Origin of the sequence: Adlercreutzia sp. ZJ473, from assembly GCF_013185065.1 — a bacterium.
In the GTDB taxonomy this organism is placed as follows: domain Bacteria; phylum Actinomycetota; class Coriobacteriia; order Coriobacteriales; family Eggerthellaceae; genus CAAEEV01.
In genome coordinates, this window is the sequence record NZ_JAAVTO010000016.1 from 1 (window position 1) to 44,877 (window position 44,877).

The 44,877-nt window shown below is 66.8% G+C and carries 37 protein-coding genes and 1 tRNA gene; 35 read left to right on the forward strand and 3 right to left on the reverse strand.

All coding sequences use genetic code 11. The features are described 5' to 3' along the window. The 10 genes from HRL41_RS04495 to HRL41_RS04535 all read left to right on the forward strand — a co-directional run. On the forward strand, positions 1-780 hold a 780-nt coding region (locus HRL41_RS04495; protein WP_216662507.1), incomplete at its 5' end, for a cobalamin-dependent protein. Positions 781-985: 205 nt separating this feature from the next. Beyond that, positions 986-1,285, forward strand: a complete 300-nt coding sequence (locus HRL41_RS04500) for a CDP-alcohol phosphatidyltransferase (protein ID WP_172135743.1) — start codon at positions 986-988, stop codon at positions 1,283-1,285. A 139-nt stretch (positions 1,286-1,424) separates the two neighbouring features. Then, positions 1,425-2,285 (forward strand): Mrp/NBP35 family ATP-binding protein, encoded by an 861-nt coding sequence (locus HRL41_RS04505; RefSeq protein WP_172135744.1) that lies wholly within the window; start codon positions 1,425-1,427, stop codon positions 2,283-2,285. 134 nt (positions 2,286-2,419) lie between these two features. Continuing rightward, a tRNA-Ala gene (locus HRL41_RS04510) sits at positions 2,420-2,495 on the forward strand. Between the two features lie 94 nt (positions 2,496-2,589). Next, entirely contained in the window at positions 2,590-4,164 is a 1,575-nt protein-coding gene (locus HRL41_RS04515; RefSeq protein WP_172135745.1) for a type I restriction-modification system subunit M, read from the forward strand. Then, complete coding sequence (locus HRL41_RS12315) at positions 4,161-4,295, forward strand: hypothetical protein (RefSeq protein WP_256368279.1); 135 nt, start codon at positions 4,161-4,163, stop codon at positions 4,293-4,295. The genes HRL41_RS04515 and HRL41_RS12315 overlap by 4 nt, the downstream gene beginning before the upstream one ends. A gap of 134 nt (positions 4,296-4,429) precedes the next feature. After that, the gene (locus HRL41_RS04520; protein WP_172135746.1) at positions 4,430-5,659 is read left to right on the forward strand and encodes a restriction endonuclease subunit S; all 1,230 of its coding nucleotides are present in this window, start codon (positions 4,430-4,432) and stop codon (positions 5,657-5,659) included. Between the two features lie 26 nt (positions 5,660-5,685). Then, entirely contained in the window at positions 5,686-6,315 is a 630-nt protein-coding gene (gene fic / locus HRL41_RS04525; RefSeq protein ID WP_172135747.1) for a protein adenylyltransferase Fic, read from the forward strand. After that, positions 6,302-9,427, forward strand: coding sequence for a type I restriction endonuclease subunit R (locus HRL41_RS04530; RefSeq protein WP_216662509.1), 3,126 nt, complete (start codon positions 6,302-6,304; stop codon positions 9,425-9,427). Before fic ends, HRL41_RS04530 begins: the two co-directional genes overlap by 14 nt. Positions 9,428-9,559: 132 nt before the next feature. Next, positions 9,560-10,855 (forward strand): amidohydrolase, encoded by a 1,296-nt coding sequence (locus tag HRL41_RS04535; RefSeq protein ID WP_172135748.1) that lies wholly within the window; start codon positions 9,560-9,562, stop codon positions 10,853-10,855. Here HRL41_RS04535 and HRL41_RS04540 read toward each other — a convergent pair. Next, positions 10,839-11,696 (reverse strand): helix-turn-helix transcriptional regulator, encoded by an 858-nt coding sequence (locus HRL41_RS04540; protein ID WP_172135749.1) that lies wholly within the window; start codon positions 11,694-11,696, stop codon positions 10,839-10,841. The genes HRL41_RS04535 and HRL41_RS04540 overlap by 17 nt on opposite strands. A gap of 300 nt (positions 11,697-11,996) precedes the next feature. Between HRL41_RS04540 and HRL41_RS04545 the strand changes: the two genes are divergently transcribed. The 15 genes from HRL41_RS04545 (at position 11,997) to HRL41_RS04615 (ending at position 27,165) form a co-directional block, all read left to right on the forward strand. Next, complete coding sequence (locus tag HRL41_RS04545) at positions 11,997-14,072, forward strand: translation factor GTPase family protein (RefSeq protein ID WP_172135750.1); 2,076 nt, start codon at positions 11,997-11,999, stop codon at positions 14,070-14,072. Positions 14,073-14,381: 309 nt separating this feature from the next. Then, on the forward strand, positions 14,382-15,329 hold the full coding sequence (locus HRL41_RS04550; protein ID WP_172135751.1) for a SpoVA/SpoVAEb family sporulation membrane protein: 948 nt from the start codon (positions 14,382-14,384) through the stop codon (positions 15,327-15,329). A gap of 221 nt (positions 15,330-15,550) precedes the next feature. Further along, complete coding sequence (locus HRL41_RS04555; RefSeq protein ID WP_165172270.1) at positions 15,551-15,844, forward strand: hypothetical protein; 294 nt, start codon at positions 15,551-15,553, stop codon at positions 15,842-15,844. A gap of 33 nt (positions 15,845-15,877) precedes the next feature. Then, complete coding sequence (locus tag HRL41_RS04560; protein ID WP_172135752.1) at positions 15,878-16,303, forward strand: 6-carboxytetrahydropterin synthase; 426 nt, start codon at positions 15,878-15,880, stop codon at positions 16,301-16,303. Beyond that, positions 16,293-17,084 carry a putative 7-carboxy-7-deazaguanine synthase QueE gene (gene queE / locus HRL41_RS04565; protein ID WP_216662511.1) on the forward strand — a complete coding sequence of 264 codons (792 nt, stop codon included), beginning with the start codon at positions 16,293-16,295 and terminating at the stop codon, positions 17,082-17,084. The genes HRL41_RS04560 and queE overlap by 11 nt, the downstream gene beginning before the upstream one ends. After that, positions 17,085-17,873: a 7-cyano-7-deazaguanine synthase QueC gene (gene queC, locus HRL41_RS04570; RefSeq protein ID WP_172135753.1), complete on the forward strand. Its 789-nt coding sequence runs from the start codon at positions 17,085-17,087 to the stop codon at positions 17,871-17,873. A gap of 25 nt (positions 17,874-17,898) precedes the next feature. Continuing rightward, positions 17,899-18,381 carry a preQ(1) synthase gene (gene queF / locus HRL41_RS04575; protein WP_172135754.1) on the forward strand — a complete coding sequence of 161 codons (483 nt, stop codon included), beginning with the start codon at positions 17,899-17,901 and terminating at the stop codon, positions 18,379-18,381. Positions 18,382-18,550: 169 nt separating this feature from the next. Next, positions 18,551-19,129, forward strand: coding sequence for a xanthine phosphoribosyltransferase (locus tag HRL41_RS04580; RefSeq protein ID WP_165172278.1), 579 nt, complete (start codon positions 18,551-18,553; stop codon positions 19,127-19,129). Beyond that, on the forward strand, positions 19,126-20,490 hold the full coding sequence (locus tag HRL41_RS04585) for a uracil-xanthine permease family protein (RefSeq protein ID WP_172135755.1): 1,365 nt from the start codon (positions 19,126-19,128) through the stop codon (positions 20,488-20,490). Before HRL41_RS04580 ends, HRL41_RS04585 begins: the two co-directional genes overlap by 4 nt. 229 nt (positions 20,491-20,719) lie before the next feature. Beyond that, complete coding sequence (locus HRL41_RS04590; RefSeq protein WP_172135756.1) at positions 20,720-21,589, forward strand: hypothetical protein; 870 nt, start codon at positions 20,720-20,722, stop codon at positions 21,587-21,589. Positions 21,590-21,886: 297 nt separating this feature from the next. Continuing rightward, positions 21,887-23,083, forward strand: a complete 1,197-nt coding sequence (locus HRL41_RS04595; protein ID WP_172135757.1) for a glutamine amidotransferase family protein — start codon at positions 21,887-21,889, stop codon at positions 23,081-23,083. 4 nt (positions 23,084-23,087) lie between these two features. Further along, entirely contained in the window at positions 23,088-24,593 is a 1,506-nt protein-coding gene (locus HRL41_RS04600) for a glutamate synthase-related protein (protein WP_172135758.1), read from the forward strand. Between the two features lie 4 nt (positions 24,594-24,597). Then, positions 24,598-25,062, forward strand: coding sequence for a 4Fe-4S dicluster domain-containing protein (locus HRL41_RS04605; RefSeq protein ID WP_172135759.1), 465 nt, complete (start codon positions 24,598-24,600; stop codon positions 25,060-25,062). 1 nt (position 25,063) lies between these two features. After that, on the forward strand, positions 25,064-26,422 hold the full coding sequence (locus tag HRL41_RS04610) for an NAD(P)/FAD-dependent oxidoreductase (protein ID WP_172135760.1): 1,359 nt from the start codon (positions 25,064-25,066) through the stop codon (positions 26,420-26,422). Between the two features lie 2 nt (positions 26,423-26,424). Continuing rightward, entirely contained in the window at positions 26,425-27,165 is a 741-nt protein-coding gene (locus tag HRL41_RS04615; protein WP_371808798.1) for a glutamate synthase, read from the forward strand. A 155-nt stretch (positions 27,166-27,320) separates the two neighbouring features. On the opposite strand, the gene HRL41_RS04620 is transcribed toward HRL41_RS04615, so the two are convergent. Further along, positions 27,321-27,746 (reverse strand): peptidylprolyl isomerase, encoded by a 426-nt coding sequence (locus HRL41_RS04620; RefSeq protein ID WP_165172292.1) that lies wholly within the window; start codon positions 27,744-27,746, stop codon positions 27,321-27,323. A gap of 74 nt (positions 27,747-27,820) precedes the next feature. Further along, entirely contained in the window at positions 27,821-29,092 is a 1,272-nt protein-coding gene (locus HRL41_RS04625) for a glutamate-cysteine ligase family protein (RefSeq protein ID WP_172135761.1), read from the reverse strand. Positions 29,093-29,458: 366 nt separating this feature from the next. Here HRL41_RS04625 and argC point away from each other — a divergent pair, with 366 nt between their 5' ends. From argC to tyrS, 10 genes are all read left to right on the forward strand, one after another. Then, positions 29,459-30,529 carry an N-acetyl-gamma-glutamyl-phosphate reductase gene (gene argC / locus HRL41_RS04630; RefSeq protein ID WP_172135762.1) on the forward strand — a complete coding sequence of 357 codons (1,071 nt, stop codon included), beginning with the start codon at positions 29,459-29,461 and terminating at the stop codon, positions 30,527-30,529. Positions 30,530-30,540: 11 nt separating this feature from the next. After that, positions 30,541-31,833, forward strand: a complete 1,293-nt coding sequence (gene argJ / locus HRL41_RS04635; protein WP_172135763.1) for a bifunctional glutamate N-acetyltransferase/amino-acid acetyltransferase ArgJ — start codon at positions 30,541-30,543, stop codon at positions 31,831-31,833. Beyond that, positions 31,830-32,783: an acetylglutamate kinase gene (gene argB, locus HRL41_RS04640; RefSeq protein WP_165172300.1), complete on the forward strand. Its 954-nt coding sequence runs from the start codon at positions 31,830-31,832 to the stop codon at positions 32,781-32,783. Before argJ ends, argB begins: the two co-directional genes overlap by 4 nt. A 213-nt stretch (positions 32,784-32,996) precedes the next feature. Continuing rightward, positions 32,997-34,232 (forward strand): aspartate aminotransferase family protein, encoded by a 1,236-nt coding sequence (locus tag HRL41_RS04645; protein ID WP_172135764.1) that lies wholly within the window; start codon positions 32,997-32,999, stop codon positions 34,230-34,232. A gap of 682 nt (positions 34,233-34,914) precedes the next feature. Then, positions 34,915-36,267, forward strand: a complete 1,353-nt coding sequence (locus HRL41_RS04650) for an argininosuccinate synthase (RefSeq protein ID WP_172135765.1) — start codon at positions 34,915-34,917, stop codon at positions 36,265-36,267. Positions 36,268-36,387: 120 nt separating this feature from the next. After that, positions 36,388-37,785 (forward strand): argininosuccinate lyase, encoded by a 1,398-nt coding sequence (gene argH, locus HRL41_RS04655; protein WP_172135766.1) that lies wholly within the window; start codon positions 36,388-36,390, stop codon positions 37,783-37,785. Between the two features lie 229 nt (positions 37,786-38,014). Further along, complete coding sequence (locus HRL41_RS04660) at positions 38,015-40,342, forward strand: transglycosylase domain-containing protein (protein ID WP_371808799.1); 2,328 nt, start codon at positions 38,015-38,017, stop codon at positions 40,340-40,342. Positions 40,343-40,419: 77 nt separating this feature from the next. Next, positions 40,420-40,920 carry a hypothetical protein gene (locus HRL41_RS04665; protein ID WP_172135767.1) on the forward strand — a complete coding sequence of 167 codons (501 nt, stop codon included), beginning with the start codon at positions 40,420-40,422 and terminating at the stop codon, positions 40,918-40,920. Further along, positions 40,921-43,428 carry a DUF3656 domain-containing protein gene (locus HRL41_RS04670; RefSeq protein ID WP_172135768.1) on the forward strand — a complete coding sequence of 836 codons (2,508 nt, stop codon included), beginning with the start codon at positions 40,921-40,923 and terminating at the stop codon, positions 43,426-43,428. It begins immediately after the preceding gene. Between the two features lie 57 nt (positions 43,429-43,485). Next, complete coding sequence (tyrS, locus tag HRL41_RS04675) at positions 43,486-44,697, forward strand: tyrosine--tRNA ligase (protein WP_172135769.1); 1,212 nt, start codon at positions 43,486-43,488, stop codon at positions 44,695-44,697. Positions 44,698-44,877 lie beyond the last annotated feature (180 nt).

The window sequence follows — 44,877 nt, forward strand, 5'->3', positions numbered from 1 at the left end:
AGCGCGGCGGGCGCAGGCGGCCCCGGGGGCGCCGCGGCGGCGGGCGCCTGCCCCATCGCCGTCACGCCCACGTTCGCCGACGCGGCCGACCAGGTGGCGCGCATCGCGCAGCTCGTGCTCGCAGGCCGCTCCCAGCCCATGGCGCAGGCCACGCGTGACCTGCTCGAGGCGCACGAGCCGCTCGACGTCATCAACGACGTGTTCGTGCCCGTGCTCGACGTGGTGGGGGAGCGCTACGACGCGGGCGCGTTCTTCCTGCCGCAGCTCATGGCCGCTGCCGAGGCCGTGAAGGCGGGCTTCGACGTGGTGCGCGACCGCGTGCAGGGCACGGGGGCGCCCGCGGGGCCAGGGTCGGAAGGCGCCGCGAGCGCGGAAGGCGCCCCAGGCGCCGCCGCGCCGGCGCCCGAGCGCGCGATCATCGTGGCCACCGTCGAGGGAGACATCCACGACATCGGCAAGAACATCGTCAAGATGCTGCTCGAGAACTACGGGTTTCCCGTCATCGACTTGGGGCGCGACGTGCCGCCTGAGCGCGTCGTGTCCGCCGCCCGCGAGAGCGGCGCGCGCCTCGTGGGGCTCTCGGCGCTCATGACCACCACGGTGCGCGCCATGGAGCGCACCATCGCGCTTCTGCACGCCGAGCTTCCCGACGTCGCCGTCATGGTGGGCGGCGCCGTCCTCACGCAGGAATACGCCGACCAGATCAAGGCCGACTTCTACGCCAAGGACGCCGCCGAGTCGGCCCGGATCGCCACCCGGTACTTCGCCGCCCGCGCGTAGCCCGCGCCGCGCCGTTCGCCTGCTCGTCCCGCGACCCGCGCCGCAGCCTGCGTCACCGCCCGCGCCGCGGGCCGCCTGCGTCGCGTTTCCGCCCCTCGCGCCCGCGCAGCGCACGCGCCGCCAACTTTGTCAAACTTCACCGCGGCTCCTCATGCGGTTTTGGTATCATGGAGGTAACGTAATCCTCGGAAGGAAAGGGGTCGTTATGGGAGTGAAAGCAGCAGAGGTGCTCGAAGTATCCTACGATGACTTGCAGGTCTACCTCCATGCCAACCATGCGGTGTACATGGACGTTGACGGAGCCACCTACTATCTGACAGACGTGAACGATCGCTATTGGCGCGTCCAGGACACCACGCAGCTCAACGAGAAGGGCCATTACATGGACTGCAGCGAGCTGGTGCCCACCATCTCCGAGTTCCTCGAGCTCCCGTTCGCTGACGGCCAGTCCATCAAGGACCTGTTCGACAAGGCCACCTTCTACGCCTCGGTCAAGCCCGAGTAGCACGAGGACAACAAAAGAATACGCACGACGGGGCGGCTTGCGGGCCGCCCCGCTTCGTTGTGCTATCATCCGCATTGTAAAAGACGAGAGGCCGCGCGCGAAAGCGCAGGTGCGGCCGCAACCCGAGAGAGGGAAAACCATGGCAGAAGAAGAGTGCACGCACGAGTGCTCAAGCTGCGGCGTCGCAGGCTGCGGCGATCGCACGGCTGACGCAGGCCCGAGCACCCTGGAGACGAACAAGCGCTCGACCATCAAGCACGTCATCGGCGTGGTGTCCGGCAAGGGCGGCGTGGGCAAGTCGCTCGTGACCTGCCTTCTGGCGAGCGAGCTGAACAAGCGCGGCAAGAAGGTCGCCATCCTCGACGCCGACGTCACCGGCCCGTCCATCCCGAAGTCCTTCGGCATCACGGACCACCTCACGGCCGACGCCGACGGCATCAACCCCGCGGTGTCCGCCAGCGGCATCCCGGTCATGTCGGTGAACCTCATGCTTCCCCAGGACGACCTGCCGGTCGCGTGGCGCGGCCCGGTGGTCACCGGCGTGCTACGCCAGTTCTGGTCCGAGACGAACTGGGGCGACGTCGACTACATGCTCATCGACATGCCCCCGGGAACCTCCGACGTGTTCCTCACCGTGTTCCAGACGCTGCCGGTTGACGGCATCGTCACGGTGTCGGCGCCGCAGGAGCTCGTGGCCATGATCGTGGGCAAGGCCGTGAACCTGGCGCGCTCCCTCGAGGTGCCGGTCCTCGGCCTGGTGGAGAACATGGCGTACTTCAAGTGCGACGAGTGCGGCAAGAAGCACTACATCTTCGGCGAGCCCCAGGGCGCGGCCGTGGCCGAGAAGTACGAGATCCCCGCGGTGGCCACGCTGCCGATGGATCCGGGCATCTCGCATCTGGTCGACGAGGGCAAGGTCGAGGAGTGTGCGGCCGAAGGGGCGCTCGACGCCATCATCGAGCAGATCGCGAAGGCCGCAGCCGCCAAGGACGCCGAGTAGCGACTTGCGCCAGGCAGCCGGACGGCTGGTCGGCGAAGGCCGGCGAGGAAGGGCTCGTCTGCGCGGAAGAAAAATTCCCCAAATTTTTCTTTGCCGAAGCGCAGGGTTGTGCTAATATATTCCTCGCACTTTTCGGGGCATTAGCTCAGCTGGGAGAGCGCATGGCTGGCAGCCATGAGGTCAGGGGTTCGATCCCCCTATGCTCCACCAATTTCTCAGGTGCGGACTCGAAAGGGTTCGCACCTTTTTCTTTTGTGCGAATAAGATGCTCCGGAGGGGAGACCTACGCAAAGGAGCATCGCCCATGCCAGAGCCCACAAAGGAGCAGCAGCGAGCAGAGCTGCACAAAACCATCTGGTCCATAGCCGACGACCTGCGTGGCAGCGTGGACGGCTGGGACTTCAAGCAGTACATCCTGGGCATGCTGTTCTACCGCTTCATCTCCGAGAACCTATGCGACTACCTGGCAAGCGAAGAGGCGAGGTCGGGCAACGTCGGATTCGACTACGCAAGTCTTTCTGATGAAGAGGCCGAATACGGGCGAGGTGAGACGGTCAAGGAGCGGGGCTTCTACATCCTCCCCTCTGAGCTGTTCCAGAACGTGCGCGCTCGTGCGCGGCATGACGAGAACCTCAACGAGACGCTCGAGCGCGTGTTCAAGAACATCGAGGGCTCGGCGGTGGGCTCGGAGTCCGAGGGCGACCTCAAGGGCCTCTTCGATGACATGGACGTGAACAGCGCGAAGCTGGGCAACACAGTGGCCGAGCGCAACAAGAAGCTGGCGACGCTGCTCGAGAAGATCGGGTCGCTCGACTTCGGCGGCAGCTTCAAGGAGAACCGCATCGACGCGTTCGGCGACGCATACGAGTACCTCATGACCATGTACGCATCCAACGCCGGCAAGTCGGGCGGCGAGTTCTTCACGCCGCAGGAGGTCAGCGAGCTCCTGGCGCGCATCACGCTCGTCGGGCGCACGGAGGTCGGCAAGGTGTACGACCCGTGCTGCGGCTCGGGCTCGCTGCTGCTGAGGTTTGCGAAGATCCTCGGGGCGGACAAGGTGCGCAAGGGGTTCTTCGGCCAGGAGATCAACCTGACCACCTACAACCTTGCGCGCATCAACATGTTCCTGCACGACATCAACTTCGACAAGTTCGACATCGCGCTCGGGGACACGCTGAAAAACCCGCAGCACTGGGATGACGAGCCGTTCGACTGCATCGTCTCTAATCCCCCTTACTCCATCAAGTGGGAGGGGAAGAAGAACCCGCTCAACATCAACGATCCGCGCTTCAGCCCGGCGGGCGTGCTCGCGCCCGACAGCAAGGCCGACCTCGCCTTCACCATGCACATGCTCAGCTGGCTGAGCACCGACGGCACGGCGGCCATCGTCGAGTTTCCGGGCGTGCTGTATCGCGGCGGCGCCGAGGCGAAGATCCGCGCGTACCTCGTGCGGAACAACTTCGTCGACGCGGTCATCCAGCTTCCGCCCGACCTGTTCTTCGGCACCACCATCGCCACGTGCGTCATCGTGCTGAAGAAATCGAAGAGCGCAAACGACGTCCTCTTTGTCGACGCGAGCGCCGAGTTCGAGCGCCGCGACTCCAAGAACAAGCTGATGCCGGGCAACATCCAGCACATCATGGACGTGATCGAACGGCGTTCCGAGGAGGAGCACTTCAGCAAGCGCGTTTCCAACGACGACGTGATCGCCAACGACGCCAACCTGTCGGTGTCGTCTTACGTCGAGAAGGAGGACATGCGCGAGGAGGTGGACATAAAGGCGCTCAACGCCGAGATAGCCCGCATCGTGGCGCGCGAGCAAGAGCTGCGCGAGCGCATAGACGCCATCGTGGCCGATTTGGAAGGCGAGGCGTCATGAGCGAGATGAAGCCCTGGGCTTTCGAGCTGGAGGGATATGTTTGGGAGAGCGAGCCCGTCCAAAGTGCAAACGGGATCGCCCAAAGTGCAAAATTTGCACTTTGGATTGCACTTCGGAAAAGCCTGTCGTGATTGGCGGGCAGTCATTTGGGGCTGATCGATTCGTGACGCGTTGCGTCACGAATCTGCTTGAGCGTTGTTTAGGAACGTGAGGTCTACTCGATGAGGCGAAAAGAGCGAGTGCTGATGGCGAAGGAAAAATGCCGATGAGCAGGGTTGAAGAACTGATAGAGCGTTTGTGCCCCGACGGGGTAGAGTATAAGACGCTGGGAGAAGTGGGTGACGTGACCCGTGGTGGTAGCTTTCAGAAAAAGGACTTTGTTGAAGAAGGCTTCCCCTGCATCCATTATGGTCAAATCTATACGAAGTATGGACTCCATGCGGATAAGACGTTGAGCTTTATCGGATTGGATACTGCTGCGAAATCTAAGCTTGCCAGAAAAGGCGACATCATTATGGCGGTAACGAGCGAAAATATCGACGATGTGTGCAAGTGCGTTACCTGGTTGGGAGATGGCGATGTTGCCGTTAGCGGTCATACGGCGATCATTCATCATAGGTTGAACCCAAAGTATCTCACCTATTACTTCCACTCCCGCGCGTTTGAGATTCAAAAGCGAAAACTCGCACACGGTACTAAGGTTATTGAGGTCACTCCAAATAAGCTGCTGGATGTTCGCATTCCTGTTCCTCCTATGGAGGTGCAGGAGGAGATCGTTCGGGTGCTAGACTCCTTCGCCGAGCTCGAGGCCGAGCTCGAGGCCGAGCTCGAGGCGCGGAGGCGCCAGTACGCCTACTATCGTGACAAGCTTCTCGATTTTAGCGAACGGGGGGGGGTGCCCCTCATGACGCTAGGTGAAACCATGGTTGTCGAACGAGGTGCTTCTCCTAGGCCGATAAAACAATTTGTTACCGATGCGAAAAATGGTGTCCCGTGGATTAAGATTGGCGATGCGAATCCCGCGGGCAAGTACATCACTTCAACAAAGGAAAAGATTACGTTAGCTGGTGCCAAAAAATCCAAGTATCTCACATCAGGCAGTTTTATTCTGTCGAATTCGATGAGCTTTGGACGCCCTTATATCTTGCAAATTGATGGATGCATCCATGACGGATGGCTGTCTTTAAGTGGTTTTGAGGATCTGTTCGTGTCGGACTTTCTATATCACTTGCTAAGATCTAATGCAGTGCAAAGGGTGTGGCTGAACAAGGTAAATACGAGCTCGGTCTCCAATTTGAACGCGGACATTGTAAAGGAAACCCCGATCCCTGTCCCACCCCTCGAAGAGCAAGCTCACATTGTGGCGGTGCTCGACAAGTTCGACGCCCTGGTGAACGACATCTCGGCTGGTCTTCCGGCTGAGATCGAGGCGCGCCGGGTGCAGTACGCCTATTATCGCGACAAGCTGCTATCCTTCAAGGAGAAGGTCGCGTAGGGGCAACGGAGAGGCGAGGAGCCGGGATGGCGCTTGAGAATAAACTAGGCATTACCGACCAGGTAGAGCTTGCGCGCGTGGAAGAGCGGCTCAGCAAGACGCGGGCGCTTGAGCTCTTCGAGACAGGCGCGCTCAATCGCATGCGCCCGGGAACGGTGGAAAGCCTCAAGTCCATCCATGCCCATCTCTTCGGCGACATCTATCCCTTTGCCGGTGAAATACGCAACGTGAACATCGCCAAAGGATCGTTTCGCTTTGCGCCGGTGATGTATCTCGCCCAAGCGCTCGAGCACGTTGAGTCCATGCCGCAATCCACCTTTGACGAGATCATCGAGAAGTACGTGGAGATGAACGTTGCACATCCTTTCCGCGAAGGCAACGGGCGAAGCATGAGAATCTGGCTCGACGTCATCTTGAAGAGCGAGCTCGGTTGCGTGGTTGACTGGGGGAGCGTCGACAAGGAAGACTACCTGCTTGCCATGGAACGCAGCCCCGTCAAGGACATCGAGATAAAGCACCTGCTCAAGCATGCCCTGACGAATGAGGTTGACAGCCGAGACGTGTACATGAAGGGCATCGACGCGAGCTACCATTACGAGGGCTATGCCGTGTACAAGATGAGGGACTTGCAGGCGGGCGCAGATGACGAACGATAGGGGAAGACAAGTGCTCAACCAGGCAAGCGCAGGGGAAGGGAAGCGCTACGAATACGAGCTCGTCGGCCTCGGCGATGGAGCTTCGCGGGCATCTGACGACCTTCCTGGTGACGTCACCTTCGACGTCATGGCCTTCGGCGGTCGGTTCACGGTGTGCGCAGTCTCTCCCCAAGAAGGCAGCCGCTCGACGGCGTACCAGTCCGAGGTCCAGCTGGAGGCGGCCTTCATCAAGCAGCTGCGACGCCAGGCGTACGAGTACGTCGAGGTTGGCAGCGAGGGCGAGCTCGTCAGCAATCTTCGCCGACAGCTTGAGGCGTTGAACGACGTCACGTTTACCGACGGCGAGTGGAAGCGGTTCTTCCAAGGCAGCATCGCGGCCGAGAACGAAGGCATTGCCGAGAAGACGAACCGCATCCAGAAAGACCATGTCCAGGTGCTGGTGCGTGATGACGGCACGAGCAAGAACATCAAGCTCATCGACAAGGCCAACATCCACAACAACCGCCTGCAGGTGATGAACCAATACACGCAGGAAGGCTCGTACGAGAACCGCTATGACGTGACCATCCTCGTCAACGGCCTGCCGATGGTGCACGTGGAGCTCAAGCGCCGCGGCGTGGCCATCAAGGAAGCGTTCAACCAGATAGAGCGCTACCAGCGCGACAGCTTCTGGAGCGGCTGCGGCCTGTTCGAGTACGTGCAGGTCTTCGTCATATCGAACGGCACGCACACCAAGTACTACTCCAACACGACGCGCATGGGGCATATCGAAGAGGCGCGCTCAAGCTCGAAAGGCGCCAAGAAGAAGACGAGCCATAGCTTCGAGTTCACCAGCTGGTGGGCGGCGGCCGACAACATGCCCATCTGCGATCTGGTGCCGTTCACCTCGACCTTCTTCGCGAAGCACACGCTTTTGAACATCCTGACGAGGTACTGCGTGCTCACGGAGGAGGGCTTGCTGCTGGTCATGCGCCCCTACCAGATCGTGGCGACGGAGCGCATCCTGAACCGCATCCTCGTTGCGGAAAGCAACAAGAAGATGCTGGGGACGGCTGCGGCGGGCGGCTATGTGTGGCACACCACGGGCTCGGGCAAGACGCTCACGAGCTTCAAGACGGCGCAGCTGGCGAGTGCCATGGAGGGTGTTGACAAAGTCCTGTTCGTGGTCGACCGCAAGGACCTCGACTATCAGACCATGCGTGAGTACGATCGCTTCGAGAAGGGCGCCGTCGACGGCAGCGAGTCGACGGCGGTGCTGGCGCGGCAGCTGGCCGATCCCGAGAACCGCATTCTGGTGACCACCATCCAGAAGCTCGCATGCTTCATCAGGAAGAACCCCAAGCACGAGGTGTACGACAAGCACGCGGTGATCATCTTCGACGAGTGCCACCGCAGCCAGTTCGGCGAGATGCACCAAGCCATCACGAAGCACTTCAGGAAGTACCACCTGTTCGGGTTCACGGGCACGCCCATCTTCGCCGAGAACGCCGGATCGGGCAAGAACGTGCACCTTCGCACGACCGAGCAGGCTTTCGGCGAGAAGCTGCACACGTACACCATCGTGGATGCCATTCGCGACGGCAACGTGCTGCCTTTCCGCATCGACTACATCAAGACCATCAGGGAGCGCGACGACTTCCCCGACGAGAAGGTCTACAACATCTACCGCAAGGGGGCCTACGAGGCGGCGGATCGCGTCGACCTCGTGGTGAGCTACATCCTCGACCACTACGAGCAGAAGACGAAGCGGCAGTACTCGTACAAGCTCAAGGGGCAGCGCGTCATGGGGTTCAACTCGCTGTTCTGCGTCGCCTCAGTTGACATGGCGAAGGTGTACTACGCGGCGTTCAAGCGCATCCAGGCGCAGCGAGGCGCCACGCCGCTCAAGGTGGCGACCATCTTCAGCTTCCAGCCGAACGAGGCTGATGACGGATGCGGCCTGCCTGACGAGTCCTTCGACGTAGCCAGCCTTGACGCCTCTTCGCGTGACTTCTTGGAGGCGGCCATCGCCGATTACAACGCCATGTACTCCACGAGCTTCGACACCTCGTCCGAGGGCTTTCAAGGCTACTACAAAGATCTCTCCGACAAGATGAAGCGCCGTCAGATAGACCTGGTCATCGTGGTCAACATGTTCCTCACGGGCTTTGACGCCACCACGCTCAACACGCTGTGGGTTGACAAGGACCTGCGCGCCCACGGGCTCATTCAGGCGTTCAGCCGCACGAATCGCATCCTGAACTCGGTGAAGGACTTCGGCAACATCGTCTGCTTTCGCAACTTGGAGGACGAGGTCAACAGCGCCATCAGCCTGTTCGGGGACAAGGACGCCCACGGCGTGGTGTTGCTCAAGCCCTATGCGGAGTACCTGGGCGAGTACCGGGATCGGCTGGCCGAGCTCTACGGGTGCTTCCCCCTGGGTGACGTCATCGCGGGGAAGGAGGCGGAGAAGAGGTTCATTCGCCTGTTCGGCGTGATCCTGCGCTTGCGCAACGTCCTCGCCTGCTTTGACGAGTTCGCCGGCGACGATCCCATGAGCGCGCGCGACGAGCAGGATTATCGCAGCGTGTACGCAGACCTCTTCGACAAGTACCGCAAGCCGGACGTCGACGCGAAGATCATCAACGATGACCTGGTATTCGAGGTCGAGCTGCTCAAGACCGTGGACGTCAACATCGACTACATCCTGATGCTGGTCCAGAAGTACCATGACACGAACTGCCAGGACAAGGTGATCGTCGCCGACATCGAGCGCGCGATCAGCTCCACGTACGACCTGCGCAACAAGCGCGATCTGATCCACGCGTTCGTCGACTCGCTGAACGCGAGCGATGACGTGACCGAGGATTGGAAGCGCTACGTGGCAGAGGCCGAGGAACGCGAACTCTCCTCCATCATCGAGGAGGAAAGCCTTGACGCCGACGCGACGCACGCCTTGGTCTTGCGGGCCTTTGCCGAAGGGGGCATCCCCGAGGTCGGCACCGAGGTCTCGGCGCTCTTGACGCGCAAGCCGTCGCGCTTTGCGCCGCAGAACGCCTATGCGGAGACGAAGCAGCGCGTTCTTGACCGGCTGAAGGCGTTCTTCGAGCGATTCAACGGCTTGGGGGCGTAGGACTCTCGCGTCGTCCCTCTTCCCTTTTCCCCTGGTTTCGCTAAAATGAATCACTAGCAAGTATTAGATTGAATCCTATAACGAGTCGCGTTGCAAGGCTGCGGGGCGGCTCGAGGGAAGGGAGCGGCGCGCATGCTTTTCAAGAACATCGGCATCCTCGACGAGAACCTCGACTACCAGAGCGACCAGTGGGTCGGCGTGAGGGACGGCCGCATCGCGTACGTCGGCGCCGCGGCGCCGGCCGACGCCGACGCGTACGGCGAGACCTACGACGGCGCGGGCAAGCTCATGATGCCGGCGCTCGTGAACGCGCACGCGCACGCGCCCATGACGCTTCTGCGCGGCTATGCCGAGAACCTGCCGCTGCAGCGCTGGCTCAACGAGAAGTGCTGGCCCTTCGAGGGCAAGATGACGCCCGAGGACATGTACTGGGGCACGGTGCTGGCCTGCGCCGAGATGGCGCGCTACGGCACGGTGAGCTTCTCGGACATGTACTACGCCACTCCCGAGCGCGCCCAGGCCGTCACCGAGGCGGGCATGAAGGCGAACCTCTGCGAGTGCGAGCTGTTCTTCGAGCCCAAGCCGTTCTCCGAGTACGCCATCTGCGCGAAGATGGAGGACTTCGTGGCGCGCTTCCACGGCGCGGCCGACGGGCGCATCCGCATGGACTACAACATCCACGCCGAGTACACCTCCAACCCGCAGACCTGCGCTGACATCGCGGCCATCGCGAAGGAGAAGGGGCTGCCCATCCACCTGCACCTCTCCGAGACCGCATCCGAGCACGAGGAGTGCAAGCAGCGCCACGACGGCATGACCCCGCTCGCGTACTTCGAGTCCATCGGCGTGCTCGACGTGCCGGTGACCGCGGCGCACTGCGTGTGGGTCGACGACGCCGACATCGAGATCATGGCCAGGCGCGGCGTGTCGGCGGTGAACAACCCGGCGTCGAACATGAAGCTCGGCAGCGGGTACGCGCCGCTGGCCCAGATGCTCGACGCGGGCGTGAACGTGTGCCTCGGCACCGACGGCATGGCCTCGAACAACAACCACGACATGTTCGCCGACATGTACCTCATGGGCCTCATCTACAAGGGCCATGCGCTCGACCCGGCCATCATCACGCCCAAGCAGGTCATCACCGCCGCCACGCGCGCGGGCATGCTCTCGCAGGGCCGCGCGGACAGCGGGCTCGTCAAGGAGGGCTTCAAGGCCGACCTCTGCGTGCTCGACGTGACGGGCCCGCAGTGGTGCCCCATGACCGATGCGCTCTGCAACGTGGTGTTCGCGGGCTCGGGCTCCGACGTGGTGCTCACCATGTGCGACGGCGAGGTGATCTACCGCGACGGCGCGTTCTCGACCATCGACGTGGAGAAGGCGAAGGCCGAGGTCTCCGCGCGCGCGAAGCGCATCATCGCCGAGCTGTAGCGTCGCCGCGCCGCGCAGCCGACCCGCTCGCGCCGCTACGCTGCGCAACCGATCCGCTCGCGTCGGCACGTTTCCCTATGGCGGGGCTCTCCGAGCGGGGGAGTCCCGCCATGCTGTTCTCTATGAGCGCGATGAACTCGCGCTTCGACTTCACGTGCGCCTTGGCGAAGATGTTGCGCGCGTGGAACTTCACGGTGCTCTCCGTCAGGTACAGGCTCCGCCCGATGGCGGCGTACGTCTCGTCGCGCAGGATGTGCTCGGCCACGACGAGCTCCTGGGGCGTGAGCGCGTAGCGGTCAAGCTCGAGGTCGAGCAGGTGGCGGACGCTCTGCGCGATGCGGCGCGTGCCGAACGCGACGGGCGCCGCGTCGCCGGCGCCCGCGGGACCCGCGAGCTCCGCGGGCGTCGCGGGTTCTTCCAAGGCACGCCCCTCGCTGGCGTCCTCTCCCAAGGCGCGCTCCTCGCCGGCGATCTCCTCTAAGGCGCGCTCCGCATCCGCAGCCGTCTCCCCCGAAGCGCCCCCTTCGCCTCCCTCGTCCCCTCGCCCTGCCGCCGCGCGGCGCAGGGCGACCCTCATCCCCGCCAGAAGCGCGACCGTCGTCGTCACGCTCAGCGCGCCTATGAACGCGAGCGCGTCGAGCAGCGCAGGGACGGGGGAGGCGGGAGGCGGCTGGCTGCTGAGGGCGCCCGCGACGAAGCTCGCGAAGGCGATGACGAGCATGCCGAGGAAGAGGCGCGGCGCGGCGAGGCGGCTGCGCTCGGGCGACACGGCAAGGCGGCTACGTTCGGGCGGCCTGGCAAGGCGGCTGCGCTCGGTCGGCCTGGCGAGGTGAATGCTCATGGCGGACCTCCAGACATCGCGGCGGAAGCGGAGCGGAACTCTACATTATAGCGCGCCCGCGGCATTATGGGCGGCCTCCCGCCAGGGGAGGTGGCCTGAGGCGTCCCTGCTGTTCGCGCGGGCAAACAACCTCAGCTCCCTGCTCACCATTGTCCGCAAGTTGCGCTAAACTTAATGCCGTCGGATGGCGCACACAGGCCGTTCGTCGCACTGCCTCAAGTTTGTCTGTGTTAAGGCTCGAGCGGTTCGCGCCTGACGTAGGGAAACGCGAACCGCAAAACACGAAAGTTGGTGGTCACCATGGCAGCTCCTGCTACCGAACATGTGCGTAACGTTGTGCTTGTAGGCCAGGACGGCGCAGGCAAGACCTCGCTCGCCGAGGCCATGCTCTACGTCTCCGGCAAGACCCCGCGTATGGGGACGACGCACGACGGGAAGTCCTACCTCGACTACGACCCCGAGGAGATCAAGCGCAAGTTCACCATCTCCACCTCCATCGCCCCGGTTCCCTACAAGGACTACAAGATCAACGTGCTCGACACCTCGGGGCATCCCGACTTCATCGGCGACACGCTGGCAACCATGCAGGCAGCCGAGATGGCCCTGTTCATGGTCGACGCCGTCGCCGGCCCACAGGTCATGACCACCAAGCTGTGGCGCGAAGCCGAGAACATGCGCCTGTCGCGCGCCGTGTACATCAACCACATCGACCGCGAGAACGCCAACTTCGACTCCGCCATGGCGCTCCTGCACGCGCGCTTCGGCGCGCGCCTGGGCGCGGTCACCATCCCCATGGGCGTCGACAAGGACTTCAAGGGCGTGATCGACGTCATCCGCATGAAGGCCCGCTACCATGACGCCTCGAGCACCGAGGAGCGCGTCGACGAGATCCCCGCCGAGTACGCCGAGATCGCCCAGGCGGCGCGCGAGAAGCTGTGCGACCTGGTCGCCGAGGCTGACGACGACCTCATGATGAAGTACCTCGACGGCGAGGAGCGCCTCACGCAGGAGGAGCTCGAGTCGCTGCTCGACAAGGCCATCGCCCAGGACCTGATCGTCCCCGTGTTCGTGGGCTCCACCATCATCATGCAGGGCGTCCAGGGCCTCATGGAGGACATCTGCACGTACTTCCCGCACCCGCGCTCCCACGGCCGCTTCCGCCAGATGGCCGACGGCGCCACCATCCCCATCGACGAGACGAAGCGCCCCTCGGCCTTCGTGTTCAAGACCATCTCCGACCCGTTCGTGGGCCGCTTGAGCTTCCTGAAGGTGCTCTCGGGCTACCTGGAGCCGGGCGTCGAGCTCATCAACTCCCGCACGGGCAAGAAGGAGCGCCTGGGCAAGATCCAGGTCATGATGGGCAAGGAGCCCATGGACGTGAAGAGCGCCAAGGCCGGCGACATCGTCGTGGTGCCGAAGCTCACCGAGACGCGCTCGGGCGACACGCTGTCGGTTGCCGGAGACATCGCCATCGAGCCCCTGGCCCTGCCCACGCCGCAGTACCCGGTCGCCATCGAGGCCGTGAACAAGAAGGAGGAGGACAAGCTCGGCACCTTCCTCGCCCGCGCCGCTGAGGCCGACCCCACCATCCGCCTGCGCCGCGACGAGGAGACGCACCAGACCGTCCTCACCGCCATGGGCGACACGCAGGTCGACATGCTGCTCGCGCGCCTGAAGGACCAGAACGGCGTCGAGGTGCGCCTCGTCCCCGTGCGCGTGCCCTACCGCGAGACGATCCGCAAGACCGCTGAGGCCCAGGGCCGCCACAAGAAGCAGACGGGCGGCGCCGGCCAGTTCGGCGACTGCTGGCTGCGCCTCGAGCCCAACCCGGGCGCGGGCTACGAGTTCGTGGACGAGATCAAGGGCGGCGCCATCCCCAACGGCCTGATCCCGGCCGTTGACAAGGGCGTGCAGGACGCCATGAGGGAGGGCTTCCTGGCGGGCTACCCCATGGTCGACATCAAGTGCGTCGTGTTCGACGGCTCGTACCACTCCGTCGACTCCAACGAGATGGCGTTCAAGACGGCTGCGCGCATCGGCTTCCGCGCTGCGTGCGAGAAGGCCAGCCCCGTGATCCTCGAGCCCATGGCCACCATGGACATCGCGGTGGGCGAGGAGTACGCCGGCACCATCATGGGCGACATCTCCACGCGCCGCGGCCGCATCATCGGCACCGACGCCGGCGAGGCGGGCGAGACGGTCATCAAGGTCCGCGTGCCCTACGCCGAGGTGATCAACTACACCAAGGAGCTGCGCTCGCTCACGCGCGGCTCGGGCTCCTACACGATCTCCGTCGAGGGCTACGAGGACGCGCCGCATGACGTGACCAAGAAGCTCATCGAGGCGTACGAGGCGGCGCGCGCGGCAGGCAACTAGCGCGCCCGCACCCGGCTGCCCGCATTCGGCGCGCCCGCGCGCACGCGGGCGGCCGCCGCTCGGCACGTTCGGCACAGAGGAAGCTGACGAGGGCTGGAACAGGCAAGTTCCAGCCCTCGTACCGTTTTTCCACCTCGTCAACCACCTGAATCGAACCCAGAGGTTGAGGTCGGAAAAGCCCATCTCCGATAAGCTTGCACGCAGCATGCGCGCGGATATGCGAAGACGAGATCGCGCGCACGTGGGCCTACGACGCTTGTGCGCCGCGGGCCTTTGCATGTCTGGGCTCATAAGGTTAGGGGATGATCAATGAAGCCATACAAGTCAATCGTCTACGCCTTCTTCATCGGAGGCATGTTCGCGCTCATCGCGCAGGCCATCCTGTCGTTCTGGCAGTTCGCGCTGGCCGGCACTCCCATGGAGTTCTTCATGGGCGGCGCCACGCTCATCTCGATGGGCGTCATCGGCTGCGTGCTCGGCGGCCTCGCCGTCTACCAGTACGTCGAGGAGTGGGGTGACTTCGGCGCGCTGCTTCCGTTCTCCGGCTTCGCCATGGCCGTGGGCATGAAGGCCGTCGGCCCGTGGACCAAGAGCAACGAGAAGTTCGGCAAGTGCGTGTGGAACTGCGTGTGGTTCGTCGTGTGGTTCAACGTGCTGTTCGCCGCCATCTGCATCGCCATCGGCTACGTCTGCGGCATGCTCGGCCTGAACAACCCCGTCATCGTGGTGGAGAAGACCACGGGCGGCATGCTGTTCTTCTGGGCCTTCGTGGTGGGCGGCATCCTGGCCGCCATCTTCCAGCTGCTCTACATCATCGTCCAGAAGATCACGCCGAAGGTCAACCACCTGCACATCCTGATCACGGCATGGATGGTGGGCTGCATTCTGGCCCCGTGCGGCATCTCCACGGCGCTGATGAACTTCTCCGGCGAGGGCTTCGGCGTCATGATCACCGTGGGCGGCTACAACATGTACAACGTGGGCCTCGACCTGTTCATGGGCCATGTTGACGGCGCGCTCTTGCACTTGGGCTCGTTCGCCCTGGCCGTGTGCGGCCTGGCCATCACGGCGCTGTTCACGTTCTTCATCTACAACGCGAAGTACGGCCGCACGCCGCTGCGCGACGTGCACAAGCAGAAGGCGCTGCACTCCCTCGAGGAGCTCGGCTTCGAGGCTGCGCTCACCGACAAGGCCGCTGCTCCCGCGCCCGCGAAGAAGGCTGCCGTCGTCGAGGCGGAGGACCTCGCGACCGCCTAGGCGCGCTTTTCTGGGGGCGCGCCTTCCTGGGGCTGGGCCTCGGGGCTGAGGCGCCCTCGGGCAGGGGACCGCGCGCCTCCGTGCGCTGCGGCACCTCGGCTGAACCTTGTGGAAACCTCCTCGGGCCTGCGCCCGGGGAGGTTTTCTTTTCCCGAACTCGACTATACTTATACCCTGCAAGACAAGCGCCTGCGCGCAGGCGGCAAGCGAAAGGACCAGGCATGGGGCATGGCAAGAACAAGAAGCAGCGCATGGTCGCGCAGCTCGACGAGCTCGAGCTGAAGAAGCGCAGCGGCCTCATCCGCGTGCTCGCGGCCATCGTGGTGTTCGTGGTGGTCACGGCGATCAAGCAGGCGCTCATCCAGCAGGGCGTCGAGATCGCCTCCCACATGGTGGCGAACATGCTGTTCTACCTCATGGTGCTCGTGCTCGCCGGCGTGGCGGGCTTCGGCGCGCGCGACTGGTCGCGGGCGAGCAACGAGATCAGCGCGATCCGCGCCAAGCTGGGCCGCTAGGGCGGATGCGGGCGCGGTGCTTCGGAGGAGCCTATGACGTACGGACTCAAGACTGAGAGCAGCTTCGACGCTGCCCACTTCCTCACCGACTACCACGGCAAGTGCGAGAACCTGCACGGGCACCGCTGGCGCGTGGTGGCCTACCTCAAGCAGGACGAGCTGCAGAAGGCCGGCACCTGCAAGGACATGGTCGTCGACTTCGGCGCGTTCAAGAGCGCCCTGCGCGAGCTCACCGAGGGGCTCGACCACTCGTTCGTGGTGGAGGAGGGCTCGCTTGCGCCTGAGACGCTGGCGTGCCTGGAGAAGGAGGGCTTCACGCTCTCCGTCGTGCCCTTCCGCACCACGGCCGAGAACCTGGCGCGCTACTTCTTCGACAAGCTGGACGCGCGCGGCCTGCCGGTGTCCCAGGTCGACGTGTACGAGACGCCGAACAACTGCGCGATCTACTGTGGGCGCTAGCGAGGCGACGGGCCGTGCGCAGGGCGCGGACGCGCCGCGCGCGCAACGCGAGCCGCGCGGGCAAGGCGGCGAGCCGTCCGCGCTGACCATGCCCGTGGCCGAGCGCTTCGTGAGCATCAACGGCGAGGGAGCGCACGCGGGCCGCCTGGCGACGTTCCTGCGCTTCGCGGGCTGCAACCTCAGCTGCTCGTACTGCGACACCGCCTGGGCGAACGCGCCCGGCTGCCCCGTGGAGCACCTGAGCGTGGAGGAGCTCGCGGCCTTCGCGCGCGAGGCTGGCACGCCGTGCGTGACGCTCACGGGCGGCGAGCCCTTGCTGCAGCCGCTGCTCCTGCCGCTGGTGCGCGCCCTGCTGGCTGACGTGGCGGCGCCGGCGCGCTTCGTTGAGATCGAGACGAACGGCGCGGTCGACGTGCGAAAGGTCGCGCAGCTGCGCGACGAGCTGGGGCTGCGCGGCGCCGGGGCGCTCGGGCTCACCATGGACTACAAGGGGCCCTCGAGCGGTGAGGAGCCCTCGATGCTCACCGGCAACTTCGCGTATCTGACCTGCGATGACGTGGTGAAGTTCGTCGTGGGCTCAGCGGAGGACCTGCGCGTGATGAGGCAGGTCGTCGAGCGCTTCGGGCTGTGCGAGCGCTGCGCGGTGTACGCAAGCCCGGTGCTCGGCGCGATGGAGCCGGCGGACATCGTCGAGTTCGTGAAGGAAGAAGACCTGACGGGCGTGACGGTGCAGCTGCAGCTGCACAAGATCATCTGGCCCGCGTGCGAGAGGGGCGTGTAGATGGAAGAGGAGCGAGGCGGGGCGCTGGCCGGCGGCGACGCGCTGGCTGGCGGCGACGTTCGGGACGCGCAGGCCGGCGGCGTGCGCGAGGAGGCGGCGCGCCCGCGGCGCGCGCTCGTGCTGTGCTCGGGCGGCGTGGACTCGACCACGCTTTTGGCCCGCGCGGTGCGCGACTTCGGGGCCGAGAACGTGGTCGCGCTGAGCATCACGTACGGGCAGCGGCACGTGCGCGAGATGGACTCGGCTCGCGCGGTGGCGCAGCGCTACGGCGTCGATCAGCGCACGCTCGACCTCGGGGCCATCTTCGCCGACAGCAACTGCTCGCTTCTGGCGCATTCGACCGAGGGCGTCCCGCAGGCGAGCTACGCCGAGCAGCTCGCCGAGGCGGACGGCTCGCTCGTGAGCACGTACGTGCCCTTCCGCAACGGGCTGTTCCTGTCATCGGCCGCGTCGATGGCGCTCTCGCTCGAGTGCTCGGCGCTGTTCTACGGCGCCCACCACGACGACTGGGCGGGCGACGCCTACCCCGACTGCTCGCCGGCGTTCGTCGAAGCCATGCGCCGGGCCGTCGAGGAGGGCACGGGCGGCGAGCTCACGCTCGAGGCGCCGTATGTGACCTGGTCGAAGGCGGACATCGTGCGGGAGGGCCTCGCGCTCGGCGTGCCGTACGAGCTCACGTGGTCGTGCTACGAGGGCGGCGACGCCCCCTGCGGCACCTGCGGCACCTGCATCGACCGCGCCCGCGCCTTCGCCGCCAACCATGTCCCCGACCCGCTGATCGGCCGCTGAGCCCGATCGTTCAAGGAGAGTGACCATGAGCGAAGCTGAGAGCCTCACGCTGCTGGGCAACCAGAACGTGGCGTACCCGCATGACTACGACCCCTCCGTGCTCGAGACGTTCGTCAACAAGCACCAGGACGTCGACTACTTCGTGAAGTTCAACTGCCCCGAGTTCACGAGCCTGTGCCCCATCACGGGCCAGCCCGACTTCGCCACCGTCTACATCAGCTACGTGCCCGACGTGCGCATGGTGGAGTCGAAGAGCCTGAAGCTGTACCTGTTCAGCTTCCGCAACCACGGGGGCTTCCACGAGGACTGCGTGAACGTGATCATGAAGGACCTGATCAGGCTCATGGATCCCAAGTACATCGAGGTGTGGGGCAAGTTCCTGCCGCGCGGCGGCATCTCCATCGACCCGTACTGCAACTACGGCCGCCCGGACACGCGCTGGGAGGAGGTGGCCTGGCGGCGCCTCTCGGGCCACGACCTGAGCCCCGAGCGCGTCGACAACCGCTGAGGCGCGGCCGCTGGACGCGCCACGACGCGTGCGCCCGGCGCGCTTGCCAAAGAGACCTGCTTTTCCTTGCGCGTCTCCTGCCCATGAGCGCTCCTTTTCGCTAAACTGTCTGAACAGGATGGAGGGGCCTGCTCGCGGGCTTCTTCGCAACACAGGGAGAGGATGGCTTATGCGGCTGCTTGAAGAGCGCATCAGGCGCGACGGCGTGGTGAAGGACAACGACGTGCTGAAGGTCGACTCGTTTCTGAACCACCAGATGGACGTGGCTCTGTTCGACGCCATGGCGAGGGAGTGGTGGAGGCGGTTCTCCGACCGCCCGATCAACAAGATCCTCACCATCGAGGCGTCGGGCATCGGCATCGCCGCCGTGACGGCGCAGTGCTTCGGCGTGCCGGCGGTGTTCGCGAAGAAGTCGCAGAGCATCAACCTCGACGGCACCGTGTACGCCACGCGCATCAAGTCGTTCACGCACGGCAAGGTGTTCGACGTCATCGTGTCCACGCGCTGCATCGGCCCTGACGACCACGTGCTCATCATCGACGACTTCCTGGCGAACGGCTGCGCCCTGAACGGCCTCATCGAGATCTGCGAGAACGCGGGCGCGGTGGTCGAGGGCATCGGCATCGCCGTCGAGAAGGGATTCCAGGGCGGCGGCGACAGCCTGCGCGAGCGCGGCTACGACCTGCAGTCCCTCGCCATCATCGAGTCCATGGACGCCGAGACGGGCGAGATCGTGTTCCGCGCATGAGCGGGGGGATGGACGCCTCGGCGCTCTCGTCGCTCGATGCGAAGATCCCCTTGGTGCGGGCGTTCCCGTACGGGCTCCAGCACGTGCTCGCCATGTTCGTGGCGAACCTCGCGCCCATCGCCATCATCGCGGCGGCTGCGGGCCTCACCTCCGAGCAGGGCGCGCTGCTCATCCAGAACGCCATGCTCATCGCGGGCATCGGCACGTTCATCCAGCTGTTCCCCGTGTGGCGCGCGGGCTCGGGCCTGCCCATCGTCATGGGCATCAGCTTCACCTTCGTGTCGGTGGCCTGCACCATCGCGGCGACGTCCGGCTACGGCGCGCTCATCGGGGCCGTCATCGCAGGCGGCGTCATCGAGGGCGTGCTCGGCCTGTTCGCGCGGTACTGGCGGCGCGTCATCACGCCCATCGTGGCGGCGGTGGTGGTGACGGCCATCGGGTTCTCGCTTCTGAGCGTGGGCGCGGCGTCGTTCGGCGGCGGCTCGGGCGCCGAGGACTTCGGCTCGTGGGAGAACTTGGCGCTCGGCACGGTGTCGCTCGTGGCGTGCCTGGCGTTCCAGGCGCTGGCGAAGGGCACCACCAAGCAGCTCGCCGTGCTGTTCGGCCTGGTCGTGGGCTATGTGGTGGCCATCCCGCTCGGCAAGGTCGACTTCAGCGTGTTCGCGGGCGCCGCCCCCGTCGCGCTGCCGACGCTCATGCCGGTGACGCCCGAGCTCGACTTGGGCGCCATCATCTCCGTCACGCTGATCTTCCTGGTGTCAGCTACCGAGACCATCGGCGACGTGTCGGCGCTCACGGCCGTGGCGTTCAAGCGCGCGCCGTCTGACAGGGAGCTTTCCGGCGCCATCGTGGCCGACGGCTTCACGAGCACGCTCTCGGGCTGCTTCGGCTGCTCGCCGGTGACGTCGTTCTCGCAGAACGTGGGGCTGATCGCCATGACGAAGGTGGTGAACCGCCGCGCCATCGCCACGGGCGCGTTCGTGCTCGTGCTGGCCGGGTTCGTGCCGGTGGTGAGCCTGGCGTTCTCGTCGCTGCCCGAGGCGGTGCTCGGCGGGTGCACCATCATGATGTTCGGCAACATCATCCTGAGCGGCTTCCAGATGATCGCGAGCGCCGGCTTCTCGCAGCGCAACATCACCATCGCCGCGCTCTCGCTTGCGGTGGGCATCGGGTTCACCCAGATGAGCGACATCTTCGGGGTGTTTCCCGCGCTCGTGCAGAGCGTGTTCGCCACCAACTGCGTGGCCGTGGTGTTCGTGGTGGCCATCGTGCTGTCGCTCGTGCTGCCGAGGGACGCCAAGGTGGAGGGCCCGCTCGTGGTGGAGGACGCGGCCGAGGGGGCGCACGGCGGCGCGCGGTGACGCGCAGGCTCCGAAGGGGCGCGCGGCGACGCTTGGCGTCGTGCGGCTGACGCTGCCCCCGGGGCGTGGTTGACGCGCGCCCGCGCGCTTTCGCCTCACGGGCGAGGCATCCCTCGCACTGCCGCAAATTTCGAAAAATAGTGCGAATTTCTCTGAACAAATGTTCCTTATTCATGCTATACTGGCTGCGAAAAAGAACAGGTGTACGAAAAATGAAGAGGTGATCCGCATGTCAGTGCAGTCAGGTGGCAACGGTCGGCAGTTCTGCTTCGGAGAGCTCGAGGTCAGCGCAGATGACGTCATCACGGTGAGGGAGGCGCTGGCGTCATGCGGCGCGCGCGACCTCCTCGAGGCAGTCCTCGGCGCCGAGGCGGGGTGGCGCGTCTCGGTTGACGCGCTTGACGGGGCCTGCGCGGAGGCGCTCGCCCGAAAGATCGAGGCGTCGTTGCGCTGCATGCTCAACGTGCCGCCGTGCGCGGACGCGCATCCGGAGAGCCTCGTCGTCCCCTGGGAGCGGCTCGAGGTGGTTGACGCGCGGGGCACGCTGCGGCGGCGCGTGGGGGCAGCCGTCCTCGACAGCGGCAACGTGCCTGAGATGGCCGCGCTGCTCGACGGGGGAGCGGCTCGCGTGGCGGGGCTCGCGGCGCTGCGGGACGCGGAAGGCAGCGCCGAGCGCGCGTGCGCCGGCAGGCCGTGGGCGTGGGGGCGCCTTGCGCGCTCAGTTCTCCCGCTCGCCTTCGAGCCGTGGTCCGAGACGCTCAGCCGGCGCATGTGGGTTCCGCGGTCGCTGTGCGAAAAGGAGCGCTGCCTCGCGGCGGGAAGCGTCTTCTGGGCCATGACGTACTTCGGCTTCGGCGCGGCGCGGGCGCGCCGTCCTCCCTGCGGGGCGGCCTGGCGCAAGGAGCGCTTCCTGCGCGGCGAGGACGGCCTTTCGTGGGGAGGCATGTTCGCGCCGGAGGTGCCCGAGGGTCGTCTGCCTCCCCTTGACGAGGGCTACGCTCGCCGGCTTGCGAGAATCGCCGAGCTCTTCAACTACAACAGCTGGATAGACCTGCTCCAGGCGCTGGTTGAGCTCGATGCCCTGAAGGCGGCGGCCTGAGCTTCTCGAACGCGTGCGGCCTCGCGCGGTCTGCGCGGGGCCGCACGCGAAACAGGATGGAAACGAGGAGCATACGCGCCTGAAACAATAGCCGCCTATGCTGGTGTGACCACAGGATGCAGGCGCCCTGCGCCCCCGCCAACCGCCGAGCTGCGTCGGCGCTTCCGGCGTGCGAGGCGGTCGCAGCTCCAGGTTCGGGCGTGACCTCGGACCTCGCGCTCGGCCGTGGGGTCTGCGGCGGGGGCGCAGGGCGCCTGCATGGCTGGGGCGTTTGCCTATGAGACGAGGAGTACATCCATGCAGAACAGGGAAAGCCTCAGGGAGGGACGCGTCAGGATACCCTCGGGCTGCGCCATCGCGGGCATCATGGACCGCAGCGGCAGTCGGCATGACGGGAGCGACATCTTGAAGTCGATCGCCCTCATGCACGACCGCGGCAACGGCCTCGGCGGCGGGTTCGCGGCGTACGGCATCTACCCTGAGTACAAGGACCTCTACGCGTTTCACATCATGTACGAGAGCCGTGACGCGCGCACGGAGACGGAAGCCTACCTCGACAAGCACTTCATGAGCGAGAAGCAGGAGCGCATCCCCACGGAGAGCGTCGGCTCCATCAAGAACCCGCCCGACATCTGGCGCTACTTCGTGGCGCCGCACCCCATGCGCCTCAACATGAGCGGCCTGGACGAGTTCGAGTACACCATGCAGCACGTGTTCCACGTCAACGGCCAGATCGACGGCGCCTTCGTGGCCTCGTCGGGTAAGAACATGGGCGCCTTCAAGGGCGTCGGCTACCCGGAGGACATCGGCGAGTTCTACCGCATCCAGGACTACCGGGCGTGGGCGTGGACGGCGCACGGGCGCTTTCCCACCAACACGCCCGGCTGGTGGGGCGGCGCGCACCCCTTCACGCTGCTCAACTGGTCGGTGGTGCACAACGGCGAGATCTCCAGCTACGACACCAACCGCCGCTACGTCGAGCAGTTCGGCTACGACTGCGAGCTCCAGACGGACACCGAGGTCATCACGTACCTGTTCGACCTGCTGGCCCGCCGCCACGGGTTCTCGCAGGAGATGGCGGCGCACATCATGACGGCCAGCTCGTGGGATGACATCGACCGCATGGACCCCGAGCGCGCCGCCTTCGAGACGGCGCTGCGCACCACCTACTCGAGCGCCCTCGTGAACGGGCCGTTCTCGGTGATCCTCGGCTCCGACGAGGGGCTGCTCGCCCTCAACGACCGCCTCAAGCTGCGCGCGCTCATGGCGGCCGAGAAGGGCTCCATGGTGTATCTGGCCAGCGAGCAGGCGGCCATCGAGGTCGTGTGCCCTGACGCCGAGAACGTGCGCTCCATCGAGGGCGGCGTGCCGTTCGTGGTCCAGCTCGACGAGGTGGCCCGCCGCAAGCGCGGCGAGTCGGCGGAGAACACGCCGTCGGCCAAGCCGTTCAAGCACGAGGTGGGCGTTCTGCCGCGGAGAAGGAAGGAGGCGTAGGAACATGCTCGACTACCTGCTTCCTCGCTACAAGGTGGAGCGCGACCGCGACCTGTGCGTCCAGTGCGGCGTGTGCGAGCGCTCGTGCGCGAACGAGGTCCACCACGTCGACCCTGACCTCGGCCGCGTGGTGGCCGACCACGCGGCGTGCGTGAACTGCCAGCGCTGCGTGGTCATGTGCCCCACGAAGGCCATCGCCATCACCAAATGGCCCCAGGTCGACAGCGGGTCGGCGAACTGGACGCTCGGCTACATGCAGGACATCGCCAAGCAGGCGCAGACCGGCGCGGTGCTCCTGTCCTCGATGGGCAACCCCGAGCCGTACCCCATCTACTGGGACCACCTGCTCCTGAACGCGAGCCAGGTCACGAACCCCTCCATCGACCCTCTGCGCGAGCCCATGGAGACGCGTGTGCTCTTAGGCGGCCGCCCCGGCATGCTCAAGGTCAACGAGCGCGAGCACAAGCTCGTGTCGCCGATGCCGCCGCAGATCAAGCTCGACGTCCCCCTCATGTTCTCGGCCATGAGCTTCGGCTCCATCTCGCTCAACGCGCAGATGTCGCTCGCCATGGCGGCGCGCGAGCTGGGCACGTACTTCAACACGGGCGAGGGCGGCCTGCACCGCGACCTCGAGCCCTACGCGGCGAACGCCATCGTGCAGGTGGCCTCGGGCCGCTTCGGCGTCGACCCCCACTACCTCGCGGCGGGTGCCGCGATCGAGATCAAGATCGGCCAGGGCGCCAAGCCCGGCATCGGCGGGCATCTGCCCGGCGAGAAGATCAACGCCGAGGTGTCGCGCACGCGCATGATCCCCCAGGGCACCGACGCCATCTCGCCGGCGCCCCACCACGACATCTACTCGATCGAGGATCTGCGCCAGCTCATCTTCTCGCTGAAGGAGGCCACGCGCTACGCCAAGCCCGTCGCGGTGAAGATCGCCGCCGTGCACAACGCAGCCGCCATTGCGTCGGGCATGGCGCGCGCAGGAGCCGACATCATCGTGGTCGACGGCTTCCGCGGCGGCACCGGCGCCGCGCCCAAGCGCATTCGCGACAACGTGGGCATCCCCATCGAGCTCGCGCTGGCCGCTGTCGACCAGCGCCTGCGCGACGAGGGCATCCGCTCCACGGTGAGCCTGGTGGCCGCAGGCTCCATGCGCAGCTCGGCCGACGTGGTGCGCGCCATCGCGCTCGGCGCCGACGCGGTCTACTGTGCCTCGGCGGCGCTCATCGCGCTGGGGTGCCACCAGTGCGGCGACTGCTCGAGCGGCAAGTGCAACTGGGGCATCGCAACGCAGCGCCCCGAGCTCACCCGCCGCCTCAACCCCGAGATCGCGGCCGAGCGCGTGGTCAACCTGATCCGCGGCTGGAACCACGAGATCCAGGAGATGATGGGCGGCATGGGAATCAACGCCATCGACAGCCTGCGCGGCAACCGCCTCATGCTGCGCGGCGTGGGGCTCAACGAGAAGGAGCTTGAGATCCTCGGCGTGAAGTACGCGGGAGAGTGATGATATGAAGCGAATCTACGCCATCGAGTCCTGGTGCATCGACTGCAGGCGCTGCGAGGTGGCCTGCAAGACGTTCCACTCGAAGAGCAAGAACACGGTGAAGGCGTTCACGCTGGAGTTCCCCGCCCCGCGAAACCGCGTGCGCGTGGAGGGCGGCAAGACGCTCTCCCTCGCCGTGAACTGCCGCCACTGCGCCCATCCCAAGTGCGTCGAGGGATGCATCTCGGGCGCCATGACGAAGAACCCGAAGACGGGCGTGGTCACGTCTGACCCCGAGAAGTGCGTGGGCTGCCGCACGTGCGTGTCGATGTGCCCCTTCGGCGCCGTGCGCGTCGAGGACGTGGTCGATAAGGGCGTCGCCTACAAGTGCGACCTGTGCGGCGAGGTGCTCGGCGAGCCGGGCGAGCCCAGCTGCGTGGCGGCGTGCCCCAACCGCGCGCTCATCTACGTGGAAAGCGAGGAGTGCTAGCATGGCGAACCTCAAGACCGACTACCTCATCATCGGCAACTCCGCCGCCGGCGTGACGGCGGCGGAGCAGATACGCGCGCATGACGAAGGCGCCTCCATCACCGTCGTCAGCCGCGAGCCCTATCCCGCATACGGACGCCCCCTCATCTCGTATCTGATCGAAGGCAAGACCGCCGAGGAGAAGATCTGGCTCAAGCCGGCGGGCTTCTACGAGGACCAGCGGATAGAGGCGCTGCTCGGGCCCGAGTTCGAGGTCGTGGAGCTTGACCCCGAGCCTCATGAGGCGCGCCTGGCCAACGGCCAGCGCGTGGCGTACGGCAAGTGCCTGCTCGCCACGGGGTCGGTTCCCTTCACGCCGCCCATCAAGGGGCTTGCCGGGAAGGGCAACGTCTGCACGTTCATCACGCTCGATGACGCGAAGGCCGCCTGGGACATGGCCGAGCAGGTCACGAAGGCGGCGCACGCCCAGGGGCGCGAGAGTCGCATCATGGTCATCGGCGCGGGCCTGATCGGCCTCAAGGCCGCCGAGGCGCTGTCGTACCACGCCGACGAGATCCTCGTGCTCGAGCTGGCGCCGCGCATCCTGCCCGCGGTGCTCGACGCCGAGGGCGCCGCCGTCCTGCAGGGGCTCATCGGCGAGCACGGCATCACGTGCTCGCCGGGCGTCTCCGCAAGCGAGCTTCTCGGCGAGGGGGAGCGCATCACGGGCGCGGTCCTCACCAACGGCGAGGAGGTCTCCTGCGACATGGTGGTGGCCGCGGTGGGCGTGCGCCCGAACTCCGCTCTGGCGGTGAGCGCCGGCGCCGCGCAGGGACGCGGCCTCATCTGCGACGAGGCGCTGCAGACGAGCCTGCCCGACGTGTACGCCGCCGGCGACGTCGTCCAGGTGACCGACGTGCTCGACGGCGCCGAGCGCCCCCTGGCCCTGTGGCCCAACGCCATGCGCCAGGGCAGGCTCGCGGGCCTGCACATGGCGGGCGCCGCCGAGGCCGAGCCCTACCGGGGGAGCTTCGCCGTCAACGCAGTCGACTTCTTCGAGGCGTCGCTGCTCACGGCGGGCGTCATCAACCCCGCGGCGGACGCGGGCTGCGAGGTGCGCGTCATCGCCGAGGGGGCGCGCTACGCGAAGTTCGTCACGCGCGCCGGGCGCCTGGTGGGCTACATCCTGCTCAACCGGCCCGAGAACGCAGGCATCTACACGTGGCTCATCGAGCACGAGGTCCTGCTCGACGAGCTTGACGAGCGCATCTTCGAGGAGGCCCCGGCAAACCTCGACTTCTCGCAGAAGACGCGCTGGGAGCGCCTGCACAAGTGCTACCCCGCAGATCGTGACGAGCGCGGCTGGAAGGAGCGTGCGTAGAGGTGGCCCAGGAACTGACGGCACGGGTATCGGTCGAGCTGGGGACAGCTCACTTCAAGGAGGCCAACGAGCAGGTGCGCGCGGCGCTCGAGCGCGCCGACGTGGTCGAGCTGCATCGCGTGTACGCGCAGCGCTACCTCGGCTGCGCCATGCCCGCGGGCAAGCGCCTCGAGATACACGGAACGCCCGGCAACGACATGGCCTGCTATATGGACGGCGGCGCCATCGAGGTGTTCGGCAACGCCCAAGACCAGATCGGCAACACCATGAACGCAGGCAGCATCGTCATCCACGGGCGCTGCGGCGATGCGGCGGGCTACGCCATGCGCGGCGGCGAGATCTTCGTGCGCGACGGGTGCGGCTGGCGCGTGGGCATCCACATGAAGCAGTACGAGCAGAAGCGCCCCACCATCGTGATCGGCGGCGACGCGGGGAGCTTCCTCGGCGAGTACATGGCGGGCGGCGTCATCGTGCTTCTGGGCAGGCCGGGCGAGTACCTGGCCACGGGCATGCACGGCGGCGTGATCTACCTGCGCAGCAAGCTGGACGCGCGGGACGTGCCGCAGGGGCTGGTGCTCGAGGCGGTGGACGAGGCGGACAAGGAGCTTTTGCGCGATCTGCTCGGGCGCTACAACGATGCGTTCGCCGACGAGCTCGGCGCGCCCCTCGCGGATGACGGCGAGGGCTTCTGGCGGCTGCGCCCCGCCTCGTCGCGCCCCTACGCCAGCATGTACGCGAACTAGCCGCGAGCGCACGGAGGCCCCGCATGCTCAAACATGCGGGGCCTCCTCGAACCGCTCAAATTCGCGCGCCCCTTCCGCATGCGGGCGCGTCGTGCCGTGCGACGTCGCGCCTTGCGCGGAGCGCCTCCTCGCGCGCCCCTGCGCGCAGGGCCGTGCTACTTGACCTCGACCAGCTCGATCTCGAAGTTGAGGGCCTTGCCGGCCATCGGGTGGTTCATGTCGAACGTCACCATGCCGTCCTCGATCTTCACCACCTTGACCGGCATGGGCTGGCCGTTCGGGCCGTGCATGTACACGGTCTGGCCCACGGGCAGCTCGGCGGCGTTGGACACGTTCTCCATGGGCACCTCCTGGATGAGCTCCGCGCGGACCTCGCCGTAGGCGTCCTCGGGCTCGATGCGCACGGTCTTCTTCTCGCCCACCTGCATGTCGACCACGGCCTGGTCGAAGCCGGGTATCATCTGGCCCGCCATGCAGGTGAACTCGATGGGCTCGCCGCGGTCGTAGGACGAGTCGAACTGCTCGCCGTCGTCAAGCGTGCCCCGGTAATGCGCCTTGACGGTCTTTCCCTCGTTGCTCATGAAGCGTTCCTTTCGCTTGTCTCCCATGATGCGAGAACTATACCACGCCCGCGGGCTCTGCCTGCTCGCCCCGCCTACGCGCGCACATCTTCCCGACAGGCGAGGCGCGCGAGCGTCGTGCGCTCGCGGGCCAGCTTCGCCAGCGGCTCCAGGTGCGCGCGGTCCTTCTCGGCCAGCCCCGCCTGCGCGATGCGCATCACGTCGTCGACCACGTCGCCCGCGGGGCGCCCGTAGATCGCGCCCTCGTAGCCCGCCTCCATCAGCGACTCCTTCGCACATGCGATGTCATCGGCGCTCACCTGCGCGAACAGCTCGTCAAGCGCGTCGAGGCCGCTTGCGGAGTAGAACAGCCCCCTGATGAGCGCCGCGTAGGCGATCACGTAGGGGACGGGCATGGCGTCGGCCGGCCTGATCTCGATGTAGGTCTTGAGGCGCACGTCGGTGAAGAACATGGACAGCGCGTGCTCGACGTCGGCCTGCTGCATGGGGACCTCGGCGTAGATCTCCCCGAACGTGCGCTCGTCGAAGCGCCACTGCCCGTCGGCGTCGGCGTCAGGGGAGAGGATGGCGGGCGCGTCGAGGATGTAGGCTGCGTAGTCCTCGAGCGTGAAGCCGGCCTCCATCACGTGCGGCACCACGCCGCAGCGGTCGGGGTCGCAGAACTTCCAGATCTCGGTGCGCATCAGCTCGTGGGGGCGCGGCGCGCCCTCGAACACGGGCGCGTTGTCGCACAGAAGCGACAGCACGGGCGTGAGCGCGAAGGCCAGGCGCAGCTTGCGCAGGCAGTCCTCTGCGGAGGTGTAGTCGAGGGACACCTGCGTCGAGGCGCTGCCGCGCATCATGCGCACGCCGAACGGAGAGATGGCGCCCAGGTAGCGGTTCATGAGCTCGTAGCGGCGCTTCGGGATGAGCTCGAGCGAGGCGGCGCGGGCGGTGGGGTGGTAGCCGAGCGTGAGCACGCGCACGTCGGTCGGCTCGAGCGCGCGCGCCATGCGCTCCTCGAACTCCTCGAAGCACGCGCGGGCGTCGTCGAGGTCAGCGAAGGGGCCGGCGGAGAGCTCGACCTGCGCCGCCGGCTCGATGGTCACGGCCTGCGGCCCCCGCGCCACGCCCAGGAGGTCGCCCTCGGCGTCGCGCGTCTCGACGGTGTAGTGCGCGCTCAGCTGCTCGAGCAGCCATTCGGTGCCGTGCTCCTCGCTGTAGGACACGGCGCGCCCGTCGCGGTGCAGCAGCGTGTGCTCGAGCTCGATGCCGAGCCTCTCGGCGCGGTCCTTGACGCCGCTTTCAAAGAACGAGACGATGGCTTCTATGTTGTCTTTGCGCGCTGGCTGGTCGATCTCGGTCATTATTCGACTCCTGAACTTAAAATTAAGCGCCATGTAACAGAACTTGTGTAAAATACCCTCAAGTTAAGCGCTCATATTAGCACGGTCAGCGGTCATGGGCGCAGAGGGCATCGAAAACGAGGACAGATCGTGGAATTGGACGGCAAAACCCAGATCTTCGCCGGCGCAGGCGCGCTGGCTCCTCGACGACGTCTGTGGCGCAGCAGCCGCACCTGACCCTGTCATCGAACGGGGCTCTCAAGCGATGCCTTGCGAAAGCGGGCGCTCCCATCTGGCTGACTGCGCGCCTCCATCACGTATCTTCGCGACTTCCCGCCGCCTCGGCGCGGGGGTCGCTCTGCTTCCATCTGAATCGAGGACTCACTTATGACCTATAAAGCAGGAATCGTCGGCGCGGCGGGCTTCGCGGGCATCGAGCTCGCGCGCCTCGTGCTCGCCCACCCCTCCTTCGAGCTGGTGGCCGCCACGTCCGACGCGCTGGCGGGCACTCCGCTCGCGAAGGCGTACCCCGCCTTCGCAGGTGTCACCGACCTGGCCTTCTCCACGCATGCGGAGGCGAACCTCAGCGCGTGCGACGTCGTCTTCCTCGCCGTGCCCCACACGGCGGCGCTCGGCATGGCGCCCGCGCTCGTCGCGCAGGGCGTGACGGTCGTCGACCTCTCGGCCGACTTCCGCCTGAAGGACCCGCAGACCTACGAGCGCTGGTACAAGACCCCGCACACGGCCGCGGACCTCTTGCAGAAGGCCGCCTTCGGCCTGCCCGAGCTCACCGGCGACGAGCTGGCGCGCGCGGCGGCTGAGCGCGCGCGCGGCGGCGCGGCGCTCGTGGGGTGCGCGGGCTGCTATCCCACGGCCACCTCGCTCGCGGCGGCGCCCGCCATCCGCGCGGGGCTCGTCGACGCGCAGGGCGTGGTCGTGGTCGACGCGGTGTCGGGCGTGACCGGCGCGGGCAAGAAGGCCACCGAGCGCACGCACTTCTGCTTCGCCAACGAGAACCTCGAGGCGTACGGCGTGGCGACGCACCGCCACACGCCCGAGATCGAGCAGATCCTCGGGCTGCGCGCGGGCGGGCTGGTGTTCACGCCGCACCTCGCGCCGCTCAACCGCGGGCTGCTCTCCACGGTGACCATGCCGCTTTCGCCGGACGCCCCTCTGCCGAGCACGTCCGAGCTCGTGCAGCTCTACCAGGACTTCTACGCGTCGTCCCCGCTCGTCGCGGTGATGCCGGAGGGGCAGCTGCCCAAGACGGCGTCGGTGGCGGGGACCAACCGCGCGCACGTGGGCGTGGTCGTGCACGAGGCGGCGCGCATGATCGTGGGCATCGGCGCCATCGACAACATCGGCAAGGGTGCGGCGGGCCAGGCGCTGCAGTGCGCGAACATCGTCTTCGGCTTGCCCGAGACGACGGGCCTCGACTACGTCTCCGTCCCCGTTTAGGAGGCCAGCAGATGAGCATCACCAACGACGACTACGCGCAGCGGTTCGGCTGCGCCTACGTTGAGGACGGCGGCGTCGCCACGGCGCAGGGGTTCGCGGCCGCGGGCGTCCACGCGGGGTTCCGCGCCGACCCTGACCGGCTCGACCTCGCGCTCGTGGTGGCCGACGAGCCGAGCGCCGCGGCGGGCGTGTTCACCACCAACGTGTTCTGCGCCGCGCCCGTGCAGGTGTGCCGGGAGCGCCTGTCCGAGGGCGGCGTGGGCGCGGGCGCCTACGGCACCGCGCGCGCCGTGGTCATCAACTCCGGCTGCGCGAACGCCGCGACGGGCGAGATCGGGCGCGAGGCCGCGCGCGAGACGGCGCGCATCACGGCCGACGCCGTGGGCTGCACCTCCGACGAGGTGCTCGTGGCCTCCACGGGCGTCATCGGCGTGCACCTGCCGCTCGAGCCGTTCGCCTCAGGCGTGCCGGCGGCCTTCGCAAGGGCCTCGCGCGCGGGCGGCGCCAGCGCGGCGCGGGCCATCATGACCACTGACACGCACCCGAAGGAGTGCGCCGTCACCTTCTCGGGCGAGGGCGTCGGCTACGAGGGCGCCACGTTCACGGTGGGCGGCATGGCGAAGGGCTCGGGCATGATCATGCCGAACATGGCCACCATGATCGCCGTCATCACCACCGACGCGCCTGTCGCGGCGCCCGACCTGCACGCGGCGCTGAGCCGCGCGGTGAACGCGAGCTTCAACAAGATCACGGTGGACTCCGACACGTCCACCAACGACTCGTGCTTCATCCTGTCGAGCGGCGCGGCCGCCCCCGCCGCCCCGCCGCTCGAGCCGGGCAGCGCCGCCTTCGCGCGCTTCGAGGAGGCGCTCGCGCAGGTGTGCGTCACGCTCGCCCGCGCCATGGCGACCGACGGCGAGGGCGCGACGCGCCTGGTCACGGTGAACGTGCGCGGCGCGGCGAGCGAGGACGACGCCGACGCGGCGGCGCGCACGGTGGCGAACTCGCCGCTCACCAAGACGGCCGTCTACGGGCGCGACGCCAACTGGGGCCGCATCGCCGCCGCGCTCGGACGCAGCGGCGCGCGCTTTGCGCAGGAGAACGTCGACATCGACATCATGGGCATGCCGGTGTGCCGCGGCGGGCTCACCGTCGAGTTCGACGAGGACGAGGCGCTCGCGCGCTTCGAGGAGCCCGAGATCGTCATCGACGCCGACCTGGGGGAGGGCGCCTGCGCGACCACGGTGTGGACCTGCGACTTCAGCCACGAATACGTTTCGATCAACGGAGATTACCGCTCATGAACTACGACTCCCAGACGCGCCCCCACGGCGTTTCCAGCATAACCGGCGAGGTCCTCACCGAGGCCATGCCTTGGATCAAGAACGTCACGGGCAAGACCGTGGTCATCAAGTACGGCGGGTCGGCCATGGAGAACGAGGAGCTGCGCGCCGAGGTCATGGCCGACATCGTGCTTCTGAAGATCATCGGCGTGAACCCCGTGATCGTGCACGGCGGCGGCAAGGCCATCACGCGCGCCATGGAGCGCTTCAACCTGCCCGTGGAGTTCGTCGACGGGCAGCGCGTGACGACCGATGAGGCCATGGGCCTCGTGCGCATGGTGCTCACCGGCGAGGTGAACCAGGAGCTCGTGGAGGCCATGAACCAGCACGGCAACATGGCCGTGGGCATCAGCGGCGCCGACGCGGGCATCATCGTGGCCGAGCAGGCTGACGCGCGCCTCGGCCGCGTGGGCCGCATCACGCGCATCAACAGCGCGCTCATCGAGGATTTGGTGGCCGCCGACTACATCCCGGTGATCGCGTCGGTCGCCATCGGGGAGGACTCGGGCTGCTACAACGTCAACGCCGACGTGGCGGCCGGGCACATCGCCGCCGCCATCGGCGCGCACAAGGTGGTGTTCCTCACCGATGTGGACGGCCTGTACGAGGACTACCCCCGTCGCGAGACGCTCATCTCGAACATGAAGCTCGACGAGGCGCGCAGCATGATCGCCTCGGGCACGCTGTCCACGGGCATGATCCCCAAGCTGCGCTCCTGCGTGACGGCGCTCGCGGCGGGCGTCATGCGCGCGCACATCATCAACGGCATCACGCCGCACGCGCTTCTGCTCGAGCTGCTCACCGACAAGGGCATCGGCACCATGATCGCGCGCCCCGGCGCGCCCGACACGTCGGTCGTGTCGCCCGTGGGCAACTTCGCCGCGAAGCTGATCGAGAACAGGAACTTATGAGATTCCGCCCGTCCTGACGGAACGGGCGGAATGCTCGACGCTGCGGCCTTCTGATGCATTCCACCTAGCCCCTTGTGCGCTTTCCTTCGCGTACCGAAGTACGCTCAGCCGCGCGGCGGAGCTATCTGGAACGCCTCAGAAGCCCTCGCTGACTTTGACAGACCATGCGATTTATACTTGTTTCTACATGTCTTATTTTCGAAGGGAAGAGAAATGACCTACCAGCAAGAAGCCGAGCTTGAGAGCCGCTACGTGATGCCCACGTTCGGCCGCAAGCCGGTCGAGTTCGTGGAGGGCTCGGGCATGACGCTCGTGGACAGCGAGGGCAGGGAGTACCTCGACTTTTTGTCCGGCATCGGCGTGGTGAGCCTGGGGCACTGCCACCCCGCGCTCGTCGCCGCCGTGAGCGAGCAGGCGGCCAAGCTCATGCACGTGAGCAACTACTACTACATCGAGAAGCGCGGCGAGGTGGCGCGCATGCTCTCCGACCTGCTGAACGCCGAGGTAGAGCCCGCCGAGCGCAGCGCGTGGAAGACGTTCTTCGCGAACTCGGGCGCCGAGGCCAACGAGTGCGCCATCAAGCTCGCGCGCCTCTACGCGCGCAAGCGGGCCGTCGCGGCGGGCAAGCAGGATGAGGCGGCGCCCCGCCTCATCGTGACCATCGAGCGGAGCTTCCACGGCCGCACGCTCGCCACGCTCGCCGCCACGGCGCAGCCCGCCAAGCAGGAGGCGTTCCAGCCGCTGCCGCAGGGGTTCGTCGCCACGCCCCTCAACGACGTGGCGGCGCTCGAGCAGCTGTTCGCCGAGCGCGGGGACGAGATCTGCGCCGTCATGCTCGAGTGCATCCAGGGCGAGTCGGGCGTGCACCCGTGCACCGCTGACTTCATGGCCGCAGCCCGCCGCCTGACCGCCGAGCGCGGCGCGCTGCTCATCTGCGACGAGGTGCAGTGCGGCATCTTCCGCATCGGCAAGCCCTACGGGTTCCAAGCCCTCGGCGTCACGCCCGACGTGGTCACCATGGCCAAGGGCATCGCCTCGGGCATCCCCATGGGCGCGTGCGCGGCGCGCGGCGACGCGGCTGACACGTTCGGCCCGGGCGACCACGGCTCCACCTTCGGCGGCAGCAACATCGCCATCGCGGCAGCCCACGCCACGCTCACCGAGCTCTCCCGCGAGGGCTTCGGCGCGCACGTGGCCGAGGTAGGCGCCTACCTGCGCGAGCGCCTTTCCGCGCTGCCGCAGGTGGTGGAGGTGCGCGGGGACGGCCTCATGGTGGGCGCCGACCTGGCAGAGGGCGGTCCCTCCGCAGGCGACGTGGTGCTCGCCGGCCTCGAGGCGGGCCTCGTGCTGAACGCCCCCGGCCCGCGCACCCTTCGCTTCCTGCCGCCGCTCATCTGCGAGAAGGCCCACGTCGACGCGCTCGTCGAGCGCCTGGGGAAGCTGCTGTAACGCCGGTTCCGGCGCGCAGCGCACGCTGCGCGCCGACCCTTCGCCTCCCGCCGTCCCCGCACCCGCCGCACGCCGCGCCGCCCTCGCGCGGCCGCGCCATCTGCCCGCCGCGCCGCCCTCCCGCGGTCGCGTCCGTCGCGCTCCCTTCGCCTTCCCCTCGTCTGCGCCTTCGCCCGCTTTCGGGAAATTTCGCAAAAAAATCCTTGCATTCCGCTGCTCTTACGCTACTATATCGAACGATCAATTTTGCTGATCGCGGGTACTCAACCCCGCGGGTTGTACGAGAGGGAATGCCTTACATGCACCAGAGCGTCACGCATATCGCCCACGCGTCCGGCTTCTCCGGCGCCATGGCTGACGCTGCCTTCCTCGTGCGACGTACCACGGCCGACGTTCGCGTCGTCAGCCGTCTGCGACGACGTTAAACGAACGTCCATCTGAGAGGGTGCTTTTCCCCTCGTCTCGTCTCGCCCCGAGCAGACAGGCCGCTGGCGCATGCCCTGCGCCCGCATCTCAGGAAAAGCCGTGGTGCACAGCAGCTCACTTCGCACGTCGTTGCTCCCCAGACCCGCAAACTCGGCCGCGCCCAGTCGCGGGGGTTTGGCGGCAGCGAATCGAAAACAACCTGGTGTTCGCCGCGAAAGGGCAGCAAACCGTTCGCATAGCAAGAAAGGCGCACATCATGACGACAACCACCGCAACCTCCACCTCCGCCCCGAAGGACAAGGTCATCCTCGCGTACTCAGGCGGCCTCGACACGTCGGTCTGCATCAAGTGGCTGCAGGAGAAGTACAACCTCGACGTGATCGCCCTCGTGGGCGACTTGGGCCAGGAGCACGACGGCCTCGAGAAGGTCAAGGCCAAGGCGCTCAAGACCGGCGCCCTCGACTGCCTCGTGGTCGACATGCGCGAGTCGTTCGCCAACGAGTACCTGAACGTGGCCATGGCCGCCAACGCCCTGTACGAGAACAAGTATCCCCTGGTGAGCGCCCTCTCGCGGCCGCTCATCGCCAAGCACCTGGTTGACGCGGCCCACATGTTCGGCGCGAAGTACATCGCGCACGGCTGCACGGGCAAGGGCAACGACCAGGTGCGCTTCGAGGCGTCCATCCTGATGCTCGACCCCGAGCTCGAGATCATCGCACCGGTGCGCGAATGGGACCTGGGCAGCCGCCCCGAGGAGATGGCCTGGGCCTCCGCGCACGGCATCGACGTCCCCACCACCACGGCCTCGCCGTACTCCATCGACGACAACCTCTGGGGCCGCGCCATCGAGTGCGGCGTGCTCGAGGACCCGTGGTGCGAGCCCCCGGCCGACATCTACACCATGACGACCGACCCCGCCTGCGCCCCCGACGTCCCCGCCTACGTCGACGTCACCTTCGAGGGCGGCCTGCCCGTGGCGCTTGACGGGAAGAAGATGAGCTACCTCGAGATCATCTACGCCATGAACAAGATCGCCGGCGAGAACGGCTTCGGCCGCCTCGACATGATCGAGAACCGGCTCGTGGGCGTGAAGAGTCGCGAGTGCTACGAGGTGCCGGGCGCGCTGGCGCTCATCGAGGCGCACAAGGCGCTCGAGGACCTCGTGCTCGAGCGCAGCGTGCTTCACTACAAGCTCGGCATCGAGCAGTCGTGGGCCGAGTGCGTGTACAACGGCCTGTGGTTCTCGCCCCTCAAGGAGGCCCTCGACGCGTTCCTCGCCACCACCCAGCAGTGCGTCACCGGCACCGTCAAGCTGAAGCTCTTCAAGGGCAGCTGCACGGTGGTCGGGCGCAAGAGCGACTACTCGCTCTACGCCTACGAGCTGGCCACCTACGACGCCGGCGACGAGTTCGACCACGCCGCGGCCAAGGGCTTCATCGACCTGCACGCGCTCACCTGCAAGGTGTGGGCGAAGAACCGCCACGCCATGGGCGCGTCCCTCAAGCAGTTCACGCCGGTGGCCTCCACGGCTGACGAGTTCTCCGCCGCTGACTCCCAGATGGTGGAGCAGGCCGAGGCGTACATGAAGGAGGCGCGTGTCACGGCGTAAGCCGCGCGCCGCGCGACACGCCGCCGCGCATCGCCGAGCGCGCGGTGCCGCATCGCCGGCATCGCGCGCTCGGGCATCATATATACAAGTAGGCAAGAGGAGAGGGAGGAGACACGCATCATGGCACTGTGGTCAGGACGGTTTGAGGAAGGCGTGAGCGAGTTCACGCAGCGCTTCGGGGCGTCGCTCCCGGTTGACAGGCAGCTCTACGCGCAGGACATCGCGGGCTCGAAGGCGCATGCCGCCATGCTGGCCCGCCAGGGCGTCATCAGCCACGAGGACGCCTTGGACATCGAGGCGGGCCTCACCGAGATCGAGCGGTCCATCGAGGAGGGCGAGTTCACCTTCGACGTGAACGACGAGGACATCCACATGGCCGTCGAGGGCGTGCTCACCGCCAACATCGGCGACGCGGGCGCGCGCCTGCACACGGGGCGCAGCCGCAACGACCAGGTGGCCACGGACACGCGCCTGTTCGCGAAGAAGCGCTGCCGCGACCTCATGCGGGCCAACACCACGCTGCGCCATGCGCTCATCAAGCAGGCCCAGGAGCACTTCGACGTGATCCTGCCCGGCTACACGCACATGCAGCACGCCCAGCCGGTGCTCTTCTCCCACCACCTGCTCGCGTACACGTGGATGCTCGCGCGCGACTTCGAGCGCCTGCAGGCGGCGTACGCGGCAGCCGACGCCAACCCGCTCGGCTCGGCGGCGCTCGCGGGCACCACCTACCCGCTCGACCGCTTCCAGACCACGCGCGCGCTCGGGTTCGACCACCCCATTCCCAACTCGCTCGACGCCGTGTCCGACCGCGACTTCCTGCTCGACCTCATCTACGCCTGCAGCGTGTCGTCGATGCACCTGTCGCGCCTGTGCGAGGAGATCATCCTGTGGTCCACCTCCGAGTTCGGCTTCGTCACGCTGTCGGACGCCTACTCCACGGGCTCCTCGATCATGCCGCAGAAGAAGAACCCCGACTTCGCCGAGCTCATCCGCGGCAAGTCGGGCCGCGTCATCGGGGATCTGGTGGCGCTGCTCGTCACGTGCAAGTCGCTTCCGCTGGCCTACAACAAGGACTTGCAGGAGGACAAGGAGGGCGCCATCGACGCAGCCCAGACGCTCGAGGACTGCTACGTGTGCGCAGCCGGCATGATCTCGACCATGACGGTCCACCCCGACGCCATGATGGCGCAGGCGCGCCGCGGCTACCTCGCGGCGACGGACGTGGCCGACTACCTCGCCAAGCGCGGCATGCCGTTCCGCCAGGCGCACGAGGTGGTGGGGCATCTGGTGCTCCTGTGCGAGAAGCGCGGGTGCGACCTGGAGGACCTCGCGCTCGACGACTTCAAGGCGGAGAGCGACCTGTTCGAGGCCGACATAACGAGCGCCCTCAACCTCGAGGCCATCGTGGCGGCGCGGACCACCTACGGCGGCACCGGGCATGCGGCCGTGCGGCAGCAGATGCAGGAGGCCTCAGGCAGGCTCGACCAAGACGAGGGCCGCATCCCGCGGCTGTAGCGAAGGCGCGCGGCGGCAGGCCCGAAGGCGCGCGGCGGCCCCAAGATGCGCGCAGTGGCGTTTCCACGATGCGCGCGGCTTCATCCCCAAGGCGCGCACATCGTCGCCCGTCGCCGCACTTCGTGAAGAATTCCGCCTTTTGATGTGACCTTTTGTTTTCAAAGTTGACTCTTGGGCGCGGCATATGCGCTCGATGATACAATGAGGCGAGTTTTGAACGGAGGTTTCAGTGGGCTCACGCGCGATCAAACGCCGCCATGGCGTCAAGAAGAGAAACGGGAAGACCATCCTGCTCGCCGTCGTGTCGGTGATCGCCGCGGTCATCATCGCGGGCGTCGTCGGCGTCGCCGCGCTGTGCCAGACGTGGCTGCAGGACCTCCCCGACTACACCAACGTCGAGGCCCTCAACACCGCCCAGCCCTCGCTCGTCTACGCGACGAACTCCGAGACGGGCGAGCAGGTCCTGCTCGCCGAGTTCCAAGCGGTGAACCGCGAGCCGGTCGAGCTCAACCAGATCAGCGAGCTCGTGACCAAGGGCACGGTCGCCACCGAGGACGAGCGCTTCTACGAGCACAACGGCGTGGACATCGTCGGCGTCGGCCGCGCGCTGCTGAACAACTTCATGGGCGGCGAGCTCGAGGGCGCGTCCACCATCACGCAGCAGTTCGTGCGCAACACCATCCTCTCCGACGAGATGACCGACATCTCGTTCAAGCGCAAGGTCCGCGAGATGTACCTCGCCTACAAGCTCGAGCAGATCTATACCAAAGACGAGATCCTGCTCATGTACTTGAACACCATCAACTACGGCGCCGGCGCCTACGGCATCGAGGCGGCGTCCGAGCGCTACTTCTCCAAGCACGCCACCGACCTCACGCTCAACGAGGCTGCCACGCTCATCGGCATCCCGCAGTCACCCACCTACAACGACCCGCGCCTCAACGAGGATCAGAGCACGAAGCGCCGCAACGTGGTGCTCGACCGCATGGTGTCGAACGGCGTGGTCACCCAGGAGGAGGCTGACGCGGTCAAGGCCGAGCCCATCACGCTCAACGAGAAGGAGCCCTCCGAGACGGGCATCTACGAGCAGCCGTACTTCACCTCCTACGTGCGCGAGCAGCTGCTCGACCCCGACGGGCGCTACAAGTTCTCGGTCGACGAGGTGTTCAAGGGCGGGCTCACCGTGCATACCACGCTCGACCTCCACGCGCAGGAGGCAGCTGAGGCCGCCGCCGAGCGCAAGCTCGACGCGGTGGGACACGAGTACGAGGTGTCGCTCGTGGCCCTCGACCCCGACAACGGGCACATCAAGGCCATGATCGGCGGCAAGGACTACAGCGCGACGCAGGTGAACATGGCGACGGGCGACGGCACCAACGGCCGTCAGTGCGGCTCGTCGTTCAAGTTCTTCACGCTCGTCGCCGCGCTCGAGGCGGGCATCGACCCGAAGACCATGATCGACGCGAGCACGTGGGTTGACGTGCCGGGATCTGAGCACGTGCACAACGACAGCTACACGAACTGGGGCACGGTTCCCATCTCCAAGGCGTTCGCCGTATCTTCGAACACCGCGTTCATCCGCCTCATCATGTCGGTGGGCGTCGACGAGGTGATCGACACGGCGGAGAAGCTCGGCATGACCGCCGACCTCCCCGAGGTGGCGGGCCTCACGCTCGGCATCGCGTCGGTGACGCCGCTCGAGATGGCGCAGGCGTACGCGGTGGTCGCCAACGGCGGCACGCTCTACAAGGCCGAGTGCATCGAGCGCATCGAGGACGCGAGCGGCAACGTGATCGTCGACAACTCCAACCCCTCAGGCGAGCGCGTCCTCTCGCCCGAGGTCTCCCATGCGGCCGTCGAGGTGATGAAGGGCGTCGTCACGAGCGGCACGGGCACGGCCGCGCGCCTGGCGAACGGGCAGGAGGCTGCCGGCAAGACGGGCACCACCGACGAGGAGAAGGACAGCTACTTCTGCGGCATCACGCCCCAGTACGCGGTGGCCCTCTGGCTCGGCGAGCGCGCCGAGCGGTACGAGGACGCGAGCCCCGTCTACAATCCAGTTACCAGCGTGTTCTCGGACTTCTTGAACCAGATGCTGAAGGGCGAGCCCCTCGAGAAGTTCCCCACGGCGGCTGACCCGGCCTACAAGAAGAACTTCGTCGACGAGAAGAACCACATCGGCGGCTACTACTACTCAAGCGGGTCGGGAACGATCTCGAGCTCGAGCGCGTCGAGCTCCGCAAGCTCAAGCGCCTCAAGCTCCGCGAGCTCGAGCGCAGCGAGCTCTGCGAGCTCGTCGGCATCCGCGAGCGCACCTCCCGCAAACGGCGGCACAGGCACGTCATCAGGCGGCAATGCAGGTGGCGGCAACGCAAGCACGGGCAGCGCCGGCGCGGGAGGCAATGCTGCAGGCGGTGCTGGCGGCGGCAACGCGAGCGGCGGAAGCGCAAGCGGCGGCAACGCAAGCGGCGGCAACGCAGGCAGAAGCGCTGGCGCGGGCACGCCCGCTCCCGCCTCGGACCAGGGAAGATCAGCCGCACCGAGTCCGAGCAACTAGCTTTACCGCGCTGAGCTGCGCGACGAGCAGCCATAGGCAACGCAGCCCGCATGCTGCGGCAAACCGATAGGAGAACCATGAAGCACAGCAAGATAGCGCGCCTTCTGGCGCTCGCCTGCGTCGGCATCCTCATGGCGGCGGCGCTCGCCGGCTGCGCGCAGCAGAACAGCGCGGCAAACGAGCAGCAGGCGAAGAGCCGCCAGTACATGTCCTCGGTGAACCAGACCATGGAGGACCTCTCGAGCCGGTTGGAGAGCTTCGAGGACGCCGTCTCGCGCGGCGATGCCGTCACCATGCGCACCCAGGCCGACAACGCCTTCAAGGTGCTCGACGCGCTGGCCGCCATCGAGGTCCCCGAGGGGCTTGATGACGTGCAGACGGGCTACGTCGACGGAAGCAACAAGCTCAAGGAGGCGCTCAACGCCTACATCGGGCTCTACACCGAGATCGACAGCGCAACCGAGGAGCACCCCTTCGACTACGCCACCTACGATGAGCGCGTCAAGTCCATCCAGGAGCTCTATGACGAGGGCGTGTCCCTGCTTGAGGAAACCGACAAGAAGGCTACTGAGCTGTAAATGAACAACGTTGAGCTTTTGGCCCCCGCCGGCAACGTCGCCGCGCTCCACGCGGCGGTGAGCGCGGGGGCAGACGCCGTATACCTCGGCCTCGAGGCGTTCAACGCGCGCCGCGGGGCCGACAACTTCACCATCGAGACGCTCGAGCAGGCGTGCGCGTACGCGCATCTGCGGGGCGTCAACGTGTATGTGACCATGAACACCGTGGTGCTCCCGCAGGAGATGCCCGAGGCCCTCGAATGCGCGCGCCAGGCGTACCGCGTCGGGGCCGATGCCTTCATCGTGCAGGACATCGGGCTGGCCGCCGAGCTCACGCGCACGCTGCCCGAGGCGCGCCTGCACGTGTCAACCCAGATGAACACGCACAGCGCCGCCGGCATCAGGGCTGCGGCGCGCTTGGGCGCCGCGCGCGTCACGCTGGCCCGCGAGCTCTCGCTCGGGGAGGTGGAGGAGCTCGCCGCCTGCGCCGCGGCCTACGACATGGAGGTCGAGACGTTCGCGCACGGCGCGCTGTGCGTGTGCTACTCGGGCCAGTGCCTCATGTCGTCCATGATCGGCGGGCGCTCCGCGAACCGCGGCATGTGCGCGCAGGCGTGCCGCCTGCCCTACGAGCTTAAGAACGCGGCGCTCCGCAAAGACCTCCCGTCGCCGGGCGAGCACCTGCTCTCGCCGCAAGACCTCTGCACCGTCGACCTTCTGCCCGACCTCGTGCGCGTGGGCGTGTCCTCGCTCAAGATCGAGGGACGCATGAAGTCTCCCGAGTATGTGGCGTCTGTGACGGCGGTCTACCGCAGCGTGCTCGATCGCGTCCTCGCCGCCGAGGAGGAGGGCGCGTCAGCTCGCGTCGCTGCCACGAAAGGCGAGCATGACGAGCTCGCGGCCTCGTTCTCGCGTGGCTTCACGACGGCGTACCTCGAGGGCGAGCGCGGCAACGACATCATGAGCTACCAGCGCCCCAACAACCGCGGCCAGTTCGTCGGGCGCGTGAGCGCGGTGAGGGACGGGCGCGCGCTCGTAGCCTCGAGCTGCCGGCTCGTCGCCGGCGACGTCGTCGAGTTCTGGACGAAGAAGGGCCACGTCGCGCTGACGCTCGCCGACACCCCGCCCGTCAAGGACGGCCTCGCGTCACTTGCGCTTGACGGCAAGACGCGCTCGGTGCGCGCGAGCGACCGCGTGTTCCGCGTGCGCAGCGCCGAGGCGGCCTTCGCTGACGACGCGCTCGAGCCGCGCGTTCCCGTCAGCGGGCGCGTGACGCTGCGCCAGGGCGCGCCGCTTTCCATGGAGTTCACGCTCGCGCAGGGCGAAGGGGGGCTTGCGCGCACGGTGTCCGCCCGCCTCGGCGCGCGCTTCGCCTCAGCGCCTCCTTCCGGCTACGCCGAGGGGTCCGTCGTGGAGGCCGCGCGCACCAAGGCCGTGACCGCCCAGGACGTGCGCGCGCACGTCGACCGCCTCGGGTCGACGCCCTTCGTGCTCGAGGACCTCTCCGTTGATCTTGACGAGGGGGTGGGCATCGGCTTCTCCGCCATCCACCACTGCCGCGCCGCCGCGCTCGAGAGCCTGCAGGACGCGCTGCTCGAGGGCCGGCGCCGCCGCAGCCTCCCGCGCGTGAAGGACCGCGACGTCGCGTGCGTCGACCCCGTCAAGGCGTGCCTTGTCGCAGCGTGGGCTACCAACCCGGTGTGCGCGCGAGCGGCGAAGCGCGCCGGCGCCGACGTCATCTACGTCCCGGCGCTCAACTACCGCCGCGGCGAGGCCGTCATAGCGGGCCAGCTCACGGGCACGGCCGAGCAGGCGGGGTATCCCAAGCAGTGCGTGATCGCCCTGCCCGTGATCGACCACGACCCGTGCGGCGACGCCCGCGAGGCGCAGGTCGACTTCGACCCCTGGCGCTACGTCAAGCCGGGCAAGCCGGCGCTCGTCGAGAGCCTCGGCGCCCTCCAGCGCGCTGACGAGATGGGGGTGCTCGCCGAGGTGGGCCCGCACCTTCCCGCCACGAACCAGCTGGCGCTTCACGTGCTGCACGACTTCGGCGCGCGCCGCGCGTGGCTGTCGCCCGAGCTCACGCTGCGCCAGATCGAGGACGCGGCGGCGGGTTCGCCCCTCGAGCTCGGCGTCACCGTGGCGGGCTCCCAGGAGCTCATGGTCACCGAGCACTGCCTGCTCATGAGCCAGGGCCCCTGCGACCAGCAGTGCGGCGCCTGCCCGCGGCGCCGAAGCCCGCATTTCCTGAAGGACCGCAAGGGCTTCGAGTTTCCCGTGGTCACCGACGCCCTCGGGCGCAGCCACCTGTACAACAGCGTGGCGCTCGACGTGGTGCCCGCCATCCCCGACCTTCTGGCAGCCGGCATCTCGGCGTTCCTGGTTGACACCACGCTCATGAACGGAGAGCAGGCGGCCCAGGCGGTCGGCCGCGCGGTCCGCGCGCTCAAGGTGGCGCAGGCTGACGGCAACACCCTGGCCAAGCTTCCCGACACCACGAGCGGTCACTTGTACCGAGGGGTGAGCTAGCCTGCCGGCTTTTGCGGTATCATGTTTCCGCATCATCGCGAAGAAGGAAGAACAACCATGCTCTCACCAGAAGAACAACTTCACATCATAAAGTCGGGCGCGGCGCAGATCGTCCCCGAGGCGGCCCTGCTCGAGAAGCTCAAGCGCGGACGCCCGCTGAACATCAAGCTCGGCGTCGACCCCACCGCCCCTGACATCCACCTCGGACACGCGGTGCCGCTGCGCAAGCTGCGCCAGTTCCAGGACCTGGGGCATCACGTCACGCTCATCATCGGCGACGGCACGGCGCTCATCGGCGACCCTTCGGGCCGCAACTCGACGCGCCCCCAGCTCACGCGCGAGCAGATCAAGGCCAACGCGCAGACCTACGTCGACCAGGCGTTCAAGGTGCTCGACCCCGAGAAGACCACGCTGCGCTACAACTCCGAGTGGATCCTCTCGCTCGACATGGAGGGCCTGCTCAAGCTCACGGCGCACTTCACCGTGGCGCGCATCCTCGAGCGCGACGACTTCCACAACCGCTATACCTCGAGCCAACCCATCAGCCTGCACGAGTTCCTCTACCCCGTGATGCAGGCGTACGACTCGGTGGTCATCGAGGCTGACGTCGAGCTCGGCGGCACCGACCAGCTGTTCAACCTGCTCGCCGGCCGCGAGCTCATGGAGAAGATGGGCCTCGAGCCGCAGGTGTGCCTGACGCTGCCCCTGCTCGAGGGCACTGACGGCGTGAAGAAGATGTCGAAGAGCTACGGCAACTACGTCGGGCTCACTGACGAGCCGTCTGACATGTTCGGCAAGATCATGTCCATCCCTGACGAGCTCATGGTGAAGTACTACCGCTTGGCATCGACCGCTCCCGTCGAGGAGATCGACGCCATCGAGGCAGGCCTTGCGGCTGACGAGCTGCACCCGAACAAGGTGAAGCGCGCGCTCGCGCGCAACATCGTGGCGGCCTACCACGACGACGAGGCGGCCGTCGCAGCCGAGGAGCAGTTCGACCTGGTGTTCAAGAAGCACGACATCCCCGATGACATCCCCGAGTACGCAGCCGACCTCACGCCGAACGCCGAGGGGCTCGTGTACTTGGCCAAGCTTCTCAACGACGCCGGCCTCGCGCAGAGCACGGGCGAGGCGCGCCGCCTGATCGACGGCGGCGGCGTCAAGGTGAACGGGGAGGCGCTGGCGGCGAAGACGTACAACGTCGAGCCGTCGCTGCTCGCAAGCGCTGTCATCCAGGTGGGGAAGCGCAAGTTCGTCAAGCTGGTGTAAGGCCAGGCCTTTCAAGGAGCAACGCATGAGGCGACGGCGCCCCTCGGGGCGCCGGTTGATTTGCGAAGTCAGCCGAACACCTTCCCTCGACCTGCGCGTTCCATGGTTAGCCGAACGCGATGACGGTGTTCTGCGGGCGACCTATCGGGATCTTTTCCTGTTCGGATGACTCTGGAGGCA

Coding starts and splice junctions, on each gene's coding strand:
- HRL41_RS04665 (WP_172135767.1), top strand. CDS start 40,420: ATGAAGCACAGCAAGATAGCGCGCCTTCTGGCGCTCGCCTGCGTCGGC.
- HRL41_RS04530 (WP_216662509.1), top strand. CDS start 6,302: ATGACGAACGATAGGGGAAGACAAGTGCTCAACCAGGCAAGCGCAGGG.
- HRL41_RS04545 (WP_172135750.1), top strand. CDS start 11,997: ATGGCAGCTCCTGCTACCGAACATGTGCGTAACGTTGTGCTTGTAGGC.
- HRL41_RS04505 (WP_172135744.1), top strand. CDS start 1,425: ATGGCAGAAGAAGAGTGCACGCACGAGTGCTCAAGCTGCGGCGTCGCA.
- argB (WP_165172300.1), top strand. CDS start 31,830: ATGAACTACGACTCCCAGACGCGCCCCCACGGCGTTTCCAGCATAACC.
- HRL41_RS04540 (WP_172135749.1), bottom strand. CDS start 11,696: ATGAGCATTCACCTCGCCAGGCCGACCGAGCGCAGCCGCCTTGCCAGG.
- HRL41_RS04610 (WP_172135760.1), top strand. CDS start 25,064: ATGGCGAACCTCAAGACCGACTACCTCATCATCGGCAACTCCGCCGCC.
- argH (WP_172135766.1), top strand. CDS start 36,388: ATGGCACTGTGGTCAGGACGGTTTGAGGAAGGCGTGAGCGAGTTCACG.
- HRL41_RS04670 (WP_172135768.1), top strand. CDS start 40,921: ATGAACAACGTTGAGCTTTTGGCCCCCGCCGGCAACGTCGCCGCGCTC.
- fic (WP_172135747.1), top strand. CDS start 5,686: ATGGCGCTTGAGAATAAACTAGGCATTACCGACCAGGTAGAGCTTGCG.
- tyrS (WP_172135769.1), top strand. CDS start 43,486: ATGCTCTCACCAGAAGAACAACTTCACATCATAAAGTCGGGCGCGGCG.
- HRL41_RS04590 (WP_172135756.1), top strand. CDS start 20,720: ATGTCAGTGCAGTCAGGTGGCAACGGTCGGCAGTTCTGCTTCGGAGAG.
- HRL41_RS04605 (WP_172135759.1), top strand. CDS start 24,598: ATGAAGCGAATCTACGCCATCGAGTCCTGGTGCATCGACTGCAGGCGC.
- HRL41_RS04600 (WP_172135758.1), top strand. CDS start 23,088: ATGCTCGACTACCTGCTTCCTCGCTACAAGGTGGAGCGCGACCGCGAC.
- queC (WP_172135753.1), top strand. CDS start 17,085: ATGGAAGAGGAGCGAGGCGGGGCGCTGGCCGGCGGCGACGCGCTGGCT.
- HRL41_RS04500 (WP_172135743.1), top strand. CDS start 986: ATGGGAGTGAAAGCAGCAGAGGTGCTCGAAGTATCCTACGATGACTTG.
- HRL41_RS04515 (WP_172135745.1), top strand. CDS start 2,590: ATGCCAGAGCCCACAAAGGAGCAGCAGCGAGCAGAGCTGCACAAAACC.
- HRL41_RS04625 (WP_172135761.1), bottom strand. CDS start 29,092: ATGACCGAGATCGACCAGCCAGCGCGCAAAGACAACATAGAAGCCATC.
- HRL41_RS04650 (WP_172135765.1), top strand. CDS start 34,915: ATGACGACAACCACCGCAACCTCCACCTCCGCCCCGAAGGACAAGGTC.
- argJ (WP_172135763.1), top strand. CDS start 30,541: ATGAGCATCACCAACGACGACTACGCGCAGCGGTTCGGCTGCGCCTAC.
- HRL41_RS04560 (WP_172135752.1), top strand. CDS start 15,878: ATGACGTACGGACTCAAGACTGAGAGCAGCTTCGACGCTGCCCACTTC.
- HRL41_RS04535 (WP_172135748.1), top strand. CDS start 9,560: ATGCTTTTCAAGAACATCGGCATCCTCGACGAGAACCTCGACTACCAG.
- HRL41_RS04550 (WP_172135751.1), top strand. CDS start 14,382: ATGAAGCCATACAAGTCAATCGTCTACGCCTTCTTCATCGGAGGCATG.
- HRL41_RS04520 (WP_172135746.1), top strand. CDS start 4,430: ATGAGCAGGGTTGAAGAACTGATAGAGCGTTTGTGCCCCGACGGGGTA.
- HRL41_RS04620 (WP_165172292.1), bottom strand. CDS start 27,746: ATGAGCAACGAGGGAAAGACCGTCAAGGCGCATTACCGGGGCACGCTT.
- HRL41_RS04645 (WP_172135764.1), top strand. CDS start 32,997: ATGACCTACCAGCAAGAAGCCGAGCTTGAGAGCCGCTACGTGATGCCC.
- queF (WP_172135754.1), top strand. CDS start 17,899: ATGAGCGAAGCTGAGAGCCTCACGCTGCTGGGCAACCAGAACGTGGCG.
- HRL41_RS04585 (WP_172135755.1), top strand. CDS start 19,126: ATGAGCGGGGGGATGGACGCCTCGGCGCTCTCGTCGCTCGATGCGAAG.
- HRL41_RS04595 (WP_172135757.1), top strand. CDS start 21,887: ATGCAGAACAGGGAAAGCCTCAGGGAGGGACGCGTCAGGATACCCTCG.
- HRL41_RS04580 (WP_165172278.1), top strand. CDS start 18,551: ATGCGGCTGCTTGAAGAGCGCATCAGGCGCGACGGCGTGGTGAAGGAC.
- HRL41_RS04555 (WP_165172270.1), top strand. CDS start 15,551: ATGGGGCATGGCAAGAACAAGAAGCAGCGCATGGTCGCGCAGCTCGAC.
- argC (WP_172135762.1), top strand. CDS start 29,459: ATGACCTATAAAGCAGGAATCGTCGGCGCGGCGGGCTTCGCGGGCATC.
- HRL41_RS12315 (WP_256368279.1), top strand. CDS start 4,161: ATGAGCGAGATGAAGCCCTGGGCTTTCGAGCTGGAGGGATATGTTTGG.